The organism is Chryseobacterium populi, assembly GCF_000282115.1.
GTDB classification, from domain to species: domain Bacteria; phylum Bacteroidota; class Bacteroidia; order Flavobacteriales; family Weeksellaceae; genus Chryseobacterium; species Chryseobacterium populi.
The window spans coordinates 1-57671 of sequence record NZ_AKJY01000106.1; the positions used below are offsets into that span (position 1 = coordinate 1).

The following is a 57671-nucleotide window of genomic DNA, read 5'->3' on the forward strand; positions in this document are numbered from 1 at the left end:
CGGGGTGAGCTTTGCTCACCCCGCCGAAACTTTTTTATAGGTCGCATTATAAGATTTCCTTTCGTTAGAATAGCAACGGAAGTCCTGATCTCTATACTATCATTAAAAATTAGTGAAATTGATGTTTAATAAAAAATTATCTTTGCCCAATGAATCAAAACACAAGCAAAACCGTTCTCATTCTGGGGGCAAATTCAGATGTTGCCAAACAATGTATCAGGCAATATGCTGAAAAAGGATTTTTTGTAATAGCAGCTTCCAGAAATACAAAATCGTTAAAAGAATTTGTAACAGAAAACAGGCTGGATTCAAAAGTTTCGGTTTTGTATTTTGATTCTGTGGATTTTAATTCTCATGAGACGTTTTATGGCAAGCTTCCTGTTCAACCTCATATTGTTGTTTACGCAGCAGGATTTTTAGTCGATAATGAAAAAGCCCTGAAAGATTTTAAAGGAGCACAGCAAATGATGCTGGTCAATTACATGGGAGCTGTTTCCATTCTGAATATTATTGCGACGGACAGAAGCAATAAAAATCTGGAAAGGATTGTCGGATTATCGTCACTTTCAGGGGTGAGGGGAAGAAAAAGTAATTTTGTTTATGGGAGCACAAAAGCGGCTTTTACGACTTACCTGGCTGGTTTAAGGCAGGAACTGGCTTCAAGAAATATTAAAGTCAATGCTTTGGTAATCGGCTATATCCGGACAAAAATCAATGAAGGGCTACAACTGAATGAATCTTTAATCATGGAGCCGGATTACGTGGCAAAATGCATTGTGAATGCCGGAAATTCTTTTACCATTGTTCCGAATTTTAAATGGAAATTGATTTATTTGATTTTGAAAATATTGCCGGAGAGTTTGGTGGCAAAACTTCCATAATTCCTCAGTTGTTTTTAACAATAACATTTGGAAATCCTAAATTTTTCATTAAATCATTATAATTAGTAAGCAGACTACCATTATTTCCATATTGCGAAAGTTTAAGCTGGCCTTTGCTGTCTTCAATTGAAAAAGTATTTCCACTATTACCAAATTCATTGCGGATAAATTTATATTTCATTAAATTGTTAATATATTTCATTAAACTTGATTTATCATCATGTGATAAAAATTTATTTTTAATGGAATTTTCAACTTGTGTAATTGAACCTGATTTATCTCTAACTCCACAATCGATTTTATATGTTGTATAAGTTAGCTTCATTTTGTTTTCGAAAGAATATATTTTAATTAATTCATTATGGCCGCCCCATTCGCCACAATCAGCAAATCTGGATTTTATAAATAAGGTATCCTGATAACCTAAAATATTATCAAAAGAGTAATCTACATTTGAATTTTTCTTGGTACTTTCATTATTAGAACAATTAATGCAAATAATTGAAGAAAAAATAAAAAAGATATTTTTCATTGAGTTTTAGCTTTATCTGAAAATATCAAAAATTACTCCATACTTTGCAACAGCTCCAATGCCTTCATCATATCAATACCTTTTCCTATGACAGGTTTAAACAAATCTCCTTTTTCTTTTATTCTTTCCAAAGCATTTTCAATTGTAAAATCAGTGGGTTTTAAACCGGGTTTTAATTCATCCCATTCCAAAGGCATGGAAACGGAAGCTCCTTCTTTAGGTCTTAAGCTGTAAGCACTCGCTAAAGTTTGTCCGGTTCTGTTCTGAAGGTAATCAAGATAAATTTTCTTATCATTTCTTTTCTGTAAACTTCTTTCCAGGGTGGTGATTTCCGGAAGCTGCTCATTCACCTGTTTCATCAGGATATGCGCGAAATCTTTTACCTGGTCAAAATTATACTTTGCTCCCATAGGAATATAGATGTGAATTCCCGTACTGCCGGAAGTTTTGCAATACCCTTTGATCTTAACCGAATCTAAAACCATTCTTACCTGAAGAGCAGTTTCAATCACATCATCAAAAGTATTTTTCTTTGAAGGATCGAGATCCAGAACCAGATAATCTGGGTGTTCCAGATCGGGAAGGGCACTGTTCCAGGGGTTGAGATCGATGCAGCCTAAATTATTGAGATAAGCAAGTGTAGCCTTGTCATTACAGTAAATATAATCAATGTATTTATCATTGGATTCGGAATAGACTTCTGTGGTCCTTACCCAGTCAGGAATATTGTCACTTGCATCTTTCTGATAAAAACCTTGTTCTTCAATTCCGTTGGGAAAACGGTTTAACGATAACGGACGGTTTTTTAAATAAGGTAAAATATATTCGGCAACAGACTGATAATATTCGACCACATCACCTTTGGTAACGCCGTCTTTCGGAAAATAAATTTTATCCTGGTTAGTGAGCTTTACAACATGTCTGTTTAATGTAATTTCTTTCTCTTTCTGAGAAGAAACTTCAGTATTTTTTGATGAAGTTTTAGCTTTCATTTCTTTTGGTTTTTTGTTGGTTGGGATTACATTATGGGTTGAATCTGTAATTTCCTTAGGTTCTTTATCTTCACGGATTGCTGCAAAAACAGGATGCCGGAAAATACCGTCTTTTGTGACTTCTGAATATTTTATTTCACAAACCAGCTCAGGTTTTACCCATGTTACAGGCATATTGGTTTTGGGAATCTGTTCAAACGGAGACTTTTTGATAACTATTTTTTCAAGCTGTTCATGCAGCTGATGTAAAGATTCACTGTTAAAACCTGTTCCTGCATGCCCGGAATAAGTAAGTTTTCCATCAATATACTTTCCTAAAATCAACGACCCGAAACCTTTTCTTGAGCCACGGGGTTCAGTAAATCCGCAAATAATAGTCTCTTCAGTGTTGGTGAATTTTATTTTGAGCCAGTCACTGCTTCTGTGATTTTCGAGATAAATGCTGTCTGACTTTTTTGCGATCATTCCTTCCAGTTTCATTTTTTTCATCTGATTGAAAAAATCAATACCACGTTCAGGAATATGGTCACAGTATTTGATCATCTCAGTTTCAGTTAGTACATCTTTTAATAATTCTTTTCGTTGAAGCAGCGGAAGATTTTCTGTGGAATGCCCATTGAGCCAAAGCAGATCAAAAACCTGATAAACCATAGCTAAATTGGGATTATCACCGATTTGCTGTAACAATTGGAAACTAGGCCTGCCCTGATCATCGTAAGCCACGATTTCACCGTCCAGAACCATCTCATGTTTTTGCTGATCAAAATCACGGGCTATTTTTTCAAATTTAGAGAGGAAGGAAATTCCATTACGGGAGTAGAAAAGAGGGCTTTTACTTCTAAGATCTGTGATTGCCCTGTAGCCATCCCATTTTATTTCAAAAACCCAGTCTTTATCATCGAATGCCTTTGCAAAAGATTTGGTAAGCATCGGCTTAATGAAATCTTTGAGTTTTCTCTCGTTAGTCAGGGAATTGAAACTTCTGAATCTCTTTTCTGAAGCAGAAGTTATGACTTCTTTTTGTCGTTTTTCAGGCTTTTTTTTTCCTCTAAAAATTTCGTTACCAAAGATTTTGGAGATGTATTTTTTTCTGCGTCGTAAGGGCTTTCTGCAAACTCGTCTTTATGTTTGATCAGCAGCCAGGCGTTGTCTTCAGTGTTTTTCATTTTTACAAGGGCAAATTCTCCCTTAAGCTTTTTACCGTGTAAAATAAATTTTAAAGAACCTGCATGTAGTTCTTTCAACAACTCTTTCTCATCAGAAAGTTTACTGGTTTCATCCAGGGGTTCATAAGTTCCGCTGTCCCAGACTTCAACCTGTCCGGCTCCGTAGTTTCCTTCCGGAATATTTCCTTCAAAATCTTTATAGTCATAGGGGTGATCTTCCACCATCATGGCCAGACGTTTGTCTTTCGGGTCCAGTGACGGGCCTTTTGGAACCGCCCAGCTTTTTAAAACACCTTCCATTTCTAAACGGAAGTCATAATGAAGCCGGGTTGCTGCGTGTCTTTGGATCACAAAAATCAGTTTGTTTGTACTCTTTTTTGCCTTGCCCTTAGGTTCGCTGGTTTCATCGAATTTCCGTTTTTTGTTATAATCTTTGAGAGCCATTATGATGCGGTTTTAGATTTGGGATTCTGTAAGCTGGCTTTTAACTGAGCCATAAGGTCAATTACTTTACCTTCCTTAACAGGTGCGGTTGCTTTAGCTTTTACATTTTTACCCTTAGCTTTTTGTGTGATAATTTTCATTAAAGACTCAGAATAAGTGTCTTTATAAACTGTAGGGTCAAAATCTTCAGATAATTGTTTGATAAGGCTTACTGCCATTTTGAGCTCGGCTGGTTTCGGTGCTTTTTTAGCCGGGATTTTCAGGTCTTTATAATCTCTGATCTCCTGATCGAACCTTAACCGGTTTAAGATTAAGATTTCATCATTGTAAGGGCGGATCATCCCAATAGCTTCACTTTCACGAAGGACAAAAGTTCCTACACCTGCCATTTTAATTTCCTGAAGGGCTTTTATCAGAAGTCTGTAAGCATTTTCACCATTTTTCTGAGATTCCAGAAAATAGGGAGTTTCAAAATAAACACTGTCTACCTCCACTTCTTTTACAAAATGTTCTATAGCAAGTATTTTGGTTTTCTCGGGACTTGCCGCTTCATAGTCCTCATCTTCAAGAACGATGTATTTATCATTCATCAGATAGGCCTTAACGATGTTTTCCCATTTTACTTCTTTTCCAGTTTTTTCGTTGACTCTTTTGAATTTAATATTAGAAAAATCAGATTTGTCAAGCATGTCCAAATCCAATTTGCTGGTTTCTGTCGCAGAATAAATCTTAACAGGAATATTGACTAAACCAAAGCCAATGGCGCCATTCCAAATTGCTTTCATTGTCTTACGTTTGGGTAAAAGTGTGCAATGAATGTGCCATTAAAAAAGGATATTAAATTATGTTTATTGCTGGCTTTAATGTAATATAAGCTCTTTCTCGTTGACAGAATGTTTTTTTTTGAAATGAAGATGAAATAAAGCAACAGAGCCATCATTAATCCTGCTGTCGGGCAGCATTTTAAAAAATTTCGCCGTTGAATGCTAATAAAGATAATAAAAAAGCGGAGAAATTTCCCCGCTTTAAATTTATGCTTTTAAATTCAATTTTAATTCCAGTTCATCGAGCTGTTCATCGGCGATGGAGGCCGGTGCATCGATCATCACGTCACGCCCTGAATTATTTTTAGGGAAAGCAATGTAATCTCTGATCACTTCGTTTCCGTCAAGAATCGCTACCAGACGGTCAAAGCCGAAAGCTAAACCACCGTGTGGAGGTGCTCCGTATTTGAAGGCATTCATCAAGAATCCAAACTGTGATTCTGCTCCTTCTTTACTGAATCCTAATAAATCAAACATTTTAGATTGAAGATCCTTATCGAAAATTCTGATAGAACCGCCACCGATTTCGTTTCCGTTCAGCACCATATCATAAGCATTCGCCCTTGCTTTCCCGGGATCAGTTTCCAGTAAATGAATATCTTCAGGCTTTGGAGAAGTGAAAGGGTGGTGCATGGCATGGAATCTTTGAGTATCTTCATCCCACTCCAAAAGCGGGAAATCTACTACCCAAAGTGGAGCAAACTGATTTCCTTTTCTCAATCCCAAACGGTTTCCAAGCTCCATTCTCAAAGCGGAGAGCTGGGCTCTTACCTTGTTTTCGTTTCCTGAAAGAATCAACATCAAATCTCCTTCTTTGGCACCGAATTTTTCAATGATTTTAGCAAGATCTTCTTCATTATAAAATTTATTTACAGAAGAAGTTTTCACTCCGTCATTCTGGAATTTTGCCCAAACCATTCCTGAAGCGCCGATCTGTGGACGTTTAACCCAGTCCACCAATTCATCGATCTGCTTTCTTGTATATTCTGCACATCCTTCTACATTAATTCCCACGACTAATTCTGCATCATCGAATATTTTGAAGTCTTTTCCTTTGACAAGCTCATTCAATTCCACGAACTCCATTCCGAAACGGATATCCGGCTTATCGTTTCCGTATTTTCTCATGGCATCGGCGAAGGTCATTCTCGGGAAATCTCCGAATTCCTGACCGGTAATATCTTTTAAAAGAGTTTTGGTCATTCCTTCGAAAACATTCATTACATCTTCCTGCTCTACAAAAGCCATTTCACAGTCGATCTGAGTAAATTCCGGCTGTCTGTCGGCTCTTAAATCCTCATCACGGAAACATTTTACAATCTGGAAGTATTTATCCATTCCGCCCACCATCAAAAGCTGTTTGAAGGTTTGTGGAGATTGTGGTAATGCATAAAACTGTCCCGGGTTCATTCTGCTTGGAACGACAAAGTCTCTTGCCCCTTCCGGAGTAGATTTGATTAAAACCGGAGTTTCCACTTCAATAAATCCTTCTTCGGAAAGATAATTTCTCACTTTCTGCGCCATTTTGTGGCGGAAGATCAGTTTATCTTTTACCGGGTTTCTCCTGATATCCAGGTAACGGTATTTCATTCTTAATTCTTCACCACCGTCAGTTTCATCTTCAATCGTGAAAGGCGGGAGCTGGGAATCATTAAGAATTGTAAGTGTTTCAACCAATATTTCAATTTCCCCGGTAGGAATGTTAGGGTTTTTGCTCACCCTTTCGATTACCTTTCCGGAAACCTGGATCACAAATTCACGGCCAAGTTTTTTAGCTTCTTCCATCAATTGAGTGGAAGAGCGGTCCTGATCCAGAACCAGCTGGGTAATTCCGTAACGGTCCCGAAGATCTATCCAAATCATAAATCCTTTATCACGGATGGTCTGTACCCATCCTGAAAGTGTAACTTCTTCATTAAGATTCTTTAGAGATAATTCTCCGTTGGTGTGCGTTCGAAACATAGTTTGTTGTTTAAAGTTCAATGTTTTAAGGTTCACGATTCAATCTTTGGAGTATTGAAGTTTTTAAACCTTGAATTACAGGTGCAAAGATAAGGTTTTTGCATGTTTTAAAAACAAAAAAAACTTCCGAAAGGAAGTTTTTAAGATGGTATTTTGTATGTTTTATTTTAAAATTGCGGTAAGGGCGGCTTGTTTGTATTTTACAGAAAAGTCCTTTGCCGTTTCTCCGTTTCCGTTTTTTGCATTTTTATCAGCTCCTTTTTTCAATAATGTTTTAGCCATATCAGCATTTCCATACATTCCCGCTATCATTAAAGGGGTCTGATTGTTACATGCTTTATTTACCTCTGCATGATTAGCCAACAGGTAATTGAAAACATTTTTACGGTTATGCTTTACACTGAATGAAAGAAGCGTATAGGATTCTTCCTTTATGCTAAAACATTTGTTGTAATCAGCTTTAGAAAAAGCAGCTTTAAAAACGTCGATATTATCCGTCTGGAAAGCTTTTCTCTGCTCTTTTGACATCTCCTGTCCAAAGAAGAAACTGGTAAACAAAAAGATTCCGAATACTAAAGTAGTAGAGATTATTTTTTTCATAGGAATAATTTTTAAGAATATGCAAATCTAAATTAAATTTTAATACCAATTGCTAATTTTTGATAATAATCACCTTTCTATTGGCCAGATTATTCTGTTATTGATTGTAAAATCATGAAAATATATTGCTTTGAAAAAGAGAAAAAATGTTACTCCAGAATTTTAACAATTTCAGGTTTTTCATATTTTCTGGCGTAATCCAGAGCGGTATAACCTGCAGATGTTTTGATATCTTTTTTTGCACCGCTTAGCAGAAGCTTCTTTGTCAGTTGAGTATTGCCATATTTTGCGGCAAACATCAGTGGTGTTTTTCCGTCACAGGCTTTATTTAAATCTGCTTTTTCATGAATAAGCTTCTGAAATACTTCTTTGCTGTTCATTTTAATTGCCAGACCTAACAAAGTATAAGAATTGTTTTCAATCTGGTAGCATGTATTGATATTTTCTTTATTTACCAGGTCTGCGAAATAAGCTGTATTATCATACTTCAGCATTTGTTTATGCTCGTTGGTCAGTTCCTGGGCATTTACAGATGTAGCTGAGAACACTCCGAATGTTAAAACGATTGTCTTTAATGTTTGGTGTAATTGCATATTGTATTTTTTAAGGTTTAAATTCTAGTATATCGCCTGGCTGACAATCTAATGCCGTGCAGATTGCTTCTAAAGTTGAGATTTTTATGGCTTTGGCTTTTCCGTTTTTTAAAATTGAAAGATTAGCCTGCGTTATCCCGATTTTTTCGGCTAATTCCTGGGATTGCATTTTTCTTTTGGCAAGCATCACATCAATGTTGATAATTATCGGCATAATTATATTGTTAAGTCGTTTTCCAGCTGTAATTCATATCCCTTTTTAAAGAATTCTATTATAAAAAGAATGATGACTCCTATTGTAAGATGAAGTAAAATAAACATAGGATCTATATTGTACACAGATTTATCCATAAAAAACAGAATAGTAGAATAGATAGGAATAAAAGCTATGTTGAATAAGGCAAACTGTCTCAGATGTCGGATTACTTTAGTGTTAAAAAGGATTTCTGAGCTCATTCCTTTGAAAATCCTGAATAAATAAAAAGTAAATATGCTGTAAAATCCAATGAAAAATATGATTGAGATAAAGGTGTAAAGAGTATAATCACCTTTGATCACAGCATCGGAAAGTGGCATGTTGAATTGGAAATTTAACGGATCAGAAGCTGTCTTATCAACTCCATTATTGAAATTTCCGGTTTTAAAAGTGTTTGAAAAATATTGTGTTTTCTGATAAAGATTATAATAAGCCACAATAAATCCAAAAATTAAATAAACTAAATATAAGACCTGGATAACAGAACCAACCAATAACAATTTGTTTAAGATCGTTGATAAGGATTTTTCCCCAATTAATTTCATGTGATGTTTTTTATTGTTGTAAATGTATAAAAATTTATCGTATTACAGTAAATTTTTATTGTTATTTTGAAATAATGACTCATGTAATGCTTTTTAATTGTTATGAAGATTGCATTTATAACAACATGAAAAACTTTTCATATGCCAACTTTTAATTGCTTTTGAATGAATATTTTTGTGAAGTAAACCATAAAATCATGACAAAATATATTGACTTTTTGAAAAAAGCATTCAGTGGTGAGGAGACTGATTTTACGAAAGTGAACATCAGAAGTGCTGTTCTTCTTTTGGCCATACCGATGATGCTTGAAATGGCCATGGAATCAGTTTTTGCCCTGGTAGATTTATATTTTGTAGGTCACCTTAAAGAAAGCGGATTTGCCATACAAACGGTAGGGCTCACGGAATCTGTGCTTTCCATTATGTATTCCATTGCGATAGGAATGAGTATGGCTGCAACAGCGATGGTAGCGAGAAGAATCGGTGAAAAAAATCCGGAGCAGGCTTCCAGGAGTGCAGCACAGGTTTTACTGGTGTCTTTTGCAGTTACTTTCCTGTTGAGCCTGCTGGGCATAATCTATGCTGAGGAAATTCTGATTCTGATGGGATCTAGGCCTGAAGCTACAGCCTATGGTAAAAATTTTACAAGGATTATGATGGCAAGCAGTGTTATTATTATGCTTTTGTTTTTGATTAACGGTATTTTCAGGGGAGCAGGAAATGCAGCCATTGCCATGAAGAGCCTTTGGATAGCCAATATTGCCAATATTATACTTTGTCCGGTTCTTATCAATGGTTTTGGGCCTGTTCCCGCGATGGGATTAACCGGAGCAGCTTTGGCTACTACAATCGGAAGAAGCATAGGGGTTGCCTATCAATTGTACCATCTTCTGATTGCCGATACCCAAATCAGGATCAAGCTCAATTATTTTAAACCTGATATTAAGCTGATAAAATCTGTGGTGAAAATTGCTACTCCCGGTATTTTTCAGTTTGTGATTGCTTCATGCAGCTGGATATTTCTTGCTCAATTGGTAGCGACAACAGGTGGTGAGAATGCTTCAGCAGGTTATCAGACTGCACTGCGTTTAATGATGTTTTTCATGCTTCCCGCCTGGGGATTGAGCAATGCCGCTTCCACATTGGTTGGGCAGAATATGGGTGCTAATGAAATGCTCAGGGCTGAACAGTCTGTGATGAAAACGGTAAAGTATAATGTTATCTTTATGTTTGCCGTAAGCCTTATTTTCTTCTTTTTAGGAGATCTGCTGGTTGGTTTTTTTACACAGGACAATGAAATTAAAAACTTTGCTAAAAATGCGCTTCATATTATGAGTGTAGGCTTTATATTTTACGGAATCGGAATGGTAATGATCAATGCATTCAACGGGGCGGGTGATACCTGGACACCAACCTGGATCAACTTTTTCGGTTTCTGGCTGTTCCAGATTCCACTGGCTTATTTTCTTTCAAAATACCTGGAAATGGGTCCGAAAGGAGTATTTATCTCTATTCCTACCGCAGAAATACTGATCACTGTTTTTGCATTTATCTTTTTTAAGAGAGGAAAATGGAAGACCATTAAAGTTTAGATTTATAAAACTTTAACAGCCAAAATCTTGGATTTTTAGTGTCAATTTTTTAAATTCGTAAGAATCAACAAAATAATTAGTTTATGGGAAAAGGAGACAAAAAATCAAGAAGAGGTAAAATTAATAACGGAAGCTATGGCAAAAGAAGGCCGAGAAAAGCTTCAAAATTAGTGGTAGCCTCAGAAAAGAAATCTAAGTAATAACAAATAAAAAGACCGAAGAATGATCTCCGGCCTTTTTTATATACAAATTAAATTATTTTCCGCCTAAAATATTCCCGAGAATATTTCCCAGTCCGCCGCCACCTTGCTGCTGTTGTCCGCCGCCAAGTACGCTTCCAAGGATATCATTAAGAGGGTTTCCGGAAGACTGAGACTGCCCACCACCCAATACACTTCCTAAAATATCATTTAAAGGACTGGATTGCTGAGCCTGGGCCTGGTTGGATGCATTTCCGAGAATTCCGCCCAATAAATCTCCTAAACCGCCCGCTCCAACATTGTTTTGTTGTTTTTCCTTGCCAATATATCCCATAATAACCGGTGCCAACATAGCCAATATAGGTCCGATTTTGTCAATCGAGATTCCTGTGTTCTGAGAAAGCTGGTTCTCTACCGCTTGTTTTTCACCACCAAAAATATGACTAAGAATTGAACCGCCCTCTGCCTGTCTTGCTTCCAGTTGAGATGAGTCATCCAGGATACTTCCATCGTGATCTTTATCTAAAGCATTATTCAGGGCTTCAGCTTCATTGCTGTCCTGGGATTTTTTTCTCAGATACGAAATAATTAACGGTGCAGCAACAGCCAATAAGGCAATGATCTGGTTTCTGCTGATTCCGAATTTGTTTTCAGCCTGATCAGCAACCTGATTGCTGGTGTTCCCTGTAAGTAGGTCGATTAAACTCATAGTTTGTGTTTATTTAATTGTTAAGTAAACCAAAGTTATCAAAAAATATTCCCCAATAACTTTTTTTATCTAAAATTACTGTTAAAGTTTTTGATTTTCTATAAGTGGTTGATTTTTAGGTCTAATTTTTTAGAATAGGAACATTGGAACAAGCCTCTCCGAACATGAGTGACTTTACAATCGGTTTCAGCTGCTCTACAAGTTCGATATATGCATTTTCCGGGATTTCTTTATCTGAACAGCCTTTTACCAGAACCCTTTTTCCCCGCATTTCTTCGAAATCATAAGTCTGAATGGCATTATGCATTAAGATCACTTCCAGATCTTCCCGGCTTCCAAAAACTATTTTTTTTGCAGCATCCGTAAGTTTAGCGGTTAATACAAAATAAGCCCAAAGCGGAACAATGGCATCCGCCGAATTGTAAATATAAATATAAGCATCCTGATACTCCTCCGTATTAATTGCCGCTACTTTTTCACGGAAATCTTTTTCTTTCAAAATCATTTCCTGAAAAAGAAAATCTTTAAGGTCAATTCCCTTTCTTACTCCTTTTGGAAGAAGCTGGGCAAGATCAAAATTGACTAATCCGCTTTCAGCGATTTTATTTCGGATTTCAAATTCTTCTGACATTTTTTATCATTATCTTTGAACAAATTTACAAATTAAGATTCAACAAAGCCTTAATTTGTTCTCTATCCTTATCATAGAAATGAAGTATTATATTATTGCCGGAGAAGCATCAGGAGATTTACACGGAAGCAATCTGATGAAAGCTTTAAAAAAGAAAGATCCCAACGCAGAATTCAGATTTTGGGGTGGTGACCTGATGAAAGAACAAGGGGGTACACTGGTGAAACATTACCGTGACCTGGCTTTCATGGGGTTTCTTGAAGTGGCGATGAACCTGAGAACCATCCTGAATAATATAAAGTTCTGTAAAGAGGATATTAAAAATCATCAGCCTGATATCCTGATCCTTGTCGATTATCCCGGTTTTAATCTAAGGATTGCAAAATTTGCAAAAGAACTGGGAATTAAGGTCGTGTACTATATTTCTCCGCAGCTTTGGGCATGGAAAGAAGGAAGAGTGGAGGTCATCAAAAAGTATGTGGACGAAATGATGGTTATTCTTCCGTTTGAAGAAGATTTCTACAAAAAGCATGGTGTTCATTCCCATTTTGTGGGACATCCTTTACTGGACGCTATTTCAAGCCTGAAAGAAATAAACATTGAAGATTTTAAAAAAGAACACGGTTTAAATGAAAAAGAAATCATCGCTCTTTTGCCGGGATCAAGAAAACAGGAGGTAGAAAAAATGCTTGAAATTATGCTTTCGATAAGGTCTTATTTTAAAGATTATCAGTTTGTTATTGCCGGTGCGCCGAGTCTTTCAAAAGAATTTTATCAGAAATATGTGGATGATAATGTTCATTTTGTTTCCAATAAAACGTATGATCTGCTGAGGTGCTCAAAAGCAGCTTTAGTCACGTCCGGAACGGCTACTCTGGAAACTGCTTTACTGAATGTTCCCGAGGTTGTATGCTACCGGGGAAGTAAGATTTCCTATGCGATTGCTAAAAGACTGATAAAAAATATCAATTATATTTCTCTTGTTAATCTGATTATGGATAGGGAAGTGGTAAAAGAACTGATTCAAAATGATTTGAATACTAAGAATCTGGTGAAAGAATTTACCCTGATTTTAGAGGGAGAAAAAAGACAAAAAGTTCTTAAAGATTACGAGCTTTTAAGACAAAAACTCGGTGGAAAAGGAGCAAGTGATAATGCTGCTGAAGTTATTTTAAAAGTTTAATGTAAATTCAATTTTTATAGTATAAAATCAGGCTCTCTGTTAATTATTCTCAAGAGTAAAAAATCTTTATTCCAGCCAATTTAATGCTACCTGCTTGCCAAACATTTTATTATTTTAAAAAACTAAATAATGAGGTTTGAGCAGACAACCGCTTCTTATTCTTGTAATATGTTTTATTCTTGGAATTTTCTTCCAGGATCAGTTCAGTCTGAATGATAGTTCGATATATGCTATCATCGGTTGCTGTTTACTTATTTTGATTTTAAATTTTTTCCAATCTTATTTTTTACATCGGCTGAGACCTGTTTGTTCGGGTTTGTTGTTTTTCGGGTTGGGTATTATTCTTCATTTTTTTAATTCTTTTTCTAATGAGAATTTTCCTGCTTCATCCAAAGAAACAATTCTTTTTAAGATTTCCAGGAAATTAAATTCCAATGAGAAGAATAAAAAATATGAGATTGTTTTTCAGGTCGGGAAAGAAAATAGCAATGCAATTTTATATATTCCGGTAAAACATAAAGAGCTGGATTTTAATCATTATTATAAAACCCTGGCTTATATAACCCTGCCAAAATCTCCGCAGCATGATTTTCAGTTTGATTATGCAGGGTATTTGAAAAGAAAAAATATTCATTATCAATGTTATGCAAATGATAGCGTTTTTTCTGCTGTAAGGAATGATTTAAGTTTAAATGAAAAGATTTTGCAGAAAAGACTGGACGTTTTGCAAAGTATTGATAGGGCTGAAATGTCTGTACAAACCAAAGAATTCTTAAAGGGAATCATTCTGGCGGACAGAACGGAGACTGATGCTCAAACGGTAAAGGACTTTAATGTATCGGGACTGGTGCATTTTCTGGCTATTTCAGGAACCCATATTGTTGTCATCTTTGGATTGTTTTATTTTTTACTGACGCGTTTTCTTCCTTTACGCTACAGAAAATATGCAATTATTTCAAGTCTTGGTTTCATATGGCTGTTTGCCATATTTATCGGGTTTGGAAACTCTGTTTTACGGTCGTGTATTATGCTGACCGTGTATTTTATATATGTATTGCTTCAGAGGAAACCGGATGTACTGCATTCACTTGCACTGTCAGGGTTTATTATTTTGATTTTTGATACACAGCAGGTTTTTGAGGTAGGCTTTCAGCTAAGTTTTGTTGCTGTTTTAGGAATCTTCTGGCTCAATCAGCCTATTTTGAGATATTTTCCGAAACAGGATCATTATTTAAAGAAACTGATCTTTAATACCGCATCCATTTCCGTTTCAGCACAATTGGCAACATTACCGCTGGTGCTGTACTATTTTCACCAGTTTTCATTTGTTTCAATCATCGCTAATCTTGTAATTGTTCCTTTCTCAGAAATTATTATTGTGTTTTCATTTTTAATGACGGCTCTGATTGCTTTTGATCTTGATTTCCGTTTTTTAAGTATGATTTATGATTTTATTATCCGGATCTTACTGAAGTGCATCCATTGGTTTGCTGGTTTTGACAGGGTATTTTTTGAAAATATTGCAATGAATATGGTTGAAGTAGGCTGTTTGTTTGTGGTTCTGTATCTGTTAAGATTCGCAGTTTTAAAGTTCGATACTAAAAATTCTATAAGGTTAATATTAGGACTTCTTGTGTTTTCTATACTGCGGACCGGCTTTGATTTTATTGAAACCAGAGAAATGGAATTCCTGGTTCATAATTTTAATAGGCATAAGATATTTTCAGTGAAAAAAGGAGTTAATGCCTGCTTCTGGATTGAACATAGTTCGGATAAGGAGAAGATTATCAGGTATATTGTTAATCCGTATCACTCTTCAAGAAGATTGCACCACACAGAAATAAAAATTTTTCCGGCTTCTGCGCAGAAAGTTGTTTATAATGGTAAAATTTACAATATAAAATAATTGTTAATTTTTTTGTTTTTCCTTTAATTATACCGCTTTATAAGCTTATTTAGAAAGGTTACAAACTATCTAATTGTGAGATTTCTCACTTTTTAATATTGTTAACATTTCTTAATTTTGTAGAAATTCAAATTTAAACTTAATATGGCAGGTTTAACAAGTTCTACGATAGGTAGAAAATATGCTATGGCACTTTCGGCGATGTTTTTGCTGAGTTTCTTGGTGATCCATGTGTCGTCCAACATGACCTCGGTTTTTAGTGAAGACGTTTACAATGTGGTCGCTCATTTTATGGGATATAATCCATTAGTGCAGTATGTTCTGCAACCTGTTCTCGCAATAGGTGTTGTTTTCCATTTTGTAATGGGCTTTATTCTTGAAATTAAGAATAACAAAGCACGTCCTGTAAAGTATGCCAGCAATAACGGTGCTGCAAATTCTTCTTGGGTATCAAGAAATATGATTATTTCCGGGGCTGTGATTCTTGCATTTTTTGCACTTCACTTTTATGATTTCTGGTTCCCTGAATTGGACTATAAATTTATAGCGCATAATCCTATAGATGAAACAAGATACTGGGGAGAACTTCACCATAAATTTCATGATATCTGGAGAGTGGTACTTTATGTAATCGCATTCGTACTTTTAGGTTTGCATTTAGCTCACGGATTTCAGTCTTCGTTCCAGTCAATCGGGGCAAGGCATCCAAAATATACTCCTGTAATCAAAGCGTTGGGAACCTGGTTTTCTATTCTTGTTCCGCTTGGATTTATCATTATCGCAATTTTTCACTTTGTAACTCAATAATATCAATATACTAATATGAGTAAATTAGATTCAAAAATTCCAGCAGGTCCTCTTAAGGATAAATGGAAAAATCATAAAGACCATATGAACCTTGTTGCACCAAACAACAGAGATAAGATTGATATTATTGTTGTAGGTACAGGTTTGGCAGGAGGTTCTGCAGCTGCTACCTTAGCTGAGCAGGGATATAATGTAAAAGCATTCTGTTATCAGGATTCTCCCAGAAGAGCACACTCAATTGCGGCTCAGGGAGGTATTAATGCTGCTAAAAATTATCAGGGTGACGGTGACTCCACTTATAGATTATTCTATGATACTATTAAAGGAGGCGACTATAGAGCAAGAGAAGCAAACGTTTACAGACTGGCTGAGGTTTCTGCCAATATTATCGACCAGTGTGTTTCACAGGGTGTTCCTTTCGGAAGAGATTACGGCGGTCAGCTGGATAACCGTTCATTCGGTGGGGTTCAGGTAAAAAGAACATTCTATGCAAAAGGACAAACCGGTCAGCAGTTATTATTGGGAGCGTATTCTGCAATGAGCCGCCAGATCGGTAAAGGAAGAATCAAGATGTACAACCGTCATGAAATGATGGACCTTGTCATCGTTGACGGAAAAGCCAGAGGTATTATCGCAAGAAATCTTGTAACAGGAGAAGTTGAAAGACATTCAGCTCATGCTGTGGTCATTGCTTCCGGAGGTTACGGAAACGTATATTTCCTCTCTACCAATGCAATGGGTTCAAACGTTTCTGCTGCATGGAAGATCCATAAAAAAGGGGCATACTTTGCAAACCCATGTTATGTACAGATTCACCCGACTTGTATTCCTGTTCACGGAACACAGCAGTCTAAGCTTACTTTGATGTCTGAATCATTAAGAAACTCAGGAAGAATCTGGGTTCCTAAAAAACATGAAGATTCAGTAGCGATCAGAGAAGGCAAATTAAGACCTGAAAATATTAAAGAAGAAGACAGAGATTATTATCTGGAAAGAAGATACCCTGCATTCGGTAACCTGGTGCCTAGAGACGTTGCGTCGAGAGCTGCCAAGGAAAGATGTGATGCCGGTTTCGGAATCGAAAATAATGATACTAAAGAAGGGGTTTACCTTGATTTCTCTACGGAGATCATGAAAAAAGGTAGAGAAGCCGCTATCGAAAAACATATTCACAACCCGACAGATCAGCAGTTGTATGACTTAGGTAAGAGCTGGGTTGAAGAGAAATACGGTAACTTATTTGTAATGTACGAAAAGATTACTGCTGATGATCCTTACAAAACTCCGATGAAGATTTATCCTGCCGTTCACTATACAATGGGTGGAGTATGGGTAGATTACAATCTTCAGTCTACAATTCCGGGATGTTTCGTAATCGGTGAAGCTAACTTCTCAGATCACGGAGCAAACAGGCTGGGTGCTTCTGCATTGATGCAGGGGCTTGCAGACGGATATTTTGTACTTCCTTATACCATTGCAGATTACCTTTCTGCAGATATCAGAACAGGAGTAATTCCTACTGATTCAGGATCATTTGATGAAGCTGAAAAAGGAATTAAAGATAAAATAGATTTCTTCATCAATAATAAAGGAACTCATTCTGTAGATCACTTCCATAAGAAACTGGGACACATTATGTGGAACAAGGTAGGAATGGGTAGGACTCCTGAAGGATTAAGAGAAGCAATCAGAGAAATTGAAGAAGTAAGAAACGACTTCTGGAAAAATGTGAAAGTTCCGGGAGATAATGATGGAATGAACACTGAGCTTGAAAAAGCATTCAGAGTAGCAGATTTCCTTGAGCTTGGACAATTAATGGCTATCGATGCATTACACAGAAACGAATCTTGTGGAGGCCATTTCCGTGAAGATCATTCGACTCCTGATGGAGAAGCTGAAAGAGATGATGTAAACTTCAAATACGTCGGAGCCTGGGAATATCAGGGCGCGGATATCAACCAAGAAGTGCTGCACAAGGAAGACCTGATCTATGATAACATCGAGGTTAAAACTAGAAGTTACAAATAATCTCCAACCTATAAATATAACATTATGAGTGCTAAAAAAGGCTTACATCTTACGCTGAAAATTTGGAGACAGAAAAACACTAAATCTAAAGGTCAGTTTGAGACCTATAAAATATCGGATGTTTCCACAGATTCTTCATTCCTGGAGATGCTGGACATCCTTAATGAGAATTTAATTAACGAAGGAAAAGAACCAATTGCTTTCGATCATGACTGCCGTGAAGGGATCTGTGGAATGTGTTCACTGTATATCAACGGAAGAGCTCACGGTCCGGACACTGGGATTACGACCTGCCAGCTTCACATGAGAATGTTTAAAGATGGTGAAACGATCGTTATCGAACCTTGGAGAAGTGCTGCCTTCCCTGTTATTAAAGACTTAATGGTAGACAGAAGCGCATTTGACAGAGTGATGGCCGCAGGTGGTTTTATTTCTGTGAATACTTCAGGAAATACTTTGGATGCCAATGCTATTCCGGTTCCTAAAGATGATGCAGACAAAGCAATGGATGCTGCTGCTTGCATCGGATGCGGGGCATGTGTTGCAACATGTAAAAACGGTTCTGCCATGTTATTCGTAGGAGCCAAAGTTTCTCAGTTCGCATTACTTCCCCAGGGTCGGGTAGAAGCGAAAAGGAGAGTCCTGAACATGGTAAAAGCTATGGACGAAGAAGGATTTGGTAACTGCTCCAATACCGGAGCTTGTGAAATAGAATGTCCTAAAGGTATTTCTCTTGAAAATATCGCGAGAATGAATAGAGAATATATGTCTGCTCTTGCTGACAAAGGGTAAAATATATTAAAAACAGATAAAAAAATCGTCTCCTCACCGGATGGCGATTTTTTTAGTTAAATCTTTCATAAAAAGTAGGATTAAATTGTGTTTAGTATGCTGAAAAACTTATTTTTGCTTAATTATAAAATCAAAATGAAAAAATATCTTTTATTGTTTATCATCGCTGTATTTGTGATGTCTTGCTCTAAAAAAGTAGAAGTAAAAGGAAAAATTACAGGAGGTTCTCCATTAGAAAGAATAGAATTGATGGAAGCTTCAGGTGTTGGTACCCTTCCATTAATAAACATGGGAATAAATAAAGACGGAAGTTTCTCCGGGAGCTTTGAAGCTCCTAAAAATGGGATGTACGTTATTTCCTATGGAGGAAAACAAAATTTAATATACCTGAAAGGAGGCCAGACACTTAATATTTCAGGAAACGGAATGGTGTTTCCTTCAGATTATGTGATCACCGGTGATGCTAAAAAGAATAATGATTTCTTCACGGCAGCTCAAAAATATCTTGGAACTTACGCTCAGACTGTAAATATGAATGAGCTGATGATGAAAGATGAAAAAGCTTTTCTTACGGGACTGCAGAAAGTAGAAAAAGATATCAATAAGAATATCGATGAGAATGTAAAGAAATTCAGCCCGGATAATGAAGTGGTGGAATGGAAGAGAAATGATATTGCAAGTACATTGCTTTCAATCATGACTCAATATGAAATGGGACACAAGCAAATGGGTAATCCTTCATTCAGAGTGACTAAAGCTTTTACCGATTACGAAAATAAGCTTCAGACCAACAAAGATGAAATGGTAAAACAGATTCCATTGTACAGAACTTATCTTTTAACGAAGATGAGCCCTGACTTCCAGAAATATGCTGAAACAAACAGTAAAGGAAAAACGGATGTCACAACTTCAGAATTATTCAATCAATATTTAAAAAATAAAAAAGATCTGTCACAGACGGCAAAAGATTATCTTTTAGCTTTCGTTATTGCACAGTCTGATATGCATGTAGGTACTCCTGCGAAAACTTCCGATAAGATCAAGAAAATTATTGATGAAGATATTAAAGATGCAACGATTAAAAGTGATCTTACAAAACTTCAGTTTGCCGTGAACGGTCCTAAAGTGGGTGATGTTGCACCGGATACTTCATTAACGAAACAGGACGGTAAATCATACAAGCTTTCAGAAAACAAAGGAAATCCATATCTTCTGGTATTCTACGCATCATGGAATCCTTACATCGGTGAATCTACAGTACCTGTTTTAAAAGAGGTTGTTAACTTCTACAAATCTAAAATGAATTTTGTATTTGTAAATGTAGATGATACCAAAGACCTGTTTATAAAAACAAGCAACTCCTTATTAAAAGGAATTACAGGAACCAATGTATATGCTGACGGAGGTCTGAATTCTGATGTTGCCAGAAAATATGGGGTTTATGGGTTTAAGCTGCCTTGCTTTATCGTAATTGATAAAGACGGGAAAGTGGCGAGCAGATCATTCGTTAACTTAGGTGAGCAGGAATTAATAACAGTTTTAGATAAACAAACAGGGCTTTCTGCACCAAGAGTAAATCCGGATATTCAGTTACAGCAACAGCCGGGAATGGGAACAGATCCGTCTGCGCAGCCTGCTGCTCCTCAGCAACAGCCAGCGCAACAGCAACCGGCTCCAACAAAATAATAAACTTTAACATAGAGGAAAAACCTTGTCCCAGGATAAGGTTTTTTTTATTGTATTTTTGCAGAATGAAACCGGAAGGTTACAGGCAATTATATAGAAAAAATAGAATTTACGGATGAAAAAGAAGAAAAATATCATTCTTGAAAATATAAAGCTTCTGAATGCAGGAGCTAAAGGAGTAGCAATAGGAAAAACGGAAGATGGAAAAACTGTTCTTGTTTCCGGAGCTATTCCCGGGGATGTAGTGAATGCAAGAGTGAAAAAATCTAAATCCAAATATTTTGAGGCGGAAGCCATAGAAGTTTTGGAAAAATCACCTTTCAGAGTAGAACCGAAATGCATTCATTTCGGAGTTTGTGGCGGATGCAAGTGGCAGAATATGAGCTATGAAAAACAGCTTGATTTTAAGCAGGAAGAAGTTTACAACAATATCAAAAGAATTGGTGGAATTGATCATTTTGAAACTGTTCCGATCTTAGGAGCAGCAGAGCCGTATTTTTACAGGAATAAAATGGAGTTTTCTTTTTCCAACGCGAGATGGCTTACTCAGTATGAAATAAGTTCAGAAGAAAATTTTGGAAGCAAAGATGCTCTTGGGTTCCATATTCCGGGAATGTGGAGTAAAATTTTAGATCTTAAAGAGTGTTTTCTTCAGGAAGATCCTTCCAATGCAATCCGGTTGGCTGTAAAACAGTTTGGAGTGGAAAATGGTTTTGATTTCTTTGATGTCAGAAATCAGGAAGGGTTTTTAAGAACTTTAATGATGAGGCAAAACTCTAAAGGCGAGTGGATGATTTTATTCCAGCTTTACAGAGAAGAAGCGGAGAACAGGGAGAAACTTTTCAAATTTCTTTTGGAAAAATTTCCGCAGATTAAGACATTAGTATATGCCATTAATCCCAAGCAGAATGATTCTATTTATGATCTGAATATCAACATTTATTCGGGAGAAGGATTTTTAATGGAAGAAATGGATGGGCTGAAGTTTAAAATCGGTCCGAAATCGTTCTTCCAGACCAACTACAAACAGGCATTGGAATTGTATAGAAAAACCCTTGAATTTGCCGATTTAAAAGGTGATGAAGTGGTTTATGATTTATATACAGGAACCGGAACCATTGCACAATATGTTGCGAGAAATGCCAAGCATGTTATCGGGATAGAATCAGTTCAGGAAGCGATTGATGCAGCGATTGAACATGCTGAATTAAACGGTCTTACCAATACTACCTTTTATTGTGGTGATATGAAAGATATCTTTAATGATGAATTCATGGAGAATCATCCCAAAGCGGATGTTTTAATTACCGATCCGCCAAGAGACGGGATGCATCAGAAAGTGGTAGAGCAGATCTTAAAACTGTCCCCTGAAAAAGTGGTGTATGTAAGCTGCAATTCTGCAACCCAGGCAAGAGATCTTGCGCTAATGAAAGAGTATTATACTGTTGTTAAAATATTACCGGTAGACATGTTTCCGCAAACCCATCATGTGGAAAACATTGCATTGCTGATAAAAAAATAATTTACCTAAATTTGAGCTTAAATCTTAGTATGAAATATTTTAAACTGATCATATTCGTCCTGTTCCTGGGAATGCTTTGCTCTTGTGGCGGGGATGATGATATCTGTGAAAGTGGAGAAGGTACGCCAAGAATTAAAGTTGCTTTTAAAAATGAAGCGACCGGTAAAGTGGTAACGCTGGATTCCTTATATGTGGCAGTAGATTACGGTTCCGGGAAAGTGGAGCTGGGAAAACAAACGAAAATAGATTCCAGGTTAATTCCTTTAAGAGTAGATGACTCACCTTATACTGATGTGTATTTCAGACTGGAAAATAAAGGGGCAGAATCAAAGGTCAGAATAAATTACAATACGAAGTCAACATATGTATCCCCGGGATGTGGGATCAAAAAAACATACGAGAATTTAACGTCACAATTACAAACACCAGATCCGGTAAAGAATTTGGAGCCGGTACAAAATTATATAGAGAATGAAGACAAAACTAATCTTTACCTTCTTTTTTAGCATCATAGGTTTTCTAAGTTTTGCCCAGGACAAAAAAGAGACTAAAAAAGAAAAATGGAAATATGAGCCTAATTTTATGGTTGGTTTTGACGTTCTTAATACAGGGGTTTCTTTTTTTTCAGACAGAAAATTATATCAGGGTTTTGTCTCTTCCAAAATTAAAGAGAATGTACATGGTATCGCGGAAGCCGGCTTTGAATCAAACGTTTACCAGAAAAATGGGTATGATGTAAAAGCAAACGGCCCGTTTGTAAAACTCGGAGTATTTTATATGTTGGCAAAAGATTCGGAAAATGAGTTCAACGGTTTTTATGGTGGCGGAAAAGCAGCTGGATCTTTCTATACCCAGGAATACATGAAAATACCTGTCCGTGGATTTGGAGGAAGCAGCTCATCAGTAGCCTTTCCGTCTTCTACACAGTCGTCGTACTGGATAGAAGGGACGATCGGTGGGAGAGTTCAGCTATTTGAATCCAATTTCTTTATTGATGTGAATCTTCAGCCAAGGTATATGATTTTTACGACCAAGCAGGATGATATCCAGCCTATGATTGTTCCCGGGTTTGGAAAAAGCTCATCTAAATTCGTTATGGGCTTTGCTTGGAATATCGCATACAAATTTTAGCGGCTAAACTTAGGTTTGGCCTTCTGTATGATATTGTTTTTACCACGTAAAGACTGATACAACGCTTCTAATTCTTTTGGAGGTATTCCTGCATCAAAACCTGCGGATGTATATTCTTTTCCACCAGATGTAATAATAATGGTCGAAGCTAATGCTTTGTCGGAAAATCTGCCTGTAGTGGGAGACTCGTAAGATGATATTTTGTCCAGATCAATTAAAGTAGCTTCTTTAATTATATTTTCCCAGTTTGCAGCTGATAACTCCGCTGTTGTTATATTATCATTTAATGAAGTGGTTACAGAGCCGGGTACAAAAGTTATTTTCCTATTGGTTCCCCTTGTTTGTTCTGTTAATTCTATTTTTTCTATTTTATATATTTTACTGTTTATTGTTGATTTGTCTTTATCGCTTTCTTTTTTTTGTTGAGAAGTACAGCTTATATTAAATAAGCTGAAAAAGGAAAATATTAATAATAATTGCTTTTTCATTTTAATTGTTTTTAAGGGATTTGATTTTTTTTAAGGATTAAAAGTCCTAATAAAGTCAAAAACTAATATATTTGTAAAGTTAATAAAAATAGAGAAATGCGAAAATTTACTACTTCTAAAATTCTCTTTTTATTTACTTTATTGAGCGCAGGATTTGTCAATGCACAGACTACTGATAGTAAAGTAATAAAAAAAGAATCAAAGTTTATTAAAAAATCTCCGGAAGAACTTGCTAAATCAAATGGTTTTGACAGATGTTCTACTGTAGAGTATGAAAATTATCTGAAAGCAAAGTATCCTAGTAGGATGACCAATGATGAGTTTGAAGCTTGGCTGGCTCCTTTGGTGGAAAGAGCACGTGAGAATAAGTCTCAGAATGGAGGTATCGTTACAATTCCTGTAGTGGTACACGTAATTCATAGTGGACAAAATGTAGGAGTTGCACCGAATATTGTTGATGAGCAGGTGATGTCTCAAATTGCAGTTATGAACAACGACTACAGAAGAATGGCAAATACGCCGGGATTTAATACAAATCCTGTAGGCGCAGATGTGATGATTCAATTTGCTTTAGCAAAAGTAGATCCTAACGGAAATCCTACAAATGGGATTGACAGGGTAAACCTTTGCCAGGATAACTGGTCTCAGGATGCTATAGATAATGTTGTGAAACCACAGACTCTGTGGGATCCTACCAAATATATGAATATGTGGAGTGTGAATTTTGCAGATGCATCTTTGTTAGGATATGCACAGTTCCCTTCCAACTCAAACCTTCCCGGCCTTAACCCAAACATGGGCCTTGCAAGTACTGATGGAGTGGTAGCTAACTTTGCAACATTCGGAAGCAGTGATTATGATACTAATAATACATTCATGCTGTCTGCTCCATATGACAAAGGAAGAACAATGACTCACGAAGTAGGTCACTTTTTAGGTCTAAGACATATCTGGGGTGACGCTGCCTGTGGTGATGACTATTGTACAGATACACCTACAGCACATGGTGCCAACTATGTTTGTAACCCTTCAATAGCAAGTTGTACTAACCCTGCAGTTTTTGAAATGGTTCAGAATTATATGGATTATACTAATGATACCTGTATGAATATCTTTACCATCAACCAGAAAGACAGGATTACAGCAGTAATGAATAATTCTCCAAGAAGAAAAGAGCTTAAAACTTCTGTTGCTGACATTGCAATTCCATTATTTGCAAATGATGCTGAAGTGAAAATTGACGGAGGCTGTGCAATCGGAAGCTGTGGTAATGGTGTTCTTCGTTTATCATTATATAATAGAGGAACAAGTAACCTGACTGCTGCTACAATTTCTTATTCATTCAATGGTGGGGCTGCCCAGACTTATAACTGGACAGGTAACTTGGCTCAGGATAAATTTAGCGTGATCACTATTGCTGTTCCTGGTTCTGTAGCTTCATCTCCCGTTACTGCAACAATTACATCTGTAAATGGTGCCGCTGATCAAAGAAGTACAAATAATACTGCAAGTGGTAACTATATCAAGCCTCCTCAACCACAATATTATGCGAATGCAAACACTGTTATTTTCAAATTGCAGAGAGACTATTTTGGAACAGAAACACAGTGGACTCTAAAAAACAGTGCCGGACAAATTGTTAAATATGGTGGTCCTTACCCTGATGTAGATAATCCAACCCCAACGACTCCGCTACCTGCATTAATCACTCAGACCTGGACGCTAGCTCCGGACTGTTATGTGTTCACGATTTCCGATGCATATGGTGATGGTTTAGATTACGGAGGATATGTAGATTTAACTACAGGTTCTGGTACAGTAATCTATCATGCGGATACTGATATCCTTGATTATGGTACAAAATCATTTACCACTCAGGTTTTAGCGACAAACGAAGTAGTTAAAGACAATTTTGGTATTTATCCTAACCCGGTTAATGATATCCTGAATGTAACTAAAGTTTCCAACAAGGCTACTTTTGAAATTCATAATACCGTAGGGCAGATCGTAAAAAGCGGTGTGATCAATAACAACCAGGTCAGAGTGGCTGATTTAGTGAAAGGAGTATATATTATTTCAATAAAAGATAATAACATTTCCGAAAGCATTAAGTTCATCAAGAAATAATAAAAATCATTTTAAATATTTAGAATCCTCAGGAAAACCCTGAGGATTTTTTTATTCTGAATTCATAATTTAAATTATTGTGGATATTGTATAAAAAAAATAGTTAAACCTATAATTTAGTAATAAAAAATGATTAGATTTGTACAATTAATATAATATATTGAGAAAGTTATGAAGAAAATTTTTACTTCTTTCTTTCTTCTCTGTTTGTTTGCGATAACCAGTGCACAGTGGAGTCCGACGTCATTCAGGGGGGAAAAAATCAGGGGGAGTTCTGAAATTAAGAACTATTACTCTTTAGACATTTCCTTATTAAAGTCTCAATTGGCAAAAGCTCAGGAAACGGGCAGGAACGCAAAACCTGTCACGATCTCATTGCCAACTTTAGATGGGAAAATTGAAAAATTTGCTGTCTACAGCTTTCCGGTTGTAGTAAAAGAACTGGCAGATCAGTATCAATTAGGATCTTATGTAGGAGTCGGGATCGATGATCCTGGCAAATACCTGAGATTTAGTTTGGCGCCTGATGATTTTCAGTCGATGATTATCAAAAACGGTAAGTCAGAATTTTTAGAACCTCTGAATAGAGAAAAGACGGTTTATGGTGTGCACCCAAAAACTGACAAAAGTGGTGAAGGATTTTTGTGTTCTATGAATGAAAGCCTTCTATCTAAACAAGAAATAGCTAAGCTTTACGAAAAAGGATCTGCATTTAACAATCAAACCACTAATTTTTCCAAGTCTTCTGACAAGAAGTACAGAACAATGAGATTGGTGATGTCTGTAACAGGAGAATATACCCAGTTTCACGGGGGTACTGTTGCAGGAGCTTTAACGGCTATTAATGCTACTTTAACCAGAGTAAACGGAGTTTTCGAAAAAGATTTCGCATTACATTTAAACTTGCAGAACTTTCCGAATGTAATTTATACAAATGCTGCTACAGATCCTTACTCCCCGGCTGCAACCGGAGCTGGAGGCGCCTGGAACCTGGAACTGCAAAATACACTGACTGCCAATGTAGGAAACGCCAATTATGATATCGGGCATTTATTTGGTGCTTCAGGAGGTGGAGGTAACGCAGGATGTATCGGATGTGTATGTATAAATCCTACACCGGCTGTTCCGAAAGGAAAAGGTTCAGGATATACTTCTCCCGCAGATGGAATTCCGCAGGGAGATAACTTTGATATCGATTTTGTTGCTCACGAAATTGGTCACCAATTGGGAGCTAATCATACATTCTCTCATGGTCTTGAAGGAGCAGGAGTGAATATGGAACCGGGTTCAGGTTCTACTATCATGGGTTATGCCGGTATTACCGGTCCCAATACAGATGTTCAGCCGCATTCGGATGATTATTTTCATATTGCAAGTATCAAGCAGGTTCAGGCTAATCTGATCAGCAAGACTTGTGACATAGAAACTGCAACTACCAATAATCCACCGGTAATTGCTGCTTTACCTACTTATAACATTCCAAAAGGAACAGCATTCGTTTTAACAGCCTCTGCTACCGATGCAGAAAATGATCCGATGACCTATGCCTGGGAAGAAGTGGATAATGCGGGTGTTACTATTAATAAAAATAATTTAGGAACTACTGCAACAGGAGCTACGTTCAGATCATTTGAACCTACAGTAAGCCCTACAAGATATTTTCCTAAATTATCTTCAGTACTGGCCGGAGTTCTTAACAACTCAAACAACGGATGGGAATCTGTCTCTACAATAGCAAGAACAACCAAGTTTTCTGTAACGGTAAGAGATAACAATCCTGCTGCCAATCAACAACAGACACAATTTGCCGAGCAAACCATTATCGTAGGAAATGATGGCCCTTTCAAAGTGACTACAGCTACGGTTTATAACAACGGCCCTACCACTGTAACCTGGGATGTAGTCAATACAACTGCAGCTCCTTATAATGTTGCTAACGTAAAAATTGATTACACCATAGATAATGGAGTAACGTGGACTACTTTGTCTGCTTCTACAGCCAATGACGGAAATGAGTCATTGAATTTCGGAGCTTTAACTGTTGGTTCTACGGTTAAAATCAGAGTAAGTTCTATCGGAAATGTATTCTATGCAATTGGTAGTGCCAACGTAGCAAGTTTAGCGGCTTGTACAAGTGCGCCTCCTACAGGTGTAGTAGTTTCTGGTGTTACCCAGACTCAGGCTTCTGTTGCATGGGCAGCTTCTGCCGGAGCAACTTATGTTATCCAGTATCGTCCTGTAGGATCTACAACATGGATTACTGTTACTTCAAATACCAACTCTATCCTTTTAACCGGATTAACAGACGGTATCCAATATGAAGTACAGGTAGCCAATGTATGTTCAGGTACTCAGGGTGCTTTCTCTGCTTCAGTGAATTTCACTACTCCAGGGTTGAATTACTGCCAGATGCAGTCAAGTAACTTTAATGATGAATATATTGCTAATGTTACAGTAACTCCGAATGGAGCAGCTACGATGAGTAATACATCTGCAGGAAGTACATATACAGATTATACAACAACACCAAGTGCTTTGGTAAATCTGGTAATTGGTTCTGCAGCAAATAATATTTCTGTTACGAAAGGATGGTCAGGTACTACCTTCAGTGAAGCAGTAGGTGTTTGGATTGACTTTAACAGAAACGGAACTTTTGAACCGGGAGAACAGGTTATGAACTCTCCGGCAAACACAACCACCCCTGTTACAGCTACTTTTTCGGTGCCTGCAACTGCTTATAACGGGCCTTCTACCACAAGAATGAGAGTTGTATTACAATACAATACCTCTCCGACAATGTGTCAGAATTTTACTTATGGTGAAGTAGAAGATTATGCTGTAAAATTAATTCAGCCGATACCATGTACAAGTAATGCACCACTTAACCTTAGTGTATCTAACCTTACTGCAACATCTGCATATGTAATGTGGGATCCTGCTATCGGGGCAACTTATATATTAGAATACAGAAAGGTGGGAGATCCTACCTGGACACAAGTTCCTTTAACGGTAAATGCATATACCATTAACAACTTAACTGAGCAGACTCAATATGAAGTTCGTGTAGCTTATGTTTGTTCAGGTACTACAGGAACATTTACTGCTCCGCTTCAGTTTACCACACCGGCAGTAACGTATTGTAATGCCACTCCGGGTAATAATGATAACGGATATATTTCTAACGTTAAGATTACTCCTACCAACTCATACATCATGAGTAATGCTTCAGGAGCAGATACTTATACAAACTATTCTGCCGATCCTACTAAATTAGTAACACTGGTTCGTGGATCTGCAAATAACGGAGTATCAATCAGCAAATCCTGGCTTACAAATACATCCTCATTAGCCGTTGGGGTATGGATTGATTATAACAGAAACGGTATATTTGAAACAAACGAAAGAATAATAAGCTCAGGTACAAGTACAACAACGCCTATCAATGCTACGTTTACGGTACCGGCTACTGCTTATAACGGGCCGTTAACTCTTAGAATGAGAGTAATTGTTGCAACATCTACAATTAATGACCCTTGTGCAAACCCTAATAACGGGGAGATTGAAGATTATGCTGTTAGAATTGTAGATCTGCAGCCATGTTCTACAGCAGCACCTGCGCCAATTACAGTTTCTAACGTTACTGCGTCTACAGCGGTAGTTTCTTGGTTAGGTGCTACAGGAGCAACATATGCTCTTAGATATAAAGCAGTAGCAGCTGCAACCTGGACTACAGTAAACCCTGTACCTGCACCAGGTAACAGTTATACAATCCTTAACTTAAATGCTACAACTCAATATGAGGTACAGGTAGCTACAATTTGTGGAGGTACTCAAGGGCCTTGGTCTGCTTCTTTAAACTTTACAACAGCAGCAATAAGCTATTGTCCTATTGCTCCGGGAAGTGTAAATAACGGTTATATTAATAACGTTACAGTAACACCTACGAACTCTACGCTGATGATCAATAACTCAGCAGCGAGTACATATACGGATTATTCTGCTGATCCTACCAAACTGATTACTTTTGTTCGTGGTTCCGCAGGAAATAACCTGTCAATAGGAAGAACGATCTTATCAAGTACTTATGCTACTTCAGCCTGGATAGATTATAATGGAGATGGTATTTTTGACAATACCACTGAAAGAGTGATGAACCTTGGGTTCTCTTCTACCACTCCGGTAACTTCTACTTTCACAGTTCCTGCTACGGCTTATACCGGAACGAATATTGTGAAAATGCGTGTTGTAGTTTATTTCAACACAATTAACGATCCATGTCAGAACCTTTCCAACAGTAATGGGGAAGTTGAAGACTATGCAGTTAAATTTGTAGATATTCAGCCATGTACTACAGCTCCGCCAAGTAATATCACTGTAACAAACATTACAGCGACTACTGCGAATGTATCTTGGTTAGCATCTACAGGAGCTACGTATGTACTAAGATGGAGACAGGGAACTACAGGAGCCTGGACAGTTGTCGACCCTGTACCTGCACCAGGTAACAGCTACACAATTTCAGGACTTACCGAGCAGACTGCTTATCAGGTTCAGGTAGCTACAAGATGTGGTGGTGTTTTAGGAGGATATTCTGCTTCAGTGCCGTTTACTACTACTCCGATTACCTATTGTAATATGACAGGTACCGGAGATAACGACCACATTTCTAATGTAACAGTTACTTCCATTAATGCTGGTATTGCTCCAATGAGTAATACTTCGGTACAGACAAACTATATCAGTTATACAACACCTGCAACACTTGTTAACCTGGAAATCGGTTCTAACGGAAACAAACTTTCCGTAGCAAAAGGTTGGACAGGTGCAACAAATAATGATGCTGTAAGTGCTTGGATTGACTTTAACAGAAACGGGGTATTTGAAAACAATGAGCAGATCATGGCATCTGCAGCAAGTACAACGACGCCTGTAACAGCTACATTCAATGTGCCTTCTACTGCTTATAACGGTCCTTTGGCTACAACGATGAGAGTGGTACTTAAGCGTTCGAGTTCTCCTACAATGTGCCAGATTGCTGTGAATGGAGAAGTAGAAGATTATGCAGTAAGATTAAGACCATGTGCTACAGCTACACCGGGTAACCCTACTTTTAACACGATTACTCATACTTCAGCAATCGTTAACTGGACAGGCGCACCGGGCAGTCTTACTTATGTATTACAGTACAGACCTCTTGGGTCTACTACCTGGACCTCTGTGAATGTGTCAACACTTCAGGGTAACCCGCCTATTACGTTAACCAATTTAACGCCTGCTACTACATATGAGGTTCAGGTGGCTGCGAATTGTGGAACTACACCGGGAACATTTACCCCAATCAAAACATTTACAACAAGATGTGATCCTACCCCTCCAAACGTAACAATCAGTAATGTGACTACAAACTCTGCTGTTGTTACCTGGGCACCAATTGCACCTAGTTCAACATATGTGTTAAGATACAGAGTCGTAGGAACAACAACATGGATTGATGTAACAGTACCAACTCCTCCGGGAAATACGTACACTCTTACAGGTCTTGATCCTTATACTACATATGAAGTTCAGGTAGCGAATAAATGCGTTGGTGAAACAACAATCAACCCATATTCAAATCCTAAAGTATTTACTACAGAAAGAACATGCGAACTGCCTCCTCCGGGATTAACAATCACTAACTTAACTCCTACAACAGCAGTAGTGGTTTGGGATCCGTTCCCGGGATCAACATATATCTTCAGATATAGAAAAGTAGGTATTCCAAGCTGGACGACAATTCCTGTAGCAACAAATACTTATACACTTACCGGATTAACAGAAGAAACTAAGTATGAAATGCAGGTTGCGAACATATGTAACGGTACGCCGGGTGCATTTACTCCGCCTTATTTCTTTACTACTCCTAAAGTAACCTACTGTCAGGTAGATCCGGATAATGCAACGGAAGAATATATTTCTAATGTTACTGTAAAACCAACTGATAAGCCTCAGATGTCTAATGATTCAGATGCTAAAACTTATTCAGACTTTACAGGTATTCCTGAGAAATTTATAGAACTTGTTCAAGGTTCTACGGGTAATCAGATTTCTATTACCAAATCTTGGCAGGGAGCTACATATGATGAAGGAGTTGCTGTATGGATCGACTTCAACAGAAACGGATATTTCGATATTAACGAAAGAATCGTTGCTGCTGCTCCGAATCAGACAGCTACCATTACTGGAACATTCAGTGTGCCGGCAGATGCATTTATCAGCCTGACAGACTACAAATATGTAGTAATGAGAGTGGCAATGCAGAGAGGTGGTATCCCTGTAAACTGTACTAGTTTTGATAACGGAGAAGTTGAAGATTATACGGTAAGAATTTCTAAGAAATTAATACCTAACCCGGTGAATCAAACTGAAATCCTGATTTACCCTAACCCGGTAAGCTCAGTATTGTATGTGAAGAATATCAGCAAAAAAGCGAATTATAAACTTTACAATGCAGCAGGTCAGCTTGTATCTCACGGAATTATCTTAAACAATAAGATCGACGTTAGCAGATTGATAAACGGAGTATATGTAATCGACATCGAAGATGGTGACGTTACCGCTCAAAAGAAATTTATCAAAGAATAATTAAATAGAATAAGCTCTCAGAAATGAGAGCTTATTTTTTATTACTGGCCATAAAAAACCGTTAGAAATTTCTAACGGTTTTTTTTATTCTATTTCGAAGATGATCCTTTCGGTTTGTTCCTTTAAATCCTCTAAATTGGTATTATTGTATATAATACAGTCTGCAAGCTTGATCTTGTCTTTTTCAGGCATTTGCCGCTCCATAATAGTCTCCACTTCACGGTAAGTCTTCCCGTCCCTGTCCATTACCCTTTTAGTTCTTATATTATCCTGGGCTGTTACCAATACAGATTTATAGCATTGCTTATTAAGCTTCAATTCGAACAATAAGGCAGTTTCTTTAAAAACTAAATATTTAGACTGCTTTTTTACCCATTCCTCGAAATCGATTCTTACGGCAGGATGAATAATAGCATTTAATTTCTGCAATAAATCATTGTCATTAAATACTTTTTCTGCAACAAATTTACGGTCATAGAATCCATTGTTATCGTAAGATTCATCACCTAAAAGCTCTCTGATTTTGATCTTTAAGGCCTCATTATCATTCACAATATCTTTTGCCCTTTCATCGGAATAATAAACCGGAAACCCGAATTCTTCAATAAAATGGGCAACCGTAGTTTTTCCCGAGCCGATTCCGCCCGTTAATCCGATAACCTTGGGAGCTGGTTCCGGTTCTGTTTTCTTAGTTTCTGAATGTAATTCTTCCATAGCTGTTAATATCCGAAAACATCATTAAAACTATAAGTCTCATCGAGTCTTATCCCTTTTTCAGTCATTTTTAAACTTGCCAGTTCATGGTGTGCATCATGCTCGAAAAATAATAAATATTCATTATCGATGCATTGCTTAAGGAATTTTCCTTTTTCTTCCATTGTCAATAGAGGCCTGGTATCGTATCCCATCACATATACCGGGTTGATGTGCCCTGCGGTAGGAATAAGATCTGCTGCAAAAACAATAGTCTTTTCCTGATATTGAATTACCGGAAGCATTTGTTTCTCCGTATGTCCGTCCACAAAAATCACATCTATTTTCAGATCCGGGGCAAAACCGTAATTTCCGGTTGTCGGAAGTGGTAAAAAGTTCAGTTGGCCACTTTCCTGCATTGGGATGATATTTTCTTTTAAAAAGCTGGCTTTTTCTCTTGCATTAGGTTCAGTAGCCCATTGCCAGTGATTTTCATTAGTCCAGAACTGGGCATTTTTAAAAGCAGGTCTGTAGCCTGTTCTGTTATCATTCCATTCAATTGCACCACCACAATGGTCAAAATGAAGGTGAGTTAAGAAAACATCCGTAATGTCCTCCTTTACAAAACCGTATTTCTTTAAATTTTTATCTAAATTATCGTCTCCCCAAAGAGAATAATGCCCGAAGAATTTGTCATCCTGCTTATTTCCAAGGCCACAATCTACAAGGATAAGCTTTTTACCGTCTTCGATAAGCAATGAGCGTGTTCCCAGTTCAATTAAGTTTCTTTCGTCTGCAGGGTTGGTTTTTTCCCACAGACTCTTTGGGACGACTCCGAACATGGCGCCGCCATCCAGTTTAAATTTTCCACATTGTATTGGATATAGTTTCATATAATATGATGTTTATAATGTTTTTATTTCTTTAATAATTTCATTTTTTCAGCAATCCTTTTACCGTTATCATCAGTTTCTTCAAGTTGAGAAATGATGTTCAGGTAATCTGCCTCTTTTCTGTTTTGTGACAGTTTCTGCTTAATAAATATTTCTGTCGGAATCACTTTAATACCAAAAGCTCCCTTCATTTCCTTTTCCACGAATTCTTTTCCCATGTCTTTCACCATTACCGGGCATTGCTGGAATTTCTCATATTTATAAGTCAGTTTTTCTAAATGGTTGTAAAGTTCTTCCCGGGTCATCAGTTCAACCTTTCCGGAAATCTGTACCGCCTCATAATTCCAGGTAGATACATTCATGTGATCATACCAGCTGCTGGAAATATATGCATGAGCTCCTAAAAAATCGCAAAGAATATCGTCGCCGTTTTTCAGGGTTTTTGCCTGCGGATTGGCCCGGGAAATATGAGTTTCCAGGTAGAAGTGTTCAGGATGATCTTCATTAAGCATCATCATTGAGTGCGTTGCTCTTATCTTGTCTACCGAAGATATTAATAATGCAAAAGCATTTTCATTAATGATTTCTTTCATTAAAGTATAATCTTCGCTTCTGTATAATTTAGGTATAAACATAAATTTCTGTTAAAAACTCTAAACCTTAAACTGTTAAACCTTGAACTAAAAAAGCTCTCCGGGATTTTTAGGAAGAGTAATATTTAAATGTTTGTAAGCTTTTTCTGTCACTTCCCTGCCTCTTGGGGTACGGATGATAAAACCTTCCTGGATAAGAAAAGGCTCATAAACTTCTTCCAGGGTTTCCGGATTTTCTCCGATCGATGTGGCCAAAGCCGAAATACCGACGGGCTTCCCTCTGAAGTTTTCAATCATGACGCGCATGATTTTATTATCCATTTCATCCAAGCCGAATTCATCTACATTTAAAGAGTTCAGGGCATATTTCGTAATGTTGATTTCAATTTCACCATTCCCTTTTATTTCAGCAAAATCACGAACCCTTCTTAATAAGGCATTCGCAATTCTGGGTGTTCCACGGCTTCTTCTCGCAATCTCTATTGCAGCATCTTCGTAAATTTTTACACCTAACACCCTTGAGCTTCTGATGATAATCATGGATAAAAGCTCAATTGTATAATATTCCAGCCTGCTTTGAATACCAAACCTTGCCAGCATGGGTTTAGTCAGCATCCCGCTTCTTGTTGTAGCTCCTACCAAAGTAAAAGGATTCAAACCAATCTGAACACTTCTTGCATTCGGACCGGTTTCCAGCATGATATCGATTTTATAATCTTCCATTGCAGAATACAGATATTCTTCCACCACAGGTGATAGACGGTGAATTTCATCAATGAAAAGCACATCGTTTTCCTCAAGATTGGTCAACAAACCGGCTAAACTTCCGGGCTTATCCAAAACAGGACCAGATGTAATTTTACAATTTACCCCCAATTCATTGGCAATAATATTGGCTAAAGTCGTTTTACCCAGCCCCGGTGGGCCATGCAATAGAACATGATCGAGTGCTCCACCACGTTTTTTCGCTGCAGTAACAAAAACTTCAAGATTTTCCAGTGTTTTCCTTTGTCCTGCAAAATCTTTAAAACTCTGGGGACGAATCTGTTCTTCCTGTAAGAGTTCTTCACGGGAGTAATTGTCTTTATCTGGATGTAAAAAATCGGGCATGAAATATTTTTTAGTCAGTTATTCTGCAACGGGCGAATAAAATTCTCCATTTTCTATAATAATTTTGTCACCGGCTTGATTTTCCAAGGTTCCTTTAAATGTTCCCTTCACAGATTTTCCAAACTCTGTTATTGTCATATAAAAATTATTCTGAGTATGTATTTTGGAGGTAAAATTATCTCCCGGACTTGATGTTTTATAAAATTCAGCAATTACATTATCATTCGGTTCATCAAATGTTCTGGGCGTGATCGTAATGTTTTGCTGCGACCCCTGAGCCCCTTCTGGTTCATTTATTTTCAAAAATAAAGCGGGATACATATTATCTTTTGGATTATTTTCTGAAAAGGACATGCTAATACTTGTAATTTGCCCTTGAGAATTTTTGCTTTTTCCTATTCCATATCTATAATTGAAAACACGTGTTTCTCCATTCATTTTTGCTTTGATATAATACTTCACCTCCTCATTACTATCATCATTATCATTTTTACATGAAATTAAAGTTAGTGAAAACATCATAAAGGTAAAGGCTAATGAAAATATTTTCTTCATTCTTTTTTATTAATTTTTTGATATTAAAGATATAAAAAATATCCAAAAAGGCTTATTTTAGAGACTTCAAAGTTAAGGAAATAAAATAATGAAATTAATTGGTCCCTTCAAGCAGGTTGTAACCCTTGCCAATCTTCCGTTAAGAGGAAAACTTTCTGATGAACAACTTGAAATTATTGTTGATGGAGGAATTTTAATGAATAATGATAAAATTCAGCAGGTCGGAAATTTTGAAAGATTAAAATCAGAAAATCAAAATATAGAAGTTGAGACTGTTGAAGGAGAGCAAATCGTTCTTCCTGCCTTTGTAGATTCACACACGCATATTTGCTTTGGTGGGAACCGTGCCAATGATTTTGCCATGCGTAATGCCGGAAAAACCTATCTTGAAATTGCCGAAAGTGGAGGCGGAATCTGGAGCTCCGTTCAGCATACGAGAAATGCCTCAGAAAAAGAATTATTAAAAACATTGTTGGAAAGAATTGATTTTTTAATTTCTCTAGGAATTACAACGATTGAAGTAAAAAGTGGGTACGGATTAGACGTAGAGAACGAGTTGAAAATGCTTCGAATAATTAAAAAAGCTCAGGAACAGACAAAAGCAACCTTAGTTCCGACCTGTCTTTCTGCCCATTTGAAACCAAGAGATTTTGACGGAAACAATGAAGAATATCTGCAATATATTTTAACTGAAATTTTACCGAAAGTAAAAGATGAAAGCTTGGCAAAACGGGTCGATATTTTTATTGAAAAATCTGCCTTCCAGCCGGAAGAAAGTAAAGATTTTCTTCTTAAAACTAAAGACTTAGGTTTTGAGATTACAGTTCATGCCGATCAGTTTACACCCGGAAGCTCAAGAATAGCGGTTGAAGTTGGTGCAAAATCAGCAGACCACCTGGAAGCTACGGTTGATGAGGATATTGATTTTTTGGCGAAGTCTGATACCGTGGCAACAGCACTTCCCGGAGCCAGTTTAGGATTAGGGGAAAAATTTACACCAGCCAGAAAATTACTGGATGCAGGAGCTATTGTTGCCATTGCCAGTGACTGGAATCCCGGATCGGCCCCGATGGGAAATTTAATTGCCCAGGCTTCTATTTTAGCAACCTATGAAAAATTAACCACAGCAGAAGTTTTAGCCGGAATCACTTTCCGCTCTGCTTTTGCTCTTGGTCTTGAAGACAGAGGAAGATTGAAAAGCGGTTTAAAAGCGGATTTTGTAACCTTTAAAACCAATAACTTTCAGAATATTCTTTATAATCAGGGAAGTTTGAATGCTGAGAGTATTTATATAAACGGAAATACAATTTAAAATCCGTTTGGTGGCTTCGAGAGCCTCTGCCACCAAACGGTAAAACATAAAAACATCACATTGGTGGCTGAGGCTCCCGAAGCCACACCATCTTATAATTATCAAAATAATGAGTAATATCTGGCAGGGAAGATTAGATGGCGAAGAACCTCTTTTCCATAGAATATTTCAGAGAGCAAAAGAAGAGAACAATTACGATACTATCTCAACGAATGATTTCGTTTTACACGGGTTTGCCGTAGATGAAGGAGTAAGGAGAAATAAAGGAAGATTGGGAGCAAAAGATGCACCGGATGTAATCAGGAAAAATATGTCTAATTTTCCTGTTATTCTTCCGGATTTTTCATTACTCGATTTTGGAAATATCACATGTGATGACGGAAATTTAGAATATACCCAGAATACACTTGCAAAAAATATATCGAAAGTTCTTTTAAAGGGTGGAAAATCATTGGTTTTAGGAGGTGGGCATGAAGTGACCTACGCCCATTATTTAGGTATTAAAACAGCTTTTCCTGAACAGAAAATCGGGATTATTAATATTGATGCTCATTTTGACAACAGACAGCCTGAAAATGAGATTGGGGTAAGTTCAGGAACCGGATTCTGGCAGATTGCGCAGGAAGGAGAAATTAATTCTTTGCATATCGGAATTCAGAGAAATTCAAATACCTTAAAATTATTTGATACTGCCCATCAGTTCGGAATGAAATATATCCTGGCAGATGAGTTGTTTTTTGATAATCTTCCTTCAATTTATCAGCGTATAGATGATTTAGTGGAAAGTGTAGACTTCGTTTACCTTACGATCTGCATGGATGTTTTCAATGCGTCCATTGCTCCCGGAGTTTCGGCTTCTGCCTATAACGGAATTTTTGCAGATGCTGCTTTCATGCATTTTTACAGACACATATTGAAAAATAATAAGCTTATTGCATTAGATGTGGCGGAGGTTAACCCGGTTTATGACATCCAGGACAGGACGGCCCGGCTGGCAGCATGTCTTGTCAATGAATGGTTTATGGTTTAAACGGTGAAAATATATTCTTCCGATAGAGAAAATCATTGTTTTATTTAACCTTAAGGAATAAAATTTGTTGCTTTCATCATGCTTTTTCAAAAAGGGGCATTATAAATTCATTCTTTGAATTTAAAATAAAAATTATAATATGGAACAGTTAATTGAAAATAAGCTCATTAAGGCAGATCAGACTTTTTCAGAATGGAAAAAAACACCATTTGAAGAAAGACAGAAACTGATAGCAAAAATGGCTGGAATTTTAAAAAGTAATTCGGAAAAATTTGGTAAAATTATTACCAAAGAAATGAATAAACCCATTTCACAATCAATTGCAGAGATTGAAAAATGTGCTTTAATGATGAATTATTATGCAGATACAGATAATATTTTAAAACCTGAAAAAGTAGATTCCGAATACCATTATTCTGAAATACATTATATTCCCAAAGGAGTTATTCTTGGAGTAATGCCCTGGAATTTTCCTTTCTGGCAGGTATTGAGATTTGCTACACCTGCAATTCTGGCAGGAAATACAGTGGTTTTAAAACACGCATCCATATGCTTCGGAAGCGGAAATGCTATTGAAAAAATATTTTGGGAAGCCGGTTTTGCTGAGGGAATTTTCCAGAACCTGGAGGTTGGCCATAAAGAAGTAAAGGAAATTCTTGAACATGATGCTGTAAAAGGAGTAAGCCTGACAGGAAGCGGAAGAGCAGGAGGTGAAGTGGCTTCAATAGCCGGGTTAAATGTTAAAAAATCTTTGCTGGAGCTGGGTGGAAGTGATGCTTTTATTATCCTGGATGATGCTGACCTGAACGAAGCGGCAAAAGTAGGCGCTCAGGCAAGGCTTCAGAATTGCGGACAAACCTGTGTTGCCGCAAAAAGATTTATCATTGACGAAAAAATTGAAGAGGAGTTCCTTCCGAAATTTATTGAAGAATATAAAAAATTTGTTCCGGGAGATCCCATGAATAAAGAAACAAAGCTGGCGGGAATGGCAAGGCCGGATTTAGCAGATGATTTAGAAAATCAGTTTAAAAAAGCTCTGGAGAACGGAGCTGAAATTATAATTCCTTTGGAGAGGATTTCGGCTAATGAATTTAAGCCGGGACTGATAAGAGTGCAGGAAGGAAATCCTATCCTTCAGGAAGAGCTTTTCGGACCTCTGGGAATGGTAATGGTCGCAAAAAATGATGCAGAAGTTTTACAGATGGCGAATGATATTCCTTTCGGGCTTTCTAATTCTGTATGGACTAAAAATAAAGACCGACAGCTATTTTTCATAGAAGGCCTTGAATCCGGAACAGTCAATATCAACAGAATGACGAGCTCTGACCCGCGTTTTCCTTTCGGTGGAACCAAAGCCTCAGGATATGGGACTGAGCTTTCTTTAATTGCTTTAAAAGAGTTTGTAACGCCAAAAACGATTGTCGGAAATTGATTTTTTGTAAAATGTATTAATGATTTTTCTATAATATATTATTGAAAAAATCTCCCGGAATTTCCGGGAGATTTTTATTTTATTCAAGAAAGCAAATTCATTTTTCTGCAATTTTGCCCTTTTGCTTTAGCTAAACCGTAGTTAATCTTAAAGTATTTGTTTTCCCACCTTCATATGATGGAGTTGCATTGATATTGATTACAAAATCTCCGGATTCAATATATCCGTGGTTGTGGGTAAGCATATTTACCTGGATAATGGTTTCATCGGTAGATTTCTTCATATCATAATAATAAGCGTGAACTCCCCAAAGCAGGTTCAGCATTGTGATCACCCGCTTATTGCCACTATATACAATAATATGCGAATTAGGTCTGTGCGCAGCAAGCTGGAAAGCTGTATATCCGGAATGCGTTAAAGTAACAATTGCAGAAACATTTGTTGTTTTAGCAATTCTTACGGCAGCCAGGCAAACCCTGTTTGTAATAAACCTTTCATCGATACAGTTGTAATCTTTTTCTATGGGTTCGTTTTTATGCTGGTAGAAATGAGTTTTCTCAATATTCTGTACAATTTTAGCCATGTTTTCAACTACCTGTACCGGATATCTTCCCACAGAGGTTTCTCCGGAAAGCATTACTGCATCAGCTCCATCCAATACCGAGTTGGCAACATCGTTTACTTCCGCTCTTGTAGGAGTTAAGCTGTTGATCATAGTTTCCATCATCTGGGTAGCAATGATCACCGGCTTGGAATAGAATCTTGCTTTTTCAACAAGGTTTTTCTGGATAGCAGGCACTTCTTCCATCGGAACTTCAACACCAAGATCACCACGGGCAACCATTAATCCGTCACACTCCAATAAAATTTCGTCAATATTTTTTACGCCTTCAGGCTTTTCAATTTTCGCAATAATAGGAGTTTTAAATTTACCATTCGGGTGCTTGTTGATTAGCTCTTTCAGATCAATAATATCCTGTGCATGACGTACAAAAGACAATGCAACCCAGTCTACTTCCATGTCAAGCATGAAATTAGCATCCTGAATATCTTTTTCAGTCAGAGCAGGAAGAGAAACGTTTGTATTAGGTAAGTTAACCCCTTTTTTAGAACTCAACGGTCCCCCTTGAATTGTTTTTGCTTTTACAGTGTCTATCTCATTGGTTTCAGTTACTTCCAAAACCAGTTTCCCATCATCAATAAGGATTCTTTCACCTACTTTTACATCTTGGGGAAACTGCTGGTAGGTCATAAAAACTTTTGTGGAGTCTCCTTCGATTTTTTCGTTGGTAAAAGTAAGAATATCACCAGGGTTAAGATAAGAACCTTCCTTTACAACCCCTACCCTTAGCTTAGGACCTTGTAAATCTCCCAGAATGCCCACAGAATATCCGTATTCCTTGTTAAGCTCTCGGATAATATTAATATTGGAACGAACTAATTCGTAATCTGCATGTGAAAAATTTATTCTGAAAATATCAACACCTGCTTTCATTAGTCCTAACATTACTTCTTTTGATGACGAAGCCGGCCCAAGTGTTGCGATAATTTTTGTTTTCTTTAAATACTTATTCATAATACTGGATAATTTGATAAAGTTCCTCTTCAGAACTTAATGTATAATCTTGAATTGGAAACACAAGATTTTCAGGGAGCAAAATTACGGAAAAATCAGGAAACTGTTCCGAACTATGCAGAATATATTCTACATCTACCTGATTATTTAATAAAAATTTAATGTTTTCTTCTTCTGCGAAGAGTTCTGTTTGTATTTTTTTTTGCTTACTTTCCGAACATTTGTTGGAAATGAAAGTAAAGCAGGTTTTTGTAAACTTGTGATAAGCCTCAAATCTTGGAAAAAAATAATCATAATAAAACCCGTGGAAGATCAGATCTTTTATTCTTGAAAACTTAAGATCATTATTTTGATTTATTCTGTAGAAAAACTCATGATCAGGTATACGTTTTGCTAATCTCACCAATCTTATGGCAATATCTTCAAATTCTATATCATCTAAATCATAAAGTCTTTGAATTTCCAAGTATGTTTTCTTTTTTATTTAAAATATAAAATGCTCTCTGCGCTGATTTTTCCTCTGCTTTTTTCTTAGAGGTTTCCGTAGCATTCGCAATCTTTTCGTCTCCTAGCCAAACATGACACCGGAACACGATAGACTTGTTGGCCTGTACTTCCTCACAAGTTTCATACTTTATATTGACCTTCTTTTTCTGGCTCCATTCCAGCAGAAGACCTTTGTAGCTTACAATCTTATTTTCAAGCTTGTTGATCTCGGTTGGTGTTAAAAGCCTTTCCAGAATGATTCTTCTGCACATATCATAATGAAAGTCTAAATACACTGCACCGATTAAGGCTTCGAATAAATTCCCGGAGATATTTTCCCCTAATGCTACAGAATTCTGCTTTTGTAAAAGATCCGTTAGCCTTAAGTCTTCCCCTAATTTATTAAGATTTTTCCTATTAACAATTTTAGATTTCATTTGTGTTAAATATCCTTCATTAGCCTGAGGATAAGTCTGGAACAAATGACACGAAATAATTGTACCCAAAACAGAATCTCCCAAAAATTCAAGCCTTTCGTAATTGCTGTCTTGATTTTTAGAAGAATTTTTAAGTGAAAAAGCCTCCCGGTAAAGAGCAACATTTTGCACCTCGGCACCTAACATCTTGCTGACTTCAGTACTGAGGAAATAATCTCTCTCCGTTAATTTTCTTTTTCTTTTTTTGAGAAGGAATTTAGAAAAGTATTTCTGTAACTCCATTCAGTAAATTTAGATTTTCGTAAATAGAACGCAAGCGTTGTGCCCACCAAACCCAAAAGTATTACTCATGGCTACTTTTACATCTTTCTTTACAGCTTCATTAAACGTAAAATTAAGTCTGCTGTCAATGTTTTCATCATCAGTAAAATGGTTGATGGTTGGAGGAACGATACCATGAATAATAGTTCCTAATGCAGCAATAGCCTCAATAACTCCTGCAGCACCCAGAAGGTGACCGGTCATTGATTTTGTAGAATTAATCTGAATGTCGTAAGCGTGCTCACCCAATAATTTTGAAATCGCATTGGATTCTGCAATATCTCCTAATGGAGTAGAGGTACCATGCATATTGATATGGTCTACTTCATCAGCAGTTAATCCTGCATCTTCCAGGCAATTTTTCATTACCAGATAAGCTCCTAAACCTTCAGGATGCGGGGCAGTCATGTGATGTGCATCAGCACTCATACCTCCTCCTTTTAATTCTGCATAAATGGTCGCACCGCGTTTTACTGCGTGCTCGTATTCTTCAAGAATGATACATCCTGCACCTTCACCCAGTACAAAGCCATCTCTGTCTTTGTCAAAAGGTCTTGAAGCTGTTTTTGGATCATCATTTCTTGTAGAAAGTGCCATCATTGCATTAAATCCACCAACACCACTTGCTGTAACGGCTGCTTCAGAGCCTCCGCATACAATAATGTCTGCTTTTCCAAGCTGGATAAGCATTTTAGAATCAATTATTGCATTTGCTGAAGAAGCACAAGCAGATACAGTTGTGTAATTCGGTCCGTGAAAACCATACTCAATAGAGATGTGTCCCGGAGTAATGTCCGCAATCATTTTAGGAATAAAGAAAGGGTTAAATCTTGGAATATCCGTATTTGCCCATCCTAAAACTTCTGTTTCAAAAGTCTCTAAACCTCCGATCCCGGAACCCCAGATTACGCCGACTCTGTTTTTATCTACATTGTCTTCAATAATTCCGGAGTGTGCTACTGCCTCTCTGGCAGCTACTAGCCCAAGCTGGGTATTTCGATCCATTTTTTTTGCTTCTTTCTTATCGAAATACTGCAAAGGATCAAAACCTTTCACTTCACAAGCGAACTTTGTTTTAAAGTTTGTGGCATCAAAAAGAGTAATCGGAGCAGCACCGCTCTCACCTTTAAGAAGATTTTCCCAGTATTCTTTTGCATTATTTCCAATCGGTGTTATTGCGCCAAAACCGGTTACAACTACTCTTTTTAATTCCATAAACTTTTTAAATTTTCTTTTTTGTTGAAGAATATTATTTATTTACTACTTCTTCGATATAAGCGATAGCGTGCCCTACAGTAGTAATTTTTTCAGCTTGATCATCAGGGATTTGAATATTAAATTCTTTTTCAAATTCCATGATTAGTTCAACTGTATCCAATGAATCAGCTCCTAAATCGTTAGTGAAGCTAGCTTCAGGAGTTACTTCTGTTTCTTCAACGTCAAGCTTATCAGCGATGATAGCTTTTACTCTTGATGCAATGTCTGACATAGTAAATTATTTTTTTAATTGTTAGATGCTGCAAATATATAAAATTCTTTACGATAAAACATTTTTTTAGTCTTTTTTGTGGGTAGACTATACTTATTTTACAACAGGAAGTTTTAGTGTTTTAGTTTTCAGGTGTTTATGTTTTGCCGGAATGGAATAGATGAATTGAATTATAAAAAATAATTTAAAAACAACTGAAAAAACGCAGCAGATGATATTGTAAAAGGGTTTTTGATGACTACTTTTTATTTGAGGGGGTCATGCTTCAATCAAAATTTGTCATTCATATTTAAGGGGAAAAAATAATTTTTGTTTTATAAGCATGGTTAAAACAGATACCCGTTTTTTGCATTAGATGACATCTTTAAATTAATGACTGTTTTAACAAAGCAGATTTGAGCTTTTTAACAAAACGAAAGGCCATCGTTTTAGCTGAAATTTGTATCAATAAAAATCAATTAAAAATGAAAAAAGTTTGGTTTATAACAGGAAGTTCAAAAGGCTTAGGTAAAAACCTTGTTGAAGCAGTATTATTAAAAGGAGATTATGCAGTTGCTACTGCCAGAAACCTTAAGGATTTGGAAGAGTTAGGAAAACAATATCCGGATCAGTTGTTTCCGGTGAAGCTGGATGTAGAGATCAGGGAAGAGATTCATTCCGCTGTTGAGGCGGCAATCAGCCATTTCGGACGTATTGATGTTCTGGTAAATAATGCAGGCTTCGGAATTACAGGAGCAGCGGAAGCATTTACAGATGAGCAGGTAAGAAGACAGCTTGAAGTCAATTTATTTGCACCGATACAGGTAACCAGGGCAGTACTGCCTTATATGCGTAAACAGTGTTCGGGACAGATTTTACAGGTGAGTTCTGTTGGAGGCAGGGTAGGAAATGCAGGGCTTTCTATTTATCAGGCAGCTAAATTCGGGCTGACAGGCTTTTCAGAATCGTTAAGTAAAGAAGTGCTTCCGCTGGGAATTAAAGTGACATCCATTGAGCCCGGCGGGTTCAGAACAGATTGGGCAGGTGCGTCGATGAGCTTTGCTGAAGAGATTGAAGGATATGAAAACACCGTAGGCAGTATTAAAGAATTTCTGTTATCAGGAAAATTTCTTCCGATGGGTGATCCGGCTAAAGCGGCTAAAGTAATGGTTGATCTTACAGACCATCCTAATCCGCCTCTTCATTTAATTTTGGGAAGTGAAGCCGCCGCAATTTTAAAAAGTACCGATCAGCTTAGAAAAGAAGAATTCGAAAAATGGCTGGATGTAAGCGTTTCAACTGATCATGATGAAGCTGTAAACGTCCTGGAATCAGAAGAAGGAAAAGTATTTTTAGCTAAAAAAGGAATCAAAGTAGACTGATATTAATAAGGATGAGGTTTGAAACCAGGTTATTTTAAACCCCATCGTCTTAAAGACAGTTTATTATATTTGTAGTACAATGAAATCAACAAGAGAAAATCTGGGAAATATCGTATACTCCTGCTACACCCAGGTAAACAGGCAGGGAGAGCATTTTGTATCCGACCATGTGCTGAGTTATCAGATTTCAGGAGATCTGACATTGAATGACGGAGTTAACCAATATTCTGCCTATGACGGATCAATACGTTTTTTAAGGCGAAACCAATTGTTGAAATTCACCAAACAGCCTCCTGCTGACGGAGAGTTTAAATCATTATCCATTTATCTTGATCAGCAGATCTTAAAAGATTTCAGTCTGGAGTATGATTTAATTTCAGAAAAGAAAAATTACAATAAGCCACTTTCATTGATTGAAGATAATCTGCAGCTAAAAGCTTATATGGAATCTTTACTGATCTATCAGTTATCAGGTCAGCTTTCAGATCAGCGCCTTGTGGAATTAAAAATAAAAGAAGTCCTTATTTTATTGCTTCAATACGACCCGGAATTGAAAGACATTTTGTTTGATTTTAATGAACCCGGTAAGCTAGATATTGAAGCTTTTATGAATAAGAACTATCATTTTAATGTAAACCTCGACCGTTTTGCCTATCTTACAGGAAGAAGCCTTGCTACTTTTAAACGTGATTTTGAAAAGGTATTCGGAATAACACCCGGAAAATGGCTCCTTCAAAAAAGACTCCAGGAAGCACATTATCTTCTGGAAAAAGGAAAGGCAGCCTCAGATATTTATCTTGATCTAGGTTTTGAAGACCTTTCCCATTTTTCATTTACCTTTAAAAAGCTCTACGGATTGTCACCAAGCAAAATTATCTCTGCATAATTTAAATAGTCAAAGAATGGGAGCCACGAAGTGGCGACTTAACGAAGGATGGGATGAAATCCTATCCATAAAAAATGTCAGAAATTTTCTGACATTTTTTATTATATGTATATGATAATTATAAATTCAATAATTAATCTGATTCATCATCTCCATAAGCACCAATAGGGATACCAGTTTTTTAGATGATTTATATTTAGGGTTAAGCTGTTCACGGATTTCGGTCAAAGCTTTGCTCAGATTATTACTCACGGTTTTATTACTGATATTAAGGGCCTCCGCAGTTTCATCTACAGACATATTTTTACGGATTCGCAGATCATAAACTTTCTGCTCAGTCGGGGAAAGCTGCGAGATCACCTCATCTATCATTACAAAAAGCTCATTGATATCGTTATCTTCCAGTATTTCGTAATATTCTGCATCCGTAATCTCAGATAAAAAGTCTTCCGATTCATCAAGATATACTGCCTGTATTTTTTTTACATTGGCATAATGGTCAAGAATACGGTAATGGATAAAACGGAATAAATATCCTTTAGCACTTTCCTGTTCATCGGTCTGTACAAATTCAGGATTTTCGAGAATCCTGATCCAAAGGTTTTGCAGCAGCTCTTCCGTAACCTCTTTGTCCTTGGTACGCACAAAGATCATGGTATAGAAATTATCCCAATACCGCTCATACAACATCATAAAAGCAGGACGGTCGCCTGATTTTATCTTGTTTAATAAAGTATAGTCTGTTGGCTTCATAATCTTTGATACAAAATTACCTAAACTAATATTAATGTTTTATGAATTATCCGGCTCCTAAAATTAAATAATTCTGAAAATCTAATTGATTATTTACATGTAAAATGTGGAAATGTTTATAAAACCTATGATTTCTGTTAAGAAACCGGTTTCAATGTTAATGATATGTTAAATGCCTGACGGGAAGTTTTTGATTTTGCCCAGTATTATAAGTGAGAGTATTTATGAAGTAATTAATACAACAAACTTATAAAGTGAAGAAATTGAAATACAGCAAAGTAGAAGCATTTGTTTTTAAATTATGGAGCCGGGAAGTGTCGGAGGATGAATTATCAGAAAAAGAATTAAAGGTGTTGGAATTGTGGGAGAAGGATGTTATTAAAAATTTAGAGAAAAACCAGATCCTGGAATCGAAAATAAAAGTATTAACCGGTTTGGAGCCCTATTTTGTACAATCGGCAAAGAGCCCTACATATTTCAGGAGAAACCTGTACAGTGCAGCTGCAGTATTGCTGTTGATCTTCAGTCTGGGAGGCTTCTTTACCTATAATTTTTTATTTAAGCCGGATGTATACGTTGCTGAAAATATAAATAAAACAATCAGACTGGAAGATGGTTCGGTGGTTACCTTATTATCGGGGGCAAAACTTACCGTTGAAAAATCTTTTCCGGCTGATACCAGGATTGTGAATTTAAAAGGAGATGCGGTCTTTTCAGTTGCGAAATCTAAAATACATCCATTCATTGTACAGGCCGACGGTTTCAGTACCAGGGTAATGGGTACGAAGTTTAAGGTTGTACAAAATGGGGCAAGCAAAACAGTAGATCTGTATGAAGGGAAAGTAGCCGTGTCTTCACCGGGAGTTGCTGTAGCTTATCTTACACCCAACCAGCGATGGACAAACTTCGGAATATTACGTACTGCTGCAGTAGTTGTCAGCAAGACAGATCAAAAATCAGGGAAGAAGATTTCAGTATTAAAATCTTTAACCTTTAATGATGTGTCTTTCAGAATAATAATGGAAGTACTGCATAAAAACTACGGGATAAGCATTAAATATCCACAGGAAGTAGCAGAGAAAAAAGTGACGGCAGATCTTACCGGAAGCACCTGGGATGAAAATGTAGAAGCTCTGGCCTTTATTGTAGGGCTTGAAGTACAAAAGGAAAATAATACCACTTATATATTAAAAAAATAAAAGAACAGAGGCAGTTAAGCAGAGATTATGAACAGAATTATGGAGCGATCATTAATAAAAAGTGGGGTTAAAAACATGAGAAATCTGAAATGCAGTCTTACGGTAGCGGCAATCTTTTTTGCAGTAGCGGCAGACGCGCAGGAATTAACAGCAAAAGTGTCTTTCTCTGCTCCGGCAGGAAGGCCTTTAATCGGGACTTTAGAAGAATTTGCAGGTAAAACAAGAATGCGTCTGGTATATTCAAAAGCAGATATTCAGGATCTGAAAGTAAGAGACATCAGGTGTGATAACATTCCTGTAAGCAACTGTCTGAAGAATATTACAGATAATCTTCCGATAGCCGTGCGACAGCATGGAGAACTGATTTCTGTGAAATATGAAGGTTCCCCTGCTTCTATATCCCCTGTAAAAGGAGACGGTCGATTGATCGGGAAAATTGTAGATGAGGTAGGAAGCCCGATTGTAAAAGCAGAAATAAGTGTGGCAGGAAAAACTACAGTGACAGATAATAATGGAGATTTTGGACTCAATATTCCTTCCGGAACTTATACACTTACCGTAAAAGCACCGGGATACAATTCATTGAGAGTGGAAAAGCTGATGATGAAAAACGATGAAACCAATACTGTTTCCTTTGCCATGAAGCATGTTTCGGATAAGGAAATGAATATTAAAGAGGTGGTCATCAAAGGAGTTCGGAAAGCAGATACGCAGGCGGGCCTTCTGGCACAGCAGAAAAAAGCGGCACAGATGAGCGACGGTATTTCAGCTGAGCAGATTTCCAAAACACCGGACAACGATGTCGGCGGAACATTGAAAAGAGTAACAGGAGTTACCACCATAGATAATAAATATGTAGTCGTTCGATCGATGGGAGAACGTTGGAATACTGCTGCAATGGACGGAATTAATCTGCCAAGCACGGAAGCCTATAACCAGAATTTTTCATTTGACATCATCCCTACAGCGATGGTGGAAAGCGTAGTGGTAAGCAAAACGGCAACACCGGATATGAATGCCAGCTTTGCCGGCGGATACGTGGAAGTACGTACGAAAGACATTCCGAATGATAATTTCACAACTGTAAACGTAGGATCTTCTTACAACGATATTGCCACATTTAAAGAATTCATTACCAAGAAACGGGGGAAATATGATTACTGGGGATATGACGACGGCACCAGAGATTTTCCTAAAGGTTTAGAAGTAACCGATTGGAACAATCCTTTATTTTTTGAGCAGTCCAAGCGTTTTACAAATGATAATTTTTCCAACTATCAGACCAAAGCAGACCTGAACTCCAACATGCAGGTGGCCCTTGGAAGGAGCTACCGCATGAAAAATAATAATAAATGGGGTTTTGCAGGTGCTCTTACTATAAGAAATGAACAGAATAAACTGGATATTGACCATACCGGAAGAGGGGGTTGGCTGGATAATGCAGGATTGGTCAACAACTGGGAAGAACTTGGAGTGGCTCCTGTAAGTTTCTTTAATTTTAAAAATCAAGGAGCCTCATACACCTACAATTCTACATTAGGAGGAATGTTGAATTTTGGTTTGCAGCTTGGGAAAAGCAGAATCTCATTCCGTAATTCCTATACTCATATTTATGACCAGACCCTGACCAGAATAACAGGATGGAATGAATATACCGGCGGAAACGGAGATGCATCAGATTCGTACAACTATTTTTATTATGGTACCGTTCCGAATAATGACCCTGCTAAAATCCCGTTTTTGGATAAACCTTATACGGAAACCACCAATTATCCGGTGTATCAGAATTTATTACAGAACAAACTGGAAGGAAACCATAAAATCGGGAACAAGGAGATCAGCTGGTTTGCCGCAAGAACAGGCGTAACTTCAGATACTAAGGATTATACCCAGTATCAGACCAATTATAATTTTATTGGAAACGAAATTTTAAGTTATAACCAGATTTACAATTCAGGAAATAATTTCACAAGAGGATATATCAAAAACAAGGAAACCGATTATAATTATGGTGTTTCATTCAAATGGAGCATGGATGCCGGAAACTTTAAAAATGATATCAAAGTAGGATACGCCGGAGCGATAAAAAACAATACCAACGAACAGCAGAAGTTTTTCCTCAGGGTAGATGAAAACCGGGATGTTCCGAACAGTGAAAAAAATATGCTGATCATGTATGGCTCCCTTGCCAATTGGTTTGACGGGTCTCATTATACTCCGGGTGGTATCGGATGGCAGACCAGAGCGCTTTATAAAAATGATAAATATGAAGGGAAAGTAACCCAGCATGCTCCCTATATCATGTTTGACAACCGTCTGAATAATAAATTCAGGTTGGTTTGGGGACTACGGGCAGAGTATTTCAGATATGACCTGATCTCTCAGCAGCAGGATCCGGATGACCCGAAAAGTGTTACCAAAGAACCTATAGAAGAAAAGCCATGGCAGTGGATGCCTTCCGCCAACTTTACGTATAGTCCTACCAATAGTATCAATGTAAGGCTGGCTTATAACAGGTCTGTGATCAGGCCTCAGTTTAATGAGAGAACAGGATTGCCTTATTTTGATCCGATTGCAAACGGGCTGATCTATAATACGGAAATGACCTCATCGGTAATCAACAATTATGATTTTAAGTTTGAATGGTTTCCGGGATTGGGTGAAATTATTTCCGCAGGATTATACTATAAAAATATTGACCGGCCGATAGAGCGTGAAGGTTATATTTCAAGTGAAGGAAACCTTTTCCTTTATAATGGAAACTCTAAAAATGCAAAGCTTAAAGGATTTGAAGTAGAGGTCAGAAAAAGCCTGGGCTTTATAAAGCAGGACACTTTCCTGAAAGATTTATTCATCAGTGGAAACTTCACCTACAACGATACGAGGGTGATTGCTTTCAAAGACAGGTACAAAACTAAGGATACGGATGAAACCTACCAGGTAGACCGGCCATTATACGGGCAAACCCCTTATGCCTATAACCTTGGCTTAATGTATAGTGGTGACCGTTTAGGCTTAAGCTTTTTATACAATGCAAAAGGTGACCAGTACGTCACTGTAGGGTATGCCTACATAGGAGAAGAGATTCAAAGGCCTTATGCGGTAGCCGATGCACAGGTTTCCTATAAGCTTTTAAAAGATAAGAATCTGGAAATCAAGTTTAACGTAAGGAATATGTTCAACAGGGTGAGGGAATATTATAACAATTTCAATTCTTATTCTGTGTATAAGGGAGGCGGAAGCTCTTATGATACCCAAAGAGAATCACAGGGGCTTTTACCCGGAGCTACAGACAAGTATGATAAAAATATCGATAAGATATTATTCAGGGCTTATAACGGACGAACCTATGGGATGTCAGTGAGCTATACCTTTTAGGAAGTACTGATATAAAGAGTGTAAATAACAGAAAATAAGCTTTTGACAGAAGCATTAATGATATAAGATCTTATAAATGGTAAATGTTACAGGTTTCCATACCCTGAGATCTGAACGGATAAATACTGATGATGCGCACTTCAGTAGGCATTCAGGCAAAAATGGAATTACCGGATCTCCCCGGACGGTAAAAATGGTAAAGGGGAAGCTTTACGGGCCTGCACCTCAGGTGATGGAAAGTTTTAAAAACAATGTGTAACCAAATCACGGAGATATAAAGGTGGATATCCCGTAAACAGGAATCATCCGGACCAAAAATATAATAACCGGATCCATATTTCTAAATTCTACAACAATGAGAAAATTAACTTTAATCGCTGTAACTGCTTTATCACTAACAGCTTGTCGCGAAAATGATTCTTTATCAGATTCTTCTTCATTCGAAATGAAATCTGCTTCTGCAGAATACTTAACTGCTTCTGCACTTCCTGTGACTACAGTGAGCGGAGCAATCACTTCAAATACTACCTGGAGTGGGGTTGTTGAAATAGATGGTATTGTAACAGTGAAAGGTGGAGCTACCTTAACGATCCAACCAGGAACGTTTATCAAAGCTAAACCGAATGCTACAAATACACCGACAGGAGTTTTGGTTATTTCTAAAACAGGTAAAATAAACGCTACGGGAACTGCAACTCAACCTATTATCTTCACAAGTTATAAATTGTTAGACGGAAATGAAGATACTACTGCAGCTCCAGGAGATTTCGGAGGGGTTATCGTATTAGGAGATGCTCCTACCAACAAACCTGCAACTACTGTTATTGAAGGGTTAACAGGTACTGATTATCAATATGGGGGTACTAATGTTGCTCATAATGCAGGAACTGTTAAATATGTACGTGTTGAATTCGGAGGATTCGATCTTCTTGCCCCTAACTCAGGAAACGAAATCAATGGATTAACTTTAGGAGGTGTAGGAAACGGTACTACATTAGACCACATCCAGGTATCTTACGGTAAAGATGATTCATTTGAATTCTTCGGAGGTACTGTAAACGCTTCAAACTTAGTGTCTTTTGCTCCGGATGATGATAACTTTGATTTTGATTTCGGATATTCAGGAACAATCACTTGTGCTTTAGCATTAGCAGATTATAATTCTACACACAGCCAAAGTAGTGGTAGCTCTGATACTAACGGTATCGAGCTAGACAACGATGGAACCGGTTCTGCTGCTTCTCCTTTTACACGTCCAACTGTTAAAAACCTTACTATTGTAGGAGCTAAAAACCCTCTGCAAGGAGCATTATACGAAAATGCTATCCACGTAAGAAGAAACGGTAAATTAGTATTGGAAGATGCTGTAGTTACAGGTTATCCGGTAGGTGTATTATTAGAGACGGTAAGCAGCGCTCCTGTAAATCTTGCAGACTTAAGCTTTACTAATGTAAAAGCTCACGGGTTCACTTTTGCTACAGCTTCTAAAATAGGTTCTACTACTGCAGCTCTTACAATCCCTGGAACTACAATCTCTACATCTAACCCTGCAAACGTTTGGGGAATGACTCAGCCATTCTTCAACGAAAGCCCGGCATGGAATGTTTCTCCAAGAAACTGTGGAGACTTCAAGGGAACTTGGACAAAATACAACTTTTCAATCGTAGAGTAAATCTACCTGCAGGGGATGATACTGTCATCCCCTGCTTTTTAATTCAATCTTTTAAAATTTATATTATGAAAAAAGTAATTTTATTATCTGTTCTTTTTTTATCAAAACTGATCTGTGCACAGTTTCCGGTTTGGACGAATGCTTTTAATGCAGCAGGAGATATGCAGGGCTGGACGTTCTATGACGGCAATGCAAACGGAAACGGATGGGTACAGGGCCCGAATATTTACCATAACGGTACTTCTTTAGCATACGGATCAACAGGTGTACTTCGCTATTCAATAAGCTCTGTTCCTTCAGGAAACGTAACAGGTTTTGCCACAGAAAACGACTGGGCGATCTCTCCTCAGATTGATCTTACTTCAGCTTCAGGTACCATTACCCTTGCAGCTTATATAGGAAGACAGAGAACTTCACATCCTTTAGTGGGCAGATACCTTTATATATTTGTTAGTACTCCTCAGAAAGAGGTTCCGGAATTGTCGGATTTCCAGGCATTGACAGTAGATGCCAATGGAAATGAAATTCCCAGCCCTTACCTGATCAGTGGAGGAGGGAGCAGCAATCCTTTCCCTGCAGACTTAAACCAGTTTGTAGAAAGCCTTGTAGATCTTTCCGCTTTTGCAGGAAAAAAAATCTATATCGGTTTGTGGTCAAACAGATCTACAGGCGATACTACCAATGTACCTAATATCAATATTGATGAAATGGCTATTTTTTCTTCGGTTCTGAAAACACAAGATGTAAAAACATCAAAAAATCTTACCGTTGTCATGCAGAATCCGGTATTGGCTTCACTGATGCTTAAACTTAATTCAGCATTCAAAGAAAATACAGTGACAGTTACTATTTATAATATGGCCGGGCAATCCGTGCTTACAGCTAAATACAGCAGGGAAATAAATGTTGCAGCCTTATCTTCAGGAAACTATATGGCCGTAGTGTCAGACGGTGTACGTTCCGAGAACGTGAAATTTATTAAGAAATAATCCCATTAAATAAACAGAAAGTGCCTTTTTAAAATAAAAACAACCATGTCAAAACTATGATCATAAGATCGGCACCTCTGAAAAAATATGCATATATAAATTTTAGAAATCATATTGCCCCTGGTGTGGCCAAGGGCAATATTTCTGAATTTAATTTATCAATAATATCTTGACAATGAAAAAAACAATTGCCCTTGCAACTCTTTTAAGTCTGGTATCATGTACCGATGAGGTATTGCAGTCTTACGATAAATCACAAAAGCCGGCAGAGATCAATATCAAGGGATATTCAAAACCGGATGTATTGCAGATAAGGCTTAACGGCCAGCCTGTGAGTATCAACGGAAGCACTTCCTATACCAATAATATAGAAACTAAATTAAGTTTCGTAGTAGATGAAGGAGAAACCGATGCACTTGAAATCTACAACAATGAAAATGGAAAGCAAATTGCTAAATACAGCATCAATTATAACAATACGGATGAATATAAAAACCTGTATTTCTTTAATCTTCCCGGGATTTATTTACAAACTTATGCCGTGAAGCCTCAGGTCAATCTGGGAAAAGTGGGCTTCGAGCTGATCTTTCCGAACCTTGGTGAATATTCCGGCTCTTCATTGGAAGGAGTAAAAGGGATATTAAAAAGAGACAACGGAATGGTGCTCGCTGAATTTGATCATATCGGGAAGGATAATTTTTCAGCATTAAAAGTATACAGCTTTTTCAGTGCAACAGCACCTGTTTACCTGGAACTCTATAAGCCCGGGACTACCGAACCTTATTTCGGAACACAAATCATTAAAGTAACCATAAAACAGGATATAGGTGCCAACATGATTGTCCTGCAGGAGAAGCTTGAAAATGGCATCACTGTGGTAAAAGGTGATATTGATGTAGCGGATTATCTGTAAAATAAATGAAAATGCTCATGAGTAGATTTTTTAAATTTCATTTGCTGGTGTTATGGTTTTTATGTTCAGGATCCATAATTTCCTGTAACAGGGAAGATGATTCTGTTCCTGATTTCCCTGAAGGAAGTGTGGAATCTGTGAATGTATGGATACAGGATAACATGAAGCGTTATTATTACTGGGCAGGTCAGATGCCTTCCAAGCCGGATTACCATCTTCCGTCCCAAAAGTTTTTCGCAAGTCTTTTATCTCAGAATGACCGCTTTTCTTCCATTGTGAATACAGAAGATTCCTCAACCTATCTGCGTACTGTCCGTAATATGTACGGGTTTGATTATGCCGTGCTTCAGCTTGGAAACGGGCAGGTAACTGCGGTTGTCAAACTGGTATTACAGAATTCACCTGCTCAGAATGCCGGCCTGTACCGCGGAATGATCATAAAAAAGATCAACGGAAGCCTGGTAACAGCAGCCAATGCAGAAATCCTTGTCAATTCTATTCCGGACAAAACAACCCTTGACCTTACCGTTGGTGATTGGGAAAACGGTAATATTACCAATGAAAAAGATATTACGGTGTATTATGGCTTTTCTTTTGATCAGCCGGTACTTTCCAAAGTTTTTGAACAGAATGGTAAAAAGACCGGCTATCTCTATATCTATGACTTCCCCGACGGAATGTCCCATACGCTCAATCAGAAATTTTCCGAGTTCAAAGCCCAGGGAGTACAGGAGCTTGTTCTTGATCTCAGGTATAATTACGGCGGATCTGTGGCTTCAGCTGCTGCATTGTGCTCATTAATCCCTTCAGGAGTATCTTCCGGTTCACTGTTTATTGCCTATAAAGGAAACAAAAATGGCGGTGAAGTTAAAAAGACTTTTGCCGAACAGATCGCTTATGATTCCAACGCTCTTGGTTTCAATGTCCTGCATGTCAATACCCTGAATTTAAACAGAGTGTTTATCCTCACTTCCGGAAGTACGGCATCAGCCTCAGAAATTGTGGTCAATAATCTCAAACCATATTTGCAGGTAATTCAGGTGGGTGGAACTACTTTAGGAAAAGATATGGCCGGATTTCCCATTGTTGATGAGCGTAAACCCCGTAAAATATCCTGGGAAATCCATCCGGTAATTTATAAAGTTTATAATGCCGACGGAGAAGGAGAATACAGCAATGGAATCTCGCCTCAGAATCCTGTTAATGAATACGCTTCACTTCCATTGAAACAGCTTGGAGAATCTGACGAAACCCTGTTGAAATCTGTTTTAAATAAAATTTATTTGAAATCTGTTCAGGAAACTCCGGATAATGCCGTAAAAGTGATTCTGGAAAGTGAAAGACCATTTTTCCGGGGAAAACATTAGTCAAAGTATAACCTAATTAAAGTCAAATTAGCCATGCAGGGAATAGAGCCGAAAATACATCAGGAAGTGATGAGAAGGATGAATGATTTAGAACAATTATTAAAAGAATCACCGGATCAAAACCAGGCTTTTAATGAAGATGTTTCTGCAATGAATGCCGAATTAACCTATCTCTACGAAGATTATCTCACCACCAAAAAGAAGCTGGAAAACTGCATAAAACTTTACCGGTCACGGCACATCGAGATCCGGAAACAGTTAACCCAGAATATCCGGAAATTGAGACGGGAAACAGTTCTTCAGAATAAATAAATTTTAGTAGATATATACTATTTTACACTTATTGTTTCTGGTTTCTTTCAACGATTGGTTTATATCACAAAGAAAATGATGAATCGGACATAGTAGATGGGCAAAGTTTTTTAATCGATAAAATAGATTTTCAAAAGAATGCTTCATAGCTGCTTTTCTTAAAATATAGCAGTCGGATTTTAAAAGCTTTGTGTTAATAAAAAAATGATGAGTGTAAAGTAATAGTTACCTAAATTGTAATATAATAACATCAAAATTCAGTTGCTCCGGTTTTGTGTTGAATTACAGTTCTTGTTCAACCCTATCCCGTATTGCTGCTTCAAGTATTGGGATGCTGATATCTTTTAAAGCTTTGAACTTAATACAATATCCGGTCACGCTTGCCTTGCCTATTTTTTCTCCATAGGTTCTGGCTAAGAAGGTTTTGTCGTCAATACCAGGGATATAAACCGAGATTCCAGTGGTGTTTGCGCTGAGGCCGACCTGATAAAATTCTCTGCTGCTTCCATCGGCATATGGCAGGGTTTGAAATCCATATCCTATATTAGGGTTTGAAACCGTTTTATTTTCACTGTTTTTACCATTCAGGAACCATAATTTACATTCCGGCATTATTTCAAGAATGATGCGATGCAACGCCTGCATATCGCTGCGTTTTTGTTCAGGCTGGCTTGTAATATAGTCTGTGATTTG

At 37.4% G+C, this 57671-nt stretch carries 51 protein-coding genes (1 of these 51 running past the window's edge); 27 read left to right on the plus strand and 24 right to left on the minus strand.

Annotated features, from left to right (window positions below):
- Positions 1-149: 149 nt before the first annotated feature.
- The gene (locus PMI13_RS18770; RefSeq protein ID WP_007846724.1) at positions 150-881 is read left to right on the plus strand and encodes an SDR family NAD(P)-dependent oxidoreductase; all 732 of its coding nucleotides are present in this window, start codon (positions 150-152) and stop codon (positions 879-881) included.
- A 4-nt stretch (positions 882-885) separates the two neighbouring features.
- Here the strand turns inward: PMI13_RS18770 and PMI13_RS18775 are convergent, their stop codons facing one another.
- The 9 genes from PMI13_RS18775 to PMI13_RS18815 all read right to left on the minus strand — a co-directional run bounded on the left by PMI13_RS18775 (position 886) and on the right by PMI13_RS18815 (position 8795).
- Positions 886-1413 (minus strand): hypothetical protein, encoded by a 528-nt coding sequence (locus PMI13_RS18775; protein ID WP_007846725.1) that lies wholly within the window; start codon positions 1411-1413, stop codon positions 886-888.
- A 32-nt stretch (positions 1414-1445) separates the two neighbouring features.
- On the minus strand, positions 1446-3335 hold the full coding sequence (ligD, locus tag PMI13_RS18780) for a DNA ligase D (protein WP_007846726.1): 1890 nt from the start codon (positions 3333-3335) through the stop codon (positions 1446-1448).
- Positions 3336-3412: 77 nt separating this feature from the next.
- Positions 3413-4015: a DNA polymerase ligase N-terminal domain-containing protein gene (locus PMI13_RS18785; protein ID WP_007846727.1), complete on the minus strand. Its 603-nt coding sequence runs from the start codon at positions 4013-4015 to the stop codon at positions 3413-3415.
- Positions 4015-4800 (minus strand): non-homologous end joining protein Ku, encoded by a 786-nt coding sequence (gene ku, locus PMI13_RS18790; protein ID WP_007846728.1) that lies wholly within the window; start codon positions 4798-4800, stop codon positions 4015-4017. The genes PMI13_RS18785 and ku overlap by 1 nt, the downstream gene beginning before the upstream one ends.
- A 246-nt stretch (positions 4801-5046) precedes the next feature.
- On the minus strand, positions 5047-6801 hold the full coding sequence (gene aspS, locus PMI13_RS18795; RefSeq protein WP_007846730.1) for an aspartate--tRNA ligase: 1755 nt from the start codon (positions 6799-6801) through the stop codon (positions 5047-5049).
- Between the two features lie 162 nt (positions 6802-6963).
- Entirely contained in the window at positions 6964-7401 is a 438-nt protein-coding gene (locus PMI13_RS18800; RefSeq protein WP_007846732.1) for an ankyrin repeat domain-containing protein, read from the minus strand.
- Positions 7402-7550: 149 nt separating this feature from the next.
- The gene (locus PMI13_RS18805) at positions 7551-7994 is read right to left on the minus strand and encodes an ankyrin repeat domain-containing protein (protein WP_007846733.1); all 444 of its coding nucleotides are present in this window, start codon (positions 7992-7994) and stop codon (positions 7551-7553) included.
- A gap of 10 nt (positions 7995-8004) precedes the next feature.
- Positions 8005-8208, minus strand: coding sequence for a helix-turn-helix domain-containing protein (locus tag PMI13_RS18810; protein ID WP_007846734.1), 204 nt, complete (start codon positions 8206-8208; stop codon positions 8005-8007).
- Between the two features lie 2 nt (positions 8209-8210).
- Positions 8211-8795 (minus strand): DUF2975 domain-containing protein, encoded by a 585-nt coding sequence (locus PMI13_RS18815; protein ID WP_007846737.1) that lies wholly within the window; start codon positions 8793-8795, stop codon positions 8211-8213.
- Between the two features lie 197 nt (positions 8796-8992).
- On the opposite strand from PMI13_RS18815, the gene PMI13_RS18820 reads away from it, so the two are divergent.
- Complete coding sequence (locus tag PMI13_RS18820) at positions 8993-10387, plus strand: MATE family efflux transporter (RefSeq protein WP_007846738.1); 1395 nt, start codon at positions 8993-8995, stop codon at positions 10385-10387.
- 83 nt (positions 10388-10470) lie between these two features.
- Positions 10471-10587, plus strand: coding sequence for a 30S ribosomal protein THX (locus PMI13_RS20990; protein WP_007846739.1), 117 nt, complete (start codon positions 10471-10473; stop codon positions 10585-10587).
- 55 nt (positions 10588-10642) lie between these two features.
- Here the strand turns inward: PMI13_RS20990 and PMI13_RS18825 are convergent, their stop codons facing one another.
- Both PMI13_RS18825 and PMI13_RS18830 read right to left on the minus strand, forming a co-directional pair.
- Positions 10643-11296: a DUF937 domain-containing protein gene (locus PMI13_RS18825; RefSeq protein ID WP_007846740.1), complete on the minus strand. Its 654-nt coding sequence runs from the start codon at positions 11294-11296 to the stop codon at positions 10643-10645.
- 121 nt (positions 11297-11417) lie between these two features.
- Positions 11418-11927, minus strand: coding sequence for a DUF2480 family protein (locus PMI13_RS18830; RefSeq protein WP_007846741.1), 510 nt, complete (start codon positions 11925-11927; stop codon positions 11418-11420).
- 79 nt (positions 11928-12006) lie between these two features.
- On the opposite strand from PMI13_RS18830, the gene lpxB reads away from it, so the two are divergent.
- The 9 genes from lpxB to PMI13_RS18875 all read left to right on the plus strand — a co-directional run bounded on the left by lpxB (position 12007) and on the right by PMI13_RS18875 (position 22982).
- Entirely contained in the window at positions 12007-13110 is a 1104-nt protein-coding gene (lpxB, locus tag PMI13_RS18835) for a lipid-A-disaccharide synthase (RefSeq protein WP_034669422.1), read from the plus strand.
- Between the two features lie 136 nt (positions 13111-13246).
- On the plus strand, positions 13247-15016 hold the full coding sequence (locus tag PMI13_RS18840; protein WP_007846743.1) for a ComEC/Rec2 family competence protein: 1770 nt from the start codon (positions 13247-13249) through the stop codon (positions 15014-15016).
- 144 nt (positions 15017-15160) lie between these two features.
- The gene (locus tag PMI13_RS18845; protein WP_007846744.1) at positions 15161-15823 is read left to right on the plus strand and encodes a succinate dehydrogenase cytochrome b subunit; all 663 of its coding nucleotides are present in this window, start codon (positions 15161-15163) and stop codon (positions 15821-15823) included.
- A gap of 15 nt (positions 15824-15838) precedes the next feature.
- Positions 15839-17851 (plus strand): fumarate reductase/succinate dehydrogenase flavoprotein subunit, encoded by a 2013-nt coding sequence (locus tag PMI13_RS18850; RefSeq protein WP_007846746.1) that lies wholly within the window; start codon positions 15839-15841, stop codon positions 17849-17851.
- 24 nt (positions 17852-17875) lie between these two features.
- On the plus strand, positions 17876-18643 hold the full coding sequence (locus tag PMI13_RS18855) for a succinate dehydrogenase/fumarate reductase iron-sulfur subunit (protein ID WP_007846750.1): 768 nt from the start codon (positions 17876-17878) through the stop codon (positions 18641-18643).
- A gap of 135 nt (positions 18644-18778) precedes the next feature.
- A complete protein-coding gene (locus tag PMI13_RS18860) occupies positions 18779-20329 on the plus strand; it encodes a TlpA family protein disulfide reductase (protein ID WP_034669436.1) in 1551 nt (516 codons plus the stop codon).
- Positions 20330-20444: 115 nt separating this feature from the next.
- A complete protein-coding gene (gene rlmD, locus PMI13_RS18865; protein ID WP_007846752.1) occupies positions 20445-21851 on the plus strand; it encodes a 23S rRNA (uracil(1939)-C(5))-methyltransferase RlmD in 1407 nt (468 codons plus the stop codon).
- A gap of 29 nt (positions 21852-21880) precedes the next feature.
- Entirely contained in the window at positions 21881-22357 is a 477-nt protein-coding gene (locus PMI13_RS18870) for a DUF6452 family protein (protein WP_007846753.1), read from the plus strand.
- Positions 22323-22982, plus strand: a complete 660-nt coding sequence (locus PMI13_RS18875) for a DUF6048 family protein (RefSeq protein ID WP_007846754.1) — start codon at positions 22323-22325, stop codon at positions 22980-22982. The genes PMI13_RS18870 and PMI13_RS18875 overlap by 35 nt, the downstream gene beginning before the upstream one ends.
- Here PMI13_RS18875 and PMI13_RS18880 read toward each other — a convergent pair.
- Positions 22979-23470: a hypothetical protein gene (locus PMI13_RS18880; protein WP_007846755.1), complete on the minus strand. Its 492-nt coding sequence runs from the start codon at positions 23468-23470 to the stop codon at positions 22979-22981. The two genes, PMI13_RS18875 and PMI13_RS18880, sit on opposite strands and share 4 nt — an antisense overlap.
- A 96-nt stretch (positions 23471-23566) precedes the next feature.
- Here PMI13_RS18880 and PMI13_RS21640 point away from each other — a divergent pair, with 96 nt between their 5' ends.
- Together PMI13_RS21640 and PMI13_RS20770 are read left to right on the plus strand one after the other, a co-directional pair.
- The gene (locus PMI13_RS21640) at positions 23567-25597 is read left to right on the plus strand and encodes a M43 family zinc metalloprotease (RefSeq protein ID WP_007846756.1); all 2031 of its coding nucleotides are present in this window, start codon (positions 23567-23569) and stop codon (positions 25595-25597) included.
- 171 nt (positions 25598-25768) lie between these two features.
- Positions 25769-32221, plus strand: coding sequence for a GEVED domain-containing protein (locus PMI13_RS20770; RefSeq protein WP_007846757.1), 6453 nt, complete (start codon positions 25769-25771; stop codon positions 32219-32221).
- A gap of 84 nt (positions 32222-32305) precedes the next feature.
- Here the strand turns inward: PMI13_RS20770 and coaE are convergent, their stop codons facing one another.
- From coaE to PMI13_RS18920, 5 genes are read right to left on the minus strand one after another with little or no spacing between them, the layout of a single operon-like run.
- On the minus strand, positions 32306-32935 hold the full coding sequence (coaE, locus tag PMI13_RS18900; RefSeq protein ID WP_007846758.1) for a dephospho-CoA kinase: 630 nt from the start codon (positions 32933-32935) through the stop codon (positions 32306-32308).
- Between the two features lie 5 nt (positions 32936-32940).
- Positions 32941-33807: an MBL fold metallo-hydrolase gene (locus tag PMI13_RS18905; RefSeq protein WP_007846759.1), complete on the minus strand. Its 867-nt coding sequence runs from the start codon at positions 33805-33807 to the stop codon at positions 32941-32943.
- 23 nt (positions 33808-33830) lie between these two features.
- A complete protein-coding gene (locus PMI13_RS18910) occupies positions 33831-34442 on the minus strand; it encodes an FMN-binding negative transcriptional regulator (RefSeq protein WP_007846767.1) in 612 nt (203 codons plus the stop codon).
- A gap of 45 nt (positions 34443-34487) precedes the next feature.
- Complete coding sequence (gene ruvB / locus PMI13_RS18915; RefSeq protein WP_007846769.1) at positions 34488-35510, minus strand: Holliday junction branch migration DNA helicase RuvB; 1023 nt, start codon at positions 35508-35510, stop codon at positions 34488-34490.
- 18 nt (positions 35511-35528) lie between these two features.
- Positions 35529-36065, minus strand: coding sequence for a hypothetical protein (locus PMI13_RS18920; protein ID WP_007846771.1), 537 nt, complete (start codon positions 36063-36065; stop codon positions 35529-35531).
- Between the two features lie 88 nt (positions 36066-36153).
- Here PMI13_RS18920 and hutI point away from each other — a divergent pair, with 88 nt between their 5' ends.
- The 3 genes from hutI (at position 36154) to PMI13_RS18935 (ending at position 39839) form a co-directional block, all read left to right on the plus strand.
- Complete coding sequence (gene hutI / locus PMI13_RS18925; RefSeq protein ID WP_007846775.1) at positions 36154-37377, plus strand: imidazolonepropionase; 1224 nt, start codon at positions 36154-36156, stop codon at positions 37375-37377.
- Between the two features lie 109 nt (positions 37378-37486).
- Positions 37487-38407 carry a formimidoylglutamase gene (gene hutG / locus PMI13_RS18930; protein ID WP_007846780.1) on the plus strand — a complete coding sequence of 307 codons (921 nt, stop codon included), beginning with the start codon at positions 37487-37489 and terminating at the stop codon, positions 38405-38407.
- 139 nt (positions 38408-38546) lie between these two features.
- Positions 38547-39839 (plus strand): aldehyde dehydrogenase family protein, encoded by a 1293-nt coding sequence (locus tag PMI13_RS18935; RefSeq protein WP_007846783.1) that lies wholly within the window; start codon positions 38547-38549, stop codon positions 39837-39839.
- A gap of 130 nt (positions 39840-39969) precedes the next feature.
- Here PMI13_RS18935 and pyk read toward each other — a convergent pair whose 3' ends face one another.
- The 5 genes from pyk to PMI13_RS18960 are packed head-to-tail and all read right to left on the minus strand — an operon-like array spanning position 39970 to position 44148.
- The gene (gene pyk, locus PMI13_RS18940) at positions 39970-41415 is read right to left on the minus strand and encodes a pyruvate kinase (protein WP_007846784.1); all 1446 of its coding nucleotides are present in this window, start codon (positions 41413-41415) and stop codon (positions 39970-39972) included.
- Positions 41408-41881: an IPExxxVDY family protein gene (locus PMI13_RS18945; RefSeq protein WP_007846786.1), complete on the minus strand. Its 474-nt coding sequence runs from the start codon at positions 41879-41881 to the stop codon at positions 41408-41410. The genes pyk and PMI13_RS18945 overlap by 8 nt, the downstream gene beginning before the upstream one ends.
- Positions 41859-42620 carry a ribonuclease III gene (gene rnc, locus PMI13_RS18950; RefSeq protein ID WP_007846789.1) on the minus strand — a complete coding sequence of 254 codons (762 nt, stop codon included), beginning with the start codon at positions 42618-42620 and terminating at the stop codon, positions 41859-41861. The genes PMI13_RS18945 and rnc overlap by 23 nt, the downstream gene beginning before the upstream one ends.
- A 9-nt stretch (positions 42621-42629) precedes the next feature.
- Complete coding sequence (gene fabF, locus PMI13_RS18955) at positions 42630-43874, minus strand: beta-ketoacyl-ACP synthase II (RefSeq protein ID WP_007846790.1); 1245 nt, start codon at positions 43872-43874, stop codon at positions 42630-42632.
- Positions 43875-43908: 34 nt separating this feature from the next.
- The gene (locus PMI13_RS18960) at positions 43909-44148 is read right to left on the minus strand and encodes an acyl carrier protein (RefSeq protein ID WP_002976354.1); all 240 of its coding nucleotides are present in this window, start codon (positions 44146-44148) and stop codon (positions 43909-43911) included.
- Between the two features lie 464 nt (positions 44149-44612).
- Between PMI13_RS18960 and PMI13_RS18965 the strand changes: the two genes are divergently transcribed.
- Together PMI13_RS18965 and PMI13_RS18970 are read left to right on the plus strand one after the other, a co-directional pair.
- Positions 44613-45509 carry an oxidoreductase gene (locus PMI13_RS18965; protein WP_007846797.1) on the plus strand — a complete coding sequence of 299 codons (897 nt, stop codon included), beginning with the start codon at positions 44613-44615 and terminating at the stop codon, positions 45507-45509.
- 79 nt (positions 45510-45588) lie between these two features.
- The gene (locus PMI13_RS18970; protein WP_007846799.1) at positions 45589-46395 is read left to right on the plus strand and encodes a helix-turn-helix domain-containing protein; all 807 of its coding nucleotides are present in this window, start codon (positions 45589-45591) and stop codon (positions 46393-46395) included.
- A 126-nt stretch (positions 46396-46521) separates the two neighbouring features.
- Here the strand turns inward: PMI13_RS18970 and PMI13_RS18975 are convergent, their stop codons facing one another.
- The gene (locus tag PMI13_RS18975; protein WP_007846801.1) at positions 46522-47148 is read right to left on the minus strand and encodes an RNA polymerase sigma factor; all 627 of its coding nucleotides are present in this window, start codon (positions 47146-47148) and stop codon (positions 46522-46524) included.
- 254 nt (positions 47149-47402) lie between these two features.
- Between PMI13_RS18975 and PMI13_RS18980 the strand changes: the two genes are divergently transcribed.
- The 8 genes from PMI13_RS18980 to PMI13_RS19015 all read left to right on the plus strand — a co-directional run bounded on the left by PMI13_RS18980 (position 47403) and on the right by PMI13_RS19015 (position 56978).
- Positions 47403-48347: a FecR family protein gene (locus PMI13_RS18980; protein WP_238536338.1), complete on the plus strand. Its 945-nt coding sequence runs from the start codon at positions 47403-47405 to the stop codon at positions 48345-48347.
- 75 nt (positions 48348-48422) lie between these two features.
- Positions 48423-51725, plus strand: a complete 3303-nt coding sequence (locus PMI13_RS18985) for a TonB-dependent receptor (RefSeq protein ID WP_007846806.1) — start codon at positions 48423-48425, stop codon at positions 51723-51725.
- Positions 51726-51801: 76 nt separating this feature from the next.
- Positions 51802-51984, plus strand: coding sequence for a hypothetical protein (locus PMI13_RS18990; protein WP_007846808.1), 183 nt, complete (start codon positions 51802-51804; stop codon positions 51982-51984).
- Between the two features lie 96 nt (positions 51985-52080).
- Complete coding sequence (locus PMI13_RS18995; protein ID WP_007846810.1) at positions 52081-53397, plus strand: hypothetical protein; 1317 nt, start codon at positions 52081-52083, stop codon at positions 53395-53397.
- A gap of 65 nt (positions 53398-53462) precedes the next feature.
- Positions 53463-54386, plus strand: coding sequence for a T9SS-dependent choice-of-anchor J family protein (locus tag PMI13_RS19000; RefSeq protein WP_007846817.1), 924 nt, complete (start codon positions 53463-53465; stop codon positions 54384-54386).
- A 175-nt stretch (positions 54387-54561) separates the two neighbouring features.
- The gene (locus PMI13_RS19005) at positions 54562-55299 is read left to right on the plus strand and encodes a hypothetical protein (RefSeq protein WP_007846825.1); all 738 of its coding nucleotides are present in this window, start codon (positions 54562-54564) and stop codon (positions 55297-55299) included.
- Positions 55300-55316: 17 nt separating this feature from the next.
- Positions 55317-56666 (plus strand): S41 family peptidase, encoded by a 1350-nt coding sequence (locus PMI13_RS19010; protein WP_156104401.1) that lies wholly within the window; start codon positions 55317-55319, stop codon positions 56664-56666.
- Between the two features lie 33 nt (positions 56667-56699).
- Positions 56700-56978 carry a hypothetical protein gene (locus PMI13_RS19015; RefSeq protein WP_007846829.1) on the plus strand — a complete coding sequence of 93 codons (279 nt, stop codon included), beginning with the start codon at positions 56700-56702 and terminating at the stop codon, positions 56976-56978.
- A 282-nt stretch (positions 56979-57260) separates the two neighbouring features.
- Here PMI13_RS19015 and PMI13_RS19020 read toward each other — a convergent pair whose 3' ends face one another.
- Positions 57261-57671, minus strand: the 3' portion of a protein-coding gene (locus PMI13_RS19020) for a DUF1801 domain-containing protein (RefSeq protein ID WP_007846831.1). It continues 15 nt past the right edge of the window; only the last 411 of its 426 coding nucleotides appear in the window; the start codon falls outside the window, past its right edge; it ends in the stop codon at positions 57261-57263.

Excerpts from the sequence above, each read along its gene's own strand:
- PMI13_RS18905 (WP_007846759.1), bottom strand. The coding sequence starts at position 33,807 with ATGAAACTATATCCAATACAATGTGGAAAATTTAAACTGGATGGCGGC.
- PMI13_RS18825 (WP_007846740.1), bottom strand. The coding sequence starts at position 11,296 with ATGAGTTTAATCGACCTACTTACAGGGAACACCAGCAATCAGGTTGCT.
- ku (WP_007846728.1), bottom strand. The coding sequence starts at position 4,800 with ATGAAAGCAATTTGGAATGGCGCCATTGGCTTTGGTTTAGTCAATATT.
- PMI13_RS18870 (WP_007846753.1), top strand. The coding sequence starts at position 21,881 with ATGAAATATTTTAAACTGATCATATTCGTCCTGTTCCTGGGAATGCTT.
- PMI13_RS18830 (WP_007846741.1), bottom strand. The coding sequence starts at position 11,927 with ATGTCAGAAGAATTTGAAATCCGAAATAAAATCGCTGAAAGCGGATTA.
- PMI13_RS19010 (WP_156104401.1), top strand. The coding sequence starts at position 55,317 with ATGAGTAGATTTTTTAAATTTCATTTGCTGGTGTTATGGTTTTTATGT.
- rlmD (WP_007846752.1), top strand. The coding sequence starts at position 20,445 with ATGAAAAAGAAGAAAAATATCATTCTTGAAAATATAAAGCTTCTGAAT.
- rnc (WP_007846789.1), bottom strand. The coding sequence starts at position 42,620 with ATGGAGTTACAGAAATACTTTTCTAAATTCCTTCTCAAAAAAAGAAAA.
- PMI13_RS18995 (WP_007846810.1), top strand. The coding sequence starts at position 52,081 with ATGAGAAAATTAACTTTAATCGCTGTAACTGCTTTATCACTAACAGCT.
- PMI13_RS18970 (WP_007846799.1), top strand. The coding sequence starts at position 45,589 with ATGAAATCAACAAGAGAAAATCTGGGAAATATCGTATACTCCTGCTAC.
- PMI13_RS18990 (WP_007846808.1), top strand. The coding sequence starts at position 51,802 with ATGGTAAATGTTACAGGTTTCCATACCCTGAGATCTGAACGGATAAAT.
- coaE (WP_007846758.1), bottom strand. The coding sequence starts at position 32,935 with ATGGAAGAATTACATTCAGAAACTAAGAAAACAGAACCGGAACCAGCT.
- PMI13_RS20770 (WP_007846757.1), top strand. The coding sequence starts at position 25,769 with ATGAAGAAAATTTTTACTTCTTTCTTTCTTCTCTGTTTGTTTGCGATA.
- PMI13_RS18935 (WP_007846783.1), top strand. The coding sequence starts at position 38,547 with ATGGAACAGTTAATTGAAAATAAGCTCATTAAGGCAGATCAGACTTTT.
- PMI13_RS18910 (WP_007846767.1), bottom strand. The coding sequence starts at position 34,442 with ATGTTTATACCTAAATTATACAGAAGCGAAGATTATACTTTAATGAAA.
- PMI13_RS18850 (WP_007846746.1), top strand. The coding sequence starts at position 15,839 with ATGAGTAAATTAGATTCAAAAATTCCAGCAGGTCCTCTTAAGGATAAA.
- ruvB (WP_007846769.1), bottom strand. The coding sequence starts at position 35,510 with ATGCCCGATTTTTTACATCCAGATAAAGACAATTACTCCCGTGAAGAA.
- PMI13_RS18815 (WP_007846737.1), bottom strand. The coding sequence starts at position 8,795 with ATGAAATTAATTGGGGAAAAATCCTTATCAACGATCTTAAACAAATTG.
- lpxB (WP_034669422.1), top strand. The coding sequence starts at position 12,007 with ATGAAGTATTATATTATTGCCGGAGAAGCATCAGGAGATTTACACGGA.
- PMI13_RS18855 (WP_007846750.1), top strand. The coding sequence starts at position 17,876 with ATGAGTGCTAAAAAAGGCTTACATCTTACGCTGAAAATTTGGAGACAG.
- PMI13_RS19000 (WP_007846817.1), top strand. The coding sequence starts at position 53,463 with ATGAAAAAAGTAATTTTATTATCTGTTCTTTTTTTATCAAAACTGATC.
- fabF (WP_007846790.1), bottom strand. The coding sequence starts at position 43,874 with ATGGAATTAAAAAGAGTAGTTGTAACCGGTTTTGGCGCAATAACACCG.
- PMI13_RS18775 (WP_007846725.1), bottom strand. The coding sequence starts at position 1,413 with ATGAAAAATATCTTTTTTATTTTTTCTTCAATTATTTGCATTAATTGT.
- PMI13_RS18975 (WP_007846801.1), bottom strand. The coding sequence starts at position 47,148 with ATGAAGCCAACAGACTATACTTTATTAAACAAGATAAAATCAGGCGAC.
- aspS (WP_007846730.1), bottom strand. The coding sequence starts at position 6,801 with ATGTTTCGAACGCACACCAACGGAGAATTATCTCTAAAGAATCTTAAT.
- PMI13_RS18810 (WP_007846734.1), bottom strand. The coding sequence starts at position 8,208 with ATGCCGATAATTATCAACATTGATGTGATGCTTGCCAAAAGAAAAATG.
- PMI13_RS18860 (WP_034669436.1), top strand. The coding sequence starts at position 18,779 with ATGAAAAAATATCTTTTATTGTTTATCATCGCTGTATTTGTGATGTCT.
- PMI13_RS18770 (WP_007846724.1), top strand. The coding sequence starts at position 150 with ATGAATCAAAACACAAGCAAAACCGTTCTCATTCTGGGGGCAAATTCA.
- pyk (WP_007846784.1), bottom strand. The coding sequence starts at position 41,415 with ATGAATAAGTATTTAAAGAAAACAAAAATTATCGCAACACTTGGGCCG.
- PMI13_RS20990 (WP_007846739.1), top strand. The coding sequence starts at position 10,471 with ATGGGAAAAGGAGACAAAAAATCAAGAAGAGGTAAAATTAATAACGGA.
- PMI13_RS21640 (WP_007846756.1), top strand. The coding sequence starts at position 23,567 with ATGCGAAAATTTACTACTTCTAAAATTCTCTTTTTATTTACTTTATTG.
- PMI13_RS18800 (WP_007846732.1), bottom strand. The coding sequence starts at position 7,401 with ATGAAAAAAATAATCTCTACTACTTTAGTATTCGGAATCTTTTTGTTT.
- PMI13_RS18785 (WP_007846727.1), bottom strand. The coding sequence starts at position 4,015 with ATGGCTCTCAAAGATTATAACAAAAAACGGAAATTCGATGAAACCAGC.
- PMI13_RS18880 (WP_007846755.1), bottom strand. The coding sequence starts at position 23,470 with ATGAAAAAGCAATTATTATTAATATTTTCCTTTTTCAGCTTATTTAAT.
- PMI13_RS18965 (WP_007846797.1), top strand. The coding sequence starts at position 44,613 with ATGAAAAAAGTTTGGTTTATAACAGGAAGTTCAAAAGGCTTAGGTAAA.
- PMI13_RS18875 (WP_007846754.1), top strand. The coding sequence starts at position 22,323 with ATGAAGACAAAACTAATCTTTACCTTCTTTTTTAGCATCATAGGTTTT.
- ligD (WP_007846726.1), bottom strand. The coding sequence starts at position 3,335 with ATGCTTACCAAATCTTTTGCAAAGGCATTCGATGATAAAGACTGGGTT.
- PMI13_RS18845 (WP_007846744.1), top strand. The coding sequence starts at position 15,161 with ATGGCAGGTTTAACAAGTTCTACGATAGGTAGAAAATATGCTATGGCA.
- PMI13_RS19015 (WP_007846829.1), top strand. The coding sequence starts at position 56,700 with ATGCAGGGAATAGAGCCGAAAATACATCAGGAAGTGATGAGAAGGATG.
- hutI (WP_007846775.1), top strand. The coding sequence starts at position 36,154 with ATGAAATTAATTGGTCCCTTCAAGCAGGTTGTAACCCTTGCCAATCTT.
- hutG (WP_007846780.1), top strand. The coding sequence starts at position 37,487 with ATGAGTAATATCTGGCAGGGAAGATTAGATGGCGAAGAACCTCTTTTC.
- PMI13_RS18960 (WP_002976354.1), bottom strand. The coding sequence starts at position 44,148 with ATGTCAGACATTGCATCAAGAGTAAAAGCTATCATCGCTGATAAGCTT.
- PMI13_RS18820 (WP_007846738.1), top strand. The coding sequence starts at position 8,993 with ATGACAAAATATATTGACTTTTTGAAAAAAGCATTCAGTGGTGAGGAG.
- PMI13_RS18985 (WP_007846806.1), top strand. The coding sequence starts at position 48,423 with ATGAGAAATCTGAAATGCAGTCTTACGGTAGCGGCAATCTTTTTTGCA.
- PMI13_RS18805 (WP_007846733.1), bottom strand. The coding sequence starts at position 7,994 with ATGCAATTACACCAAACATTAAAGACAATCGTTTTAACATTCGGAGTG.
- PMI13_RS18920 (WP_007846771.1), bottom strand. The coding sequence starts at position 36,065 with ATGAAGAAAATATTTTCATTAGCCTTTACCTTTATGATGTTTTCACTA.
- PMI13_RS19005 (WP_007846825.1), top strand. The coding sequence starts at position 54,562 with ATGAAAAAAACAATTGCCCTTGCAACTCTTTTAAGTCTGGTATCATGT.